Source organism: Pseudomonas sp. CCI4.2 (genome assembly GCF_034350045.1).
Lineage (GTDB): Bacteria > Pseudomonadota > Gammaproteobacteria > Pseudomonadales > Pseudomonadaceae > Aquipseudomonas.
Genome location: NZ_CP133781.1, coordinates 967737 through 1024686 on the forward strand (window position 1 = coordinate 967737; position 56950 = coordinate 1024686).

Below are 56950 nucleotides of genomic sequence, written 5' to 3' on the forward strand. Positions count from 1 at the left end.
AAAGCGGAGAAATCTTCGTGATCATGGGGTTGTCCGGCTCTGGCAAATCAACCTTGGTGCGCCATATCAACCGTTTGATCGATCCCACCAGCGGGCAGATTCTGGTGGACGGTGAAGACATCCTCAGTTACGACATGGAAGCCTTGCGTCAATTCCGGCGGCACAAAATCAGCATGGTGTTCCAGAGCTTCGGCCTGCTGCCGCACAAAACCGTGCTCGACAACGTGGCGTATGGTTTGAAAGTCCGCGGCGAGTCCAAGGCGTTCTGTGCCGAGCGCGCGATGCACTGGATCGGCGCCGTGGACCTCAAAGGATACGAAGACAAATACCCTCATCAGCTGTCGGGCGGCATGCGGCAGCGCGTAGGACTTGCCCGCGCACTGGCGGCTGACACCGACATCATTTTGATGGACGAAGCGTTTAGCGCCCTCGATCCGCTGATTCGCGCCGAGATGCAAGACCAACTGCTGGCGCTGCAAGCCAGCCTGCACAAAACCATCGTATTCATCACCCACGATCTCGACGAAGCGCTGCGCATCGGCAACCGCATTGCCATCCTTAAAGACGGTCAGTTGATCCAAGTGGGTACGCCCAAAGAAATTCTATATTCACCCGCCGACGAATACGTTAATCGGTTCGTCCAGCGGCGGGTGGCCACCATTTGATGGAGTAACGAAGTGACTGAGCTGAACCTGATTCCCGGCACCCTGACCCTGGCACAACTGCGTGAGATTTATCACCACCCGGTCACCCTCCGCCTACATGAAAGTGCCTCGCAGCAGATCGAAAACAGCGTGGCCTGTGTTGAGCAAATACTCGCCGAAGACCGCACCGCCTACGGTATCAACACCGGTTTCGGTCTGCTGGCCTCCACGCGCATTGCCAGCGAAGACCTGGAAAACCTCCAGCGCTCGCTGGTGTTGTCCCACGCCGCCGGGATCGGTCAGCCGATCAGCGATGAGCTGGTGCGCCTGGTCATGGTACTCAAGGTCAACAGCCTCAGCCGTGGTTTCTCCGGTATTCGTCGTCAGGTCATCAACGCCTTGATCGCGCTGATCAATGCAGAGGTCTATCCGCATATTCCGCTCAAAGGTTCGGTGGGCGCGTCGGGCGATCTTGCACCTTTGGCGCACATGTCACTGGTGCTGCTTGGTGAAGGCAAAGCACGCTACAAAGGCGAATGGCTAGAAGCGACCGAAGCCTTGGCCGTGGCGGGTTTGAAGCCGCTGACACTGGCCGCAAAAGAAGGCCTGGCATTGCTCAACGGCACCCAAGTGTCCACCGCGTTCGCCCTACGTGGTTTGTTCGAAGGCGAAGACCTGTTCGCTGCGGCGATGGCCTGCGGTGCGTTAACCGTGGAAGCGGTGTTGGGTTCGCGTGCACCATTCGACGCGCGGATTCACGCAGCCCGGGGCCAACGCGGCCAAATCGACGCCGCTGCGTGCTACCGCGACCTGCTGGGCGACAGCAGCCCGATTTCTGATTCCCACCGAGATTGCGACAAGGTTCAAGACCCGTACTCGCTGCGCTGCCAACCGCAAGTCATGGGCGCCTGCCTGACTCAACTGCGTCAGGCCGCTGAAGTTCTGGGCGTGGAAGCCAACGCCGTATCGGACAACCCGTTGGTATTTGCCGCTGAAGGTGAAGTGATCTCGGGCGGTAACTTCCACGCCGAACCGGTGGCGATGGCCGCCGACAACCTGGCGTTGGCCTTCGCTGAAATCGGTGCCCTTAGCGAGCGGCGTATTTCGTTGATGATGGACAAGCACATGTCGCAATTGCCGCCGTTTCTGGTAGCCAATGGCGGCGTGAATTCCGGTTTCATGATTGCCCAAGTGACCGCAGCCGCCTTGGCCAGCGAGAACAAAGCCTTGGCGCATCCACATAGCGTTGACAGCATTCCGACCTCGGCCAACCAGGAAGACCACGTTTCCATGGCACCGGCTGCGGGCAAACGCCTGTGGGAAATGGCCGAAAACGTACGCGGCATTCTCGCCGTGGAATGGTTGGCTGCATGCCAGGGCCTGGACTTCCGCGAAGGCTTGAAAAGCTCGCCAAAACTGGAACAAGCACGCACCGCGTTGCGCAGCAAAGTACCGTTTTACGACAAAGACCGCTTCTTTGCGCCAGACATCGAAGCCGCCATGCAGTTGTTGGCGTCCAATTGCTTGAACACGTTAATCCCGGCAAAAGTATTGCCAAGCTTATAAACCACTCCCTGTAAGAGCCACGTGTTGGCGAAGGTTTGACGCGGTAGCCTGATACGCCGCCTCGCCAACACGTTGGCTCCTACAGTTGACTGCGGAGACCCTAGATGAAAACGCTCTGGAAGCATTGCCACGTTGCGACGATGGCGCAGGGCAACTACTCAATTATCGAAGACGCCGCCATTGTGACCTCGGGCGAACTCATCGAGTGGATTGGGCCACAGGCTGATGCGCCAACCGGAGACTTCACCAGCGTCGTCGATCTGGACGGCGCCTGGGTGACCCCCGGCTTGATCGACTGCCATACCCACACCGTGTTTGGCGGCAATCGCAGCGGTGAGTTCGAGCAGCGATTGAACGGCGTGAGCTATGCGGACATTGCGGCGGCAGGCGGCGGCATCGCCAGCACCGTGCGCGCCACCCGGGCGGCCAGCGAAGACCAGCTGTTCGCCAGCGCTGAACAACGCCTCAAGCGTTTGCTGGACGATGGCGTGACCACCGTGGAAATCAAGTCCGGCTACGGGCTGGATCTCGCCAGCGAACGCAAAATCCTGCGGGTCATCCGGCGTTTGGGCACCGTGCTGCCGGTCACGGTGCGCAGTACGTGCCTGGCCGCTCATGCATTGCCGCCAGAATATAAAGATCGCGCCGACGACTACATTCACCACATCTGCAGCGTGATGCTCCCGGCATTGGCAGCGGAAGGCTTGGTGGACGCAGTGGATGCGTTCTGCGAATACCTGGCGTTCTCACCGGCACAGGTCGAACAAGTTTTCATCTGCGCGGGCGAATTGGGATTGCCAGTGAAGTTGCACGCCGAGCAGTTGTCAGCGCTGGCCGGATCGAGTCTGGCCGCACGCTATCAAGCGCTGTCGGCGGACCATCTGGAGTTCATGACCGAGGCCGACGCTATTGCCATGGGCGCAGCCGGTACCGTTGCCGTATTGCTGCCGGGCGCGTATTACTTCCTCCGCGAAACCCAGTTGCCTCCAATGGATGCGCTGCGAAAGCACGGGGTCGATATCGCCATCGCCACCGACTTGAACCCCGGTACCTCCCCCGCGTTGTCCCTGCGGTTGATGCTGAATATGGCCTGCACCTTATTTCGCATGACCCCGGAAGAAGCCTTGGCTGGCGTGACCCTCAACGCCGCCAAAGCGCTGGGATTGGGCGACACCCATGGCTCGCTGGAAGTGGGCAAGTTTGCTGACTTTGTGGCATGGAAGATCGAACGACCTGCAGATCTGGCCTACTGGCTCGGTGGTGATTTGGACAAGCGGATCGTGCGGCATGGGATTGAGTCGTTGTAAGTACTGCAGTCCCTTGTAAATCGATCCGAATAGTTAGGTATTTTTAACAGGAGGCATTTGTGGATAAGGTTCTGAATTTCAAACGCGGCCGGTTGCCGTTGCTGATCAGCATGCCCCACGCCGGGTTGCATCTGACCCCAGCGGTAAAAACCGGGCTAGTGGACGCGGCGCACAGCCTGCCGGACACCGATTGGCACATCCCGACGCTGTATGACTTCGCCGAAGAATTGGGCGCCAGCACCTTGGCGGCCGAGTATTCGCGCTTTGTCATCGACCTTAATCGACCGTCGGATGACAAACCGCTGTATGTCGGGGCGACCACGGGGTTGTACCCAGCCATTCTGTTCGATGGCGAGCCGCTGTTTCGCGAAGGCCAGGTGCCCAGCACCAAAGAGCGCGCAACGTGCCTGGCGCAGATATGGACGCCGTATCACCAGACATTACAGCAAGAATTGGCGCGCTTGCGCGACGAGTTTGGTTATGCGCTGCTGTTCGATGCGCACTCGATTCGAGGCTCGATTCCGCATTTGTTTGAAGGCCGTTTGCCGGACTTCAACCTCGGCACTTTCAATGGTCTGAGCTGCGACACCGAGCTGGCCACCTTGCTGGATGCCACCTGCGCAGCAGCCACCGATTACACCCACGTACTTAACGGGCGTTTCAAAGGCGGCCACATCACCCGCCATTACGGCGACCCGGCCAACAACATCCACGCCGTGCAACTTGAGCTGGCGCAAAGCACGTACATGGAAGAATACGAGCCGTTCAACTACCGCCAGGACTTGGCCGAACCGACGCAAAAGGTTCTGAAAAACCTGCTGCACGTTATGATTGAGTGGGGGCAGAAGCGCTATTCCAGATGAATACCAACTCGCTCTGTGGGAGCAGGCTTGCCTGCGAAGAGGCCCGTCATCGCGCCGCTGAGGTCGACCTGAAACCTGAGTCGCCGGCATTGATGCTTTCGTTGGCAAGCCAACTCCCACAGAAATTTCGGCTGATCGCAGCCTTCGGTACGCCGACAGAAATCTGTGCATCGCCGAAATTCCGTGGGACCGAATTCATTCGGGAATCGTTTCCAGCTGCGATCACTTTCTAAGCAACCGCAACCCATTAAACACCACCAACAAACTCACACCCATGTCGGCAAACACCGCCATCCACATGGTCGCCATGCCCGCGAAGGTGATAGCCAGGAACACCGCCTTGATCACCAACGCCAACACAATGTTCTGCTTCAGAATCGCCGACGTCTGACGTGACAGCCGGATAAACGCCGGAATTTTGCGCAGATCATCGTCCATCAACGCCACATCCGCGGTCTCAATGGCAGTGTCGGTGCCTGCAGCGGCCATGGCGAAACCAATCTCAGACCGCGCCAACGCCGGGGCGTCGTTGATGCCGTCGCCCACCATCCCGACCCGATGGCCCTGGGCGTACAATTGCTCAATGGCCTGCAACTTGTCGGCGGGCAATAAATTGCCCTGCGCTTGATCAATCCCCACTTGCTTGGCAATCGCCTTGGCGGTGTGCGGGTTGTCGCCGGTCAGCATCACGGTTTGGACGCCCAGTGCATGCAATTGGCGGATCGCCTCGCGGCTGCTGTCCTTGACCGTATCGGCCACTGCAAACAGCGCCAGCGGGCCGGACTGATCACACAGTAAAACCACGGTTTTACCTTGGCTTTCCAGCACGTCGAGCTTTTCTTCCAGTTCAGGTGAACACAGCCCCAGCTCTTCGACGAGGCGGTGGTTGCCCAAGTGATACATCTGACCCGCGACTTCGCCCTTAACGCCGCGCCCGCCCAATGCCTCGAACGCCTGCACCTCATGCCGCACGCTATGCGTCTCAGCGGCGGCCTTGGCGATGGCCTGAGACACCGGATGGTCCGAGCGACTGGCCAAGCTGGCGGCAATGGCGACCGCATCGGTCGCCAGCACCTCAAGCAGCAAGAAGTCGGTCTGCACTGGCTTGCCGTGGGTGATGGTCCCAGTTTTATCCAACGCCAAATAGTTGAGCCGATGCCCGCTTTCCAAATACACACCGCCCTTGACCAAAATCCCTTTACGCGCAGCAGCCGCCAAACCGCTGACAATGGTCACCGGGGTGGAAATCACCAACGCACAAGGACACGCAACCACCAACAGCACCAGCGCCCGATAGATCCAATCGAACCAGACTGCGCCCATGAACAGCGGCGCAATGACTGCCACGGCCAAGGCCAGGATAAACACCGCTGGCGTGTATATCTTGGAGAAGCTGTCGACAAACCGCTGGGTCGGCGCTCGTGCACCCTGGGCCGCTTCCACCGCATGGATAATGCGCGCCAAGGTCGAATTGTTGGCCGCCGCCGTCACGGTGTATTCCAGTGAACCCGATTGATTGAGGGTGCCCGCGAAGACTTTATCGCCCACGGCCTTTTCCACGGGCAGGCTTTCGCCGGTGATAGATGCCTGATCAATAGTCGAATTGCCGGAGACCACATCGCCGTCCAAGCCTATGCGCTCACCGGGCTTGATCCGCACCCGAGCGCCCAGTTCGATGTGTTTCACGTCCTGTTCAACCCATGTTCCGTCGGCTTGCAGCACGGTGGCAATGTCTGGGGTCATCTGCATCAGACCGCCGATGGCATTGCGCGCGCGGTCCAAGGATTTAGCTTCAATCAATTCCGCTACGGTGAACAAGAACATCACCATGGCCGCTTCTGGCCATTGCCCGATCAACACCGCACCGGTCACCGCGATGCTCATCAGGGCATTGATGTTCAGGTTGAAGTTCTTAAGGGCGATCCAGCCCTTTCTGTAGGTGCTCAGGCCGCCACTTAAAATCGCGATGATCGCCACTACTGCAACCACCCAAGTCGGCGCCAACTGAGTGAAGTGAATCACTTCAGAGGCCAACGCGGCGACGCCTGACACGGCCAGCGGCAACCAGGATTTTTTTAACGGGATCGGCGCAGGTGCAGCGGCATCGGCGCCCTTCTCAACCGGTTCGGCGTGCATGCCCAAAGACTTGATGGCGTCGATGATCGGATCGACGCAAGCTAGGTCATGGGTCACTGCCAGCACCCGATTGATCAGGTTGAATTCCAACTGCTGCACACCGACAAGCTTGCCCAGTTTGTTCTGGATCAAGGTTTGCTCGGTGGGGCAATCCATCTGCTCGATGCGAAAACTGCTCAGTCGGCTGGCCGAAGTAACCGATGTGCTGATTTTGACGATGGCTGGAGCGCTGTCGCTCGAACAGCAGGCATGGCCGTGGTCATGGCCGTGATCATTGGCGACGGGCAATTTGACGTGGCGGTGTTCAGGGGAATTCATAAAGGTGTCCTTGATGGCGCTTATTGCCAAGTGAACACCCTGTAGCCACTATAGGGTCAAGCAACTATTTGAGATTAACGTTCATGAAGATTGGCGAACTGGCAAAACTGACCGATTGCCAAGTGGAAACTATCCGCTACTACGAACGAGAAAGCCTGCTGCCGCCCCCCGCGCGCAGTGACGGTAATTATCGGGTCTACACCCAGGCTCATGTTGAGCGGCTGACGTTTATCCGCAATTGCCGCAGCCTGGACATGACCCTCGAAGAAATCCGCAGCCTGTTGAATTTGCGCGACAGCCCGCAAGACCAATGCGAGAGCGTCAATGCGTTGATCGACGAGCACATCCAACACGTCAACGCCCGGGTCGCCAGCCTGCAAGCGTTGCAGGCGCAGTTACTGGAACTGCGCCAACGCTGCACCGACGGCACGCTGAAACACTGTGGGATTTTGCAGCAGTTGGAAGTGAGTGGCGGGGTGGTGGCGGTGGAGAGTGAGCACTCTCATGTGGGCAGAAGTCATGGGCATTGATCGCCCGTTCGCTTGATACAAATCCTCATAGGAGCCAACTTGTTGGCGAGGCGGTCTGTCTTGAAAAAAGCCTCGCCAACAAGTTGGCTCTACAGAAATCGTTCACCCCAAACGGTACATCAAACCGCCATCGGCGCCGTCATGGCCGGGTGGTGTTGATACCCTTCCAGCGAGAAATCAGTCGGTTCGATCAGTTCCAGCCATTCCGGTTGATACACGCCAGTCTGGGCGAACGCTGGCACGCGCTCGGAGATCACCAGTTGCGGCGCCGGGAACGGCTCGCGCTTGAGCTGCTCATTGAGCATGTCCAAGTGGTTTTCGTAGACATGGGCATCGCCGATGAAATACGTGAACCAGCGCGGGGTGTAGCCGGTCAGGCGGCCGATCAGCGACAGCAACGCTGCGCCTTCAGTCAGGTTGAACGGCGTTCCCAAGCCCAAATCATTAGAGCGGATGTACAGCGTCAGAGAGATTTCGCGGGTCTCTTGGTTGGGGTGAAACTGGTAAAGCAGATGACACGGCGGCAAGGCCATTTCATCCAATTGCGCGCAGTTCCAGCCATGAAACAGAATCCGCCGGCTGCCGGGGTCTTTCATGATGGTGTCGACGCACTGGCGAATCTGGTCGATGGCCTTGTACAGCACCACGTAGGCCTGACCGTCTTCTTCGGACTGCGCAATCTGTTGATAACCATGGCTGATCGCAAGCTCGATGGCCTTGACGTTGCCAGATTCAATACGCTTGTACGCAGGCCACCTGCGCCATTGCACGCCGTAGATTTCGCCCAGATCGTCTTCGCCTTTGCGGAACGGATTGTCTAGCCACTGCGCGTTTTCGTTGGCGTTTTGGTCCCAGACCTTACAGCCCAGCTCTCGAAATTCGGCTGCGTTACTCACACCACGCAGAAAACCGACCATTTCGCCGATAGCCGACTTGAAAGCCATGCGCCGGGTGGTGATTGCCGGGAAGCCTTCTTTCAGGTCATAACGCAACATGGCACCGGGAAAACTGATGGTATTGACCCCGGTACGGTTGGCTTGCAGCGTTCCGTTTTGGATCACATGGGCGACTAGATCGAGATATTGCTTCATACATTACCCTGCATCGATGAACCCGCCGGGAGCCAAAACACCCGGCGTTTCGGTGTTAAACCGCAGCGCTTTTGGCAGCGGATGCGCGGTGATACGCCAGCCAGATCAGTACCAGACCGCCAATAATCATCGGCAAGCTCAGAATTTGACCCATGGTGACCCAGCCCCACGCCAGATAGCCTAGCTGTGCATCGGGTACGCGGACGAATTCGACAACAAAGCGGAAGATCCCGTAAAACAACGCGAACATCCCGGAAACAGCCATGGTCGGACGGGGTTTACGCGAGAACAGCCACAGGATAACGAACAGCGCCACACCTTCCAGTGCGAATTGGTACAACTGCGACGGATGACGCGGCAACTGCGCCGGATCGCTGAACGGCGGGAAGATCATGGCCCACGGCAGGTCAGTCGGCTTGCCCCACAATTCGGCGTTGATGAAGTTGCCGATACGCCCTGCGCCCAACCCAATCGGGACCATCGGGGCGATAAAGTCCATCAGTTGGAAGAACGACTTACCGTTGCGCCTGCCGAACCACCAAGCCGCGATCATCACGCCGATAAAGCCGCCGTGGAACGCCATGCCACCTTTCCAGACTTCGAAAATCAACAGCGGATTGGCGATGTAGGCACTCAGGTCGTAGAACAGCACGTAACCCAATCGCCCACCGACGATCACACCCATGGCTAACCAAAAGATCAGATCGGAGAGTTTTTCTTTGGTCCAGGTTGGGTCGAAACGGTTCATCCGGCGGGACGCGAGCAACCATGCGCCGCCGATGCCGATCAGGTACATCAAGCCATACCAATGGATTTTCAGCGGGCCAATGGCCAATGCAACGGGATCAATCTGCGGGTAAGGCAGCATTGCGACTCCTCAATTAAAACGCGCGGGCAACAGCGGACTGCCGTCTGCGATTGGCGATGCGGCATGGTAACGGAAGCATGGCCCTCAGCTCTACCCATGTGAGCGGGTGGGTGTCGGATCGATCTGCGGTAGAGTGGCAAAAAAAGGAGGCTCGCAATGTGCCTGATCGTCTTCGCTTGGCGCCCCACCCACTGCCAACCTTTGATCGTCGCTGCCAACCGCGACGAGTTTTATGCCCGCCCGACCCAGCCACTGACTGAATGGCTCGATGCACCTGGGGTGTATGCGGGGCGCGATCTGGAAGCCGGTGGCACGTGGCTCGGCGTCGGAAACCACGGCCGATTCGCAGCGCTGACCAATATTCGCGACCCGAATCATCCGCTGGGGCGACGTTCTCGCGGCGAACTGGTGTCGCGGTTTTTGACCGGTGAGCAGCCCACTGAGGAGTATCTGGCAGAGGTCGCGGGGCGCGCCGGGGAATATGGCGGCTTCAATTTGCTGCTTGGGACGGCGGATTCGTTGTTTTACCTGAGTGCCGTCAATGCGCAGCCGCAACGACTGGAGGCCGGTGTTTATGGCTTATCCAACGCGGGCCTGGACACGCCGTGGCCAAAATTGCTGAAAGCCAAGGCGGCGCTGCTCGCTGAACTGGGTGATCCGCAACCGTCGGCGCTGTTGGGGTTACTGCGCGATCCCGAAATTGCGCCCGTCGCCGAGCTGCCAGATACCGGCGTAGGACTGACCACGGAAAGTCTGTTATCCAGCGTATTTATTGCCAGTCCGACCTACGGCACCCGCGCCAGCAGCGCACTGATCGTCAATGCCGACGGCAGCCGCCACTTCACCGAACACAGCTTCGGGCCGTACGGCGGCCAATTGGGGGCGGTTGAGTTGAAGGTGTAACGCAGATGAAGACCCAGTGGGAGCCAATTCATTCGCGAATGCAGCGTCGCAGTTATTCAGACAGACCGCGTTGCGCTTTTCGCGAATGAATTCGCTCCCACCGATTTGGCGTGGTCTCGCCTTGAATCAATGCCCTTTAACCGACGCCGGATTAATCATCCGTGCCAGACCAAGGTTACGCAGCGCCAGTTGCAGCGAGCTGCGGATAACTTGCGGGTTGTCGTTGGTCATCAACTGCCCCAGCAACTCCTTGGCTTTGCTCAGGTTGATCTGACGCAACATCCACTTCACTTTCGGCAAGTTAGTGGCGTTCATCGACAAGCTGTCATAACCCATTGCCATCAACAACACGGCCGCTGCCGGGTCGCCGGCCATTTCGCCGCATATGCTCACGGGTTTGCCTTCCAAATGGGCATCGTGCACCACATGCTGCAACGCCATCAGCACCGCTGGGTGCAGATAGTCGTACAGATCGGCAACCCGTGGGTTGTTGCGATCTACCGCCAATAAGTATTGGGTCAAGTCGTTGGAACCCACCGAAAGGAAGTCCACCTGACGCGCCAATTCACGGGTTTGGTACACCGCTGCCGGGACTTCAACCATCACACCAATTGGCGGCATCGGCACGTCGAACCCTTCGTCGCGTACTTCGCCCCAGGCTCGGTGGATCAAGTGCAGCGCTTCTTCCACTTCGTGGGTGCTGGAAATCATTGGCAGCAGAATGCGCAAGTTGTTCAAGCCCTCACTGGCCTTGAGCATAGCGCGGGTCTGCACCAGGAAAATTTCCGGGTGATCGAGGGTGACACGAATCCCGCGCCAGCCCAGGAACGGGTTGTCTTCCTTGATCGGGAAGTACGACAGCGATTTATCACCACCGATGTCCAGGCTGCGCATGGTCACCGGTAACGGATGGAAAGCCGCCAGTTGTTCACGGTAAATCGCCAGTTGTTCTTTTTCGCTTGGGAAGCGCTGGTTGATCATGAACGGCACTTCGGTGCGATACAGCCCCACCCCTTCGGCGCCACGCTGTTGGGCGCGGGCAACGTCTGCCAACAGGCCCGTGTTGACCCACAGCGGCATGCGATGCCCGTCCAGCGTCACGCACGGCAGTTCACGCAAGGAGTCGAGGCCTAGTGACAGCTGGCGCTCTTCTTCGACCACTTCAGCGTATTGCTTGCGCAGGATATCGCTGGGGTTGGTGTAGACCTCACCGTGGTAGCCATCGACGATCAGCTGGATGCCATCGACTTTGGAATACGGCAGATCGACCACGCCCATGACCGTGGGAATACCCATGGCCCGCGCCAAAATCGCGACGTGGGAGTTGCCGGAACCGAGTACCGAGATCAGGCCGACCAGCTTGCCTTCGGGTACTTCACCCAGCATTGCCGGCGACAGCTCTTCACTGACCAGAATGGTGTTGTCGGGATAAACCAACGTTTGCTGACGCGCTTCCTGCAAATACGCCAACAGCCGACGACCCAAATCCTTGACGTCGGAAGCGCGCTCACGCAGGTAAGCGTCGTCCATCAATTCGAAACGTTTGACGTGCTCGTTGACCACTTGGCGCAGCGCGCCTTGTGCCCATTGGCCGGTCTTGATGACGTCGGTCACTTCGCTGCCCAGCGACGCGTCGTCCAGCATCATCAGGTACACATCGAACAGCGCACGCTCTTCCGGGCGCAGTTGGGTCGCGAGCTTGGCCGACAGCGAACGCATGTCGCCGCGCACGCCTTCCAGTGCATTTTGGAACAGCGCCAGTTCAGCCTTGATGTCGCTGACGTTTTTGTCAGGCACCACTTCCAGATCGGCCGGCGGCAACATCACTACGGCCGTACCGACAGCAGCACCTGGCGAACCCGGCACACCGACGAATTTGGCTTCTTGAATGCCTTTGCCCTGACGGCCCAGGCCACGAATCGAACCCGTGGCTTCAGCGTGGGCGATTACCCCGGCCAACTGGGCACTCATGGTCACGAGGAAGGCTTCTTCACCTTCATCGAACTGGCGACGCTCCTTTTGCTGGATCACCAACACCCCGACCACGCGACGGTGGTGGATGATCGGTGCGCCAAGGAACGACGCATAGCGCTCTTCGCCGGTCTCGGCAAAGTAGCGATAACGCGGGTGATCAGCAGCGTTTTCGAGGTTCAGTGGTTCTTCGCGGGTACCCACGAGACCGACCAAACCTTCGTTCGGCGCCATGCTGACCTTGCCGATGGATCGCTTGTTCAGGCCCTCGGTGGCCATCAACACAAAGCGGTTGGATTCGGGGTCGAGCAAATAGACCGAGCAGACCTGGCTGCCCATGGCCTCTTTGACGCGTAACACAATAATCCCCAACGCCGCCTTGAGATCCTTGGCGGAGTTAACTTCCTGGACGATCTTGCGCAGCGTATTGAGCATGGCTCGGGGTCGAACTCCGTCGTCAGTCGCGCGCCAATAGGCGCGGGGCAAGTTCTTTAAGGGCGCGTCTGTAAACCTCGCGCTTGAATGTCACTACCTGGCCCAACGGATACCAATAACTGACCCAACGCCAGCCATCAAATTCCGGTTTACCGGTCAAATCCATCCGCACCCGCTGCTCGTTAGAGACCAGGCGCAGGAGAAACCACTTCTGTTTCTGGCCGATGCACAGCGGTTGGCTGTGCGTTCTGACCAAACGTTGCGGCAAACGATAACGCAACCAGCCCCGGGTGCAGGCGAGAATTTCAACATCTTGCCGTTCCAGCCCGACTTCTTCATTCAATTCGCGATACAAAGCGTCTTCTGGCGTCTCAAGCGGGTTAATTCCACCCTGAGGAAACTGCCAGGCATCTTGATTGATTCGCCGAGCCCATAAGACCTGACCAGCATCATTTGTCAGAATAATCCCGACATTAGGACGGAAACCATCGGGGTCGATCACGGCAGCGGCCTCGTAAACGCATATCGCCGCATTGTTCCACAAAGCGAATGAAAGCAGCAACGAGGCTTCGCAGCTTATGTGAACTCTTGTGAAAAGCTCGTATTCTGACGGCCTTTTCCGTGACAATTCAGTGAGTAACTCCATGCGCCTGGCTTTATTCGACCTCGACAACACACTTCTGGGTGGCGACAGCGACCACGCCTGGGGTGATTACCTATGCGAGCGCGGCATTCTCGACGCCATCGCCTACAAAGCGCGCAACGACGCGTTTTATCAGGATTACCTGGCGGGCACCCTGAACCTGACAGACTATTTGAACTTCAGCCTAGACATCCTCGGCCGCACCGACATGGCTCAGCTGGATGAATGGCACCGCGAGTTCATGCGCGACTGCATCGAACCCATCATCCTGCCCAAGGCCGAAGCCCTGCTGGCAAAGCACCGTGAAGCGGGCGACAAACTGCTCGTCATCACCGCCACCAACCGCTTTGTGACGGCGCCAATCGTTACACGGTTTGGGGTTGATACCTTACTGGCCACCGAATGCGAAATTATCGACGGCCGCTTCAGCGGGCGCACCACCGACATCCCTTGCTTCCGCGAAGGGAAAGTGACGCGACTTAATCGCTGGCTGGAAGAAACCGGATTCACTCTTGATGACAGTTACTTCTACAGCGACTCGCTGAACGACCTACCCTTATTGGAGCAAGTCGCCAACCCGGTAGCCGTCGACCCAGACCCGAAGTTACGCGCCGAAGCAGAGCGGCGTGGCTGGCCGGTGATCACGCTGAGAAGCTAGGTCGTTCCGAATGACCCCTTCGCGAACAAGTTCGCTCCTACTGGAATTGAGTCAGCCTCAAGCTCCACGCCCTACCGAGATTCGGTGGGAGCGAACTTGTTCGCGAAGAGGACGCCTCGGTACACCAGACACAACGCTTGCGTTTAAACCGGCTTAGCCCCCATCAACCCCGCAATAGCGATAAAGCACACGCCGCAGAACAGGGCGAGGGCCAGGGTGAATTTTGGATGGCCGATGACGGAGGGAACGCGCAGGCGGTTGAGGCGAACCAGTAGCCATGCCCAGCTGAGGGTGCCCAGGGTATAGAGCACGCTCGCGGCCAATAACCAGGTCTGACCCAATGGCCAGCCGGCGTAATGCACCAGCCACCAGCCGCTGATCGGCAAGGTCAACAAGCACAGGGCCATCAGAATCCAGGCGAATAACCACGGCCGTTGCAGGGTGCGGCGCTGGGTGGTCAAGTCGCCGGCGCGGCGGCCGCGGATGACCCAGACCACGAGCCCCAACGCGCTGAGTAGAAACAGCACGGTGGCGACAACGTGGACGATTTTGATGGCGGTGAAATGTTCCATTTTCAGTAAATTCCTGTCAGAGCGTATTGATCAGCGTAGCAGCGCGACGGTTTTCCTCGGTGGATTAGCCGAGGAACAATTTGTAAGCCGGGTTCTCGCTTTCATCCCAATGCGGATAGCCGATTTCCGCCAACGCCGCCGGAATCAGGTGGCGCTCGTCTTCCGGCACCACCAAACCAGCGACAACACGACCGTCCGCCGCGCCGTGATTGCGGTAGTGGAACATCGAAATATTCCACTGCCCGCCGAGTTTGTTGAGGAAGTTGAACAGCGCGCCCGGACGCTCTGGGAATTCGAAGCGCAACACCACCTCATCACTGACCCGTGCCGCGTGGCCGCCGACCATGTGCCGAATGTGCAGTTTCGCCAGCTCGTTATCGGTCAAATCCAGCACCGGAAAACCTTGCTCGGTCAGGCTGGCCAGCAGCGCGGCGCGAGGGTCGGTGTCCGGGTGGGTTTGCACGCCAACGAAGATGTGGGCTTCGCGGTCGGTGTGGTAGCGGTAGTTGAATTCGGTGATCTGGCGTTTGCCGATGGCTTCGCAGAACGCCTTGAAGCTGCCCGGCTTTTCGGGAATGGTCACGGCAATGATTGCTTCGCGGCCTTCGCCCAACTCGGCACGCTCGGCCACGTGGCGCAGACGGTCGAAGTTGACGTTGGCACCCGAGTCGATGGCGACCAATGTTTGCCCGCTGACGCCGTACAGCTCGACGTATTTCTTGATCCCGGCCACGCCCAGCGCACCCGCAGGCTCGGTGATCGAGCGGGTATCGTCGTAGATGTCCTTGATCGCCGCACAGATTTCATCGGTGCTGACGGTGATCACTTCGTCGACATAATCTTTGCAGATATCAAAGGTGTGCTGGCCGATCTGTGCCACCGCCACGCCGTCGGCGAACAATCCGACCTGGCTCAGCACCACGCGCTCACCCGCAGCCATCGCGGCTTGCAGGCAATTAGAGTCGTCTGGTTCGACGCCGATGACCTTGATGTCCGGGCGCAGGTATTTGACGTAGGCCGCGATGCCCGCGATCAAACCGCCGCCGCCCACCGGTACGAAAATCGCGTCAAGACGGCCCGGCTGCTGACGCAGAATCTCCATCGCCACGGTGCCTTGTCCGGCGATGGTGTCGGGATCGTCGTATGGGTGAACGTAGACGTAGCCTTTTTCATCGACCAGTTTCAGCGAAAATGCCAGTGCTTCGGGGAACGAGTCGCCGTGCAACACCACGATGCCGCCCCGGGAGCGCACGCCTTCGACCTTGATCTCGGGGGTGGTTTTGGGCATGACGATGGTGGCTTTGACGCCCAGCACCTTGGCCGCCAATGCCAAGCCTTGCGCGTGATTGCCCGCCGACGCCGTGACCACACCGCGTGCCCGTTCGGTGTCGCTAAGCAGGGTGAGCTTGTTGTAAGCGCCGCGAATCTTGAACGAGAACACCGGCTGCAAGTCTTCGCGCTTGAGCAGCACCGTGTTGCCGAGGCGCTCGGACAGCTGGCGGGCAGTCTGCAACGGAGTTTCTACGGCTACGTCGTAAACGCGCGAGGTGAGGATTTTTTTGACGTACTGTTCAAGCATCGGGAAAGCATCACTGGCGAATAGGGACAAGGCCCGAAGTCTAACCCAGAATGACGCGGTTTTAAGGCAGGTTATCGCTATAATGCGTGCCCTTTTGCAGACCTTTGCTCGCTGCAAATACATTTCCCGTAGGAGCCAACGTGTTGGCGAGATGGTTTTCCCGACACACCGCAGTGGACCCTTCGCCAACACGTTGGCTCCTACAGATACAGTTCCAATACCTTATTTTCGTCATATCGGAGCCCGCATGACCCAGGATCAACTCAAACAGGCCGTGGCCCAAGCTGCTGTCGATTTCATCCTTCCGAAACTCGATGACAAGAGCGTCGTTGGCGTCGGTACGGGTTCCACCGCCAACTGCTTTATCGATGCTCTGGCCAAGCACAAGGGCGCGTTCGACGGCGCGGTCGCCAGTTCCGAGGCCACTGCCGCACGCCTCAAGGGCCACGGCATTCCGGTGTACGAACTGAATACCGTCAGCGATCTGGAGTTTTACGTTGATGGCGCTGATGAAGCAGACGCAGGCCTGCACTTGATCAAAGGCGGCGGTGCGGCGCTAACTCGCGAAAAAATCGTCGCGGCCGTGGCTCAGACATTCATTTGCATTGCCGACGGCAGCAAGCTGGTGTCGGTGTTGGGCGAGTTTCCGCTGCCGGTTGAAGCGATTCCAATGGCGCGCAGCCACGTAGCACGTCAGTTGGTGAAGCTGGGCGGCGATCCGGTGTACCGCGAAGGCGTGCTAACGGATAACGGCAACATCATTCTGGACGTGTTCAACATGAACATCACCGACCCGGTGACGCTGGAAACCCAGATCAACGCCATCGTTGGCGTTGTGACCAATGGCTTGTTCGCGGCGCGTCCGGCTGACTTGTTGTTTTTGGGTACGGCGGAAGGTGTGAAAACCCTTAAGCGCTAATACGCATTTGGGCCTCTTCGTGAATGAATTCACTCCCACAGTGATTGCAATTTTACCGTGGGACAGAATTCATTCGGGAAGCTGTTGATCAGCGAACGCTGCTTTCGAACTTACTCACACCGGTCAACTCCAGCACAATCTCATCGCCCGCCACGAACGGACCAACGCCAGCTGGAGTGCCGGTCATGATGATGTCGCCGGCTTGCAGTGAGAACTGCGACGCCATGTACTGAATCATTGGAATGATCGGGTTGAGCATTGCGCTGCTGTTGCCGTCTTGGCGCACTTCGCCGTTGATCGACAAGCGAATCCCAATATCGGTCAGGTCTAGGTAGGCATCAGCCGACACAAACGGGGCGATGACTGCGGCGCCGTCGAAGGACTTGCAGATTTCCCACGGCAGGCCTTTCTCTTTCAGCCGGGTCTGAATGTCGCGCAAGGTCAGGTCCAGACCCGGAGCGAAACCGCTAATCGCATCCAGCACTTCTTCAGCGGTCGGGCTTTTAGTCAGCGGCTTGCCGATCAATACCACGATCTCAGCCTCGTAATGCACTGACCCGCGATCAACCGGGATAGTAAACCCACCTTCCAACGCGACTACGCAACTGCCAGGCTTGATGAACAGCAACGGCTCAGTCGGCACCGGGTTATTCAATTCTTTGGCGTGTTCGGCGTAGTTACGGCCGATACAGACGACCTTTCCCACCGGGAAGTGGATTCGCGTACCGTCGATGTACTGGTGCTGATAGCTCATGGGGCGACTCCTGGTCTGTAGGCCAAATGGATTAAACGGCGAAGATCTTGCCTGGGTTCATGATCCCGTTGGGATCGAACACGGCTTTAACCGCTTTCATGTATTCGATTTCGATGGGCGAACGGCTGTACGTCAAGTAATCGCGCTTGGTCATGCCCACGCCGTGCTCAGCGGAAATCGAGCCGTTGTACTTCTGCACGATCTCGAACACCCACTTGTTGACCGTGGCGCACTTGGCAAAAAACTCGTCCTTGCTCAGGTTATCCGGCTTGAGGATGTTCAGGTGCAGGTTGCCGTCGCCGATGTGGCCGAACCAGACAATTTCGAAGTCCGGGTAGTATTGGCCAACGATAGCGTCCACTTCTTTCAGGAACGCCGGCACTTTCGAAACGGTCACGGAAATATCGTTCTTGTATGGCGTCCAGTGCGAAATGGTCTCGGAGATGTATTCGCGCAGCTTCCACAGGTTCTGCAACTGTTGGTCGCTCTGGCTCATCACGCCATCGAGCACCCAACCTTCTTCCACGCAATGCTCGAAGGTTGCCAAGGCTTCGTTGGACACTTCTTCAGTCGTTGCTTCGAACTCCAGCAGCGCATAAAACGGGCAATCGGACTCAAAAGGCGCGGGAACGTCGCCGCGCGCCAATACTTTGGCCAGCGCTTTATCGGAGAAGAATTCGAAGGCAGTCAGGTCGAGCTTGTTATGGAACGCGTGCAGCACCGGCATGATTGCGTCGAAATCACGGGTCCCGAGGACCATGGCGGTAAGGTTTTTCGGCGCACGGTCCAAGCGCATGGTGGCTTCGACGACAAAGCCCAGCGTGCCTTCGGCGCCGATGAACAGTTGACGCAAATCGTAGCCGGTGGCGTTCTTGATCAAGTCTTTGTTCAGCTCGAGCAGGTCACCCTTGCCGGTGACGACTTTCATGCCCGCGACCCAGTTGCGGGTCATGCCGTAGCGAATCACCTTGATCCCGCCGGCATTGGTGCCGATGTTGCCACCAACCTGGCTGGAACCGGCCGACGCGAAATCCACCGGATAATAAAGGCCGTTGTCTTCAGCGAGGGTTTGCAGGTGCTCAGTGACGACGCCCGGCTGGCAGACCACGGTGCGGTCCGTCAGGTTAATGTCCAACACCTTATTCATGTAATCGAACGAGACGACCACTTCACCGTTAGCCGCGACCGCAGCAGCGGAAAGCCCGGTTCGACCGCCCGATGGCACCAGCGCTACTTTATGTTCATTGGCCCAGCGAACGATGGCTTGCACCTGTTCGGTGGTCTTCGGAAACACGATGGCCACAGGGGCTGGCGCGAAGTGTTTGGTCCAATCCTTGCCGTAAGTAATAAGGGAGTCAGCGTCGGTCAGGACCTTGCCAGGCTCAACCAGGGTCTTCAACTCGTCTATCAGGGCAGGATTGGTCATCACGGAACTCTCGAACAATTCATGGTCATCCTGAGAACGCTTCACGTCCAGGAATGGGTGTTTCGCGGGGTGCATATGCTAGCATAGCCCCCCGCTAATCGTGCCTACGGCCGATGTGCGCCCCCTGCCATTTTCTCCGGGACACAGGTTTACGCAGATGAGCAAGACTTCTCTCGATAAGAGCAAGATCAAGTTCCTTCTTCTCGAAGGCGTCCACCAATCAGCCGTGGACGTCCTCAAGTCCGCCGGGTATTCGAACATTGAATACCTTACCGGCTCGCTGCCGGAAGCCGAATTGAAGGAAAAGATCACCGATGCACATTTCATCGGTATCCGTTCCCGCACCCAATTGACCGAAGGGGTCTTTGATTGCGCGAAGAAACTGGTCGCTGTCGGTTGCTTCTGCATCGGCACCAACCAAGTCGATCTCAACGCTGCCCGCGAACGCGGTATCGCTGTTTTCAACGCCCCCTACTCCAACACCCGTTCGGTGGCTGAGTTGGTGCTGGCGGAAGCGATCCTGTTGCTGCGCGGCATCCCTGAGAAAAACGCTTCCTGCCACCGTGGCGGCTGGATCAAAAGCGCGGCCAACTCCTTCGAAATTCGCGGCAAGAAACTGGGCATCGTCGGCTACGGCTCGATCGGCACCCAACTTTCCGTGCTGGCCGAAGGTCTGGGCATGCAAGTGTTCTTCTACGACACGCTGACCAAACTACCGCTGGGCAATGCATCTCAAGTGTCTAGCTTGACCGAACTGCTGGGTCTGGCGGACATCGTGACACTGCACGTCCCGGAAACTGCTGAAACCCAATGGATGATCGGCGAGAAAGAAATTCGCTCGATGAAGAAAGGCAGCATCTTGATCAACGCCGCTCGCGGTACGGTGGTCGAGTTGCAGGCATTGGCTGACGCGATCAAGGATAAACACCTGATTGGCGCCGCCATCGACGTCTTCCCGGTTGAACCACGCTCGAACGACGAAGAATTCGAAAGCCCGCTGCGTGGCCTGGATAACGTGATCCTGACCCCGCACATCGGCGGTTCCACTGCCGAAGCACAGGCCAACATCGGTCTGGAAGTCGCAGAAAAACTGGTCAAGTACAGCGACAACGGTACGTCGGTGTCTTCGGTCAACTTCCCGGAAGTGGCCTTGCCCGCTCACCCTGGCAAGCACCGTTTGCTGCACATCCACCAGAACATTCCGGGTGTAATGAGCGAGATCAACAAGGTCTTCGCTGAAAACGGAATCAACATTTCCGGTCAGTTCCTACAGACCAACGAAAAGGTGGGCTACGTGGTCATCGACGTCGATGCCGAGTACTCCGATCTGGCCCAGGAAAAGCTACAGACGATCAACGGCACGATTCGTAGCCGCGTACTGTTCTAGTTTTTACCTAGGTACAACAAGGAGACCTGCGGGTCTCCTTTTTTATTTGCAAAAATACACGTTAGGAAAAGCATGACAGGGAGAACGAACATGACAGCAAGTCATATCACCATCGACAGAGCTTCAAAAACCGATCTGCAAGGCATCGTTGAGCTTCAGCATGCCAATCAGCTCGCCCAGGGCGGAACGCTGGCGGCAGAGCTGGCGCCTCATCAAATCGAAGAGATGATGCAGGACATGCCGCAGATTATCGCGCGGCGAAACGCAGAGATCGTCGCCTTTTTGATGACAACATCCCAAGCCGTCAACAAAAAGCGCCCCATACCCGTGGTTGAAAAAACGCTACAGGCCTATCCGTATGCCGAGTCCGACGCCTATATCTACGGACCGATCTGCGTCAGTGATGAAGAACGTGGTAACGGCCTGGCGCAACTAATGTTCGAGAAATTGCTTGAGGAGGAGCCTGGCCGCCAAGGCGTATTGTTTATCCGGGGCGACAACGAACCCTCGCTGCGAGCGCATAAAAAAATGGGAATGAACAAGGTAGGAGAATTCGACCTCAATGGGGCCGTGTTCCACGTCTTCGCTTACACAGCCAAAGCACGGCTGCGTCGTTCTTAACGCGTCGCGGTCAAAACTTTGAGGATCGGGCAAGACGTGCGATGAAACGTTAGGGGCAGAGGTGTCTCTGCTCCTAACGGGTTACGCATTACTTAACGGTAATCGTGATCTTCTTCGATTCAACCGACGGGTTCAGCGGGATGTGGCCTTTGTCGCCCATCAGCAATTGCAGGGTGTGCTTACCGGGTGCAAGGGTCAGCTCGGTTTCGGTCTGACCTTTGCCGAAGTGTTTGATGGTGTCAGTTGCCGGAATCGGTGCATCCAGCGGCAGCTCATCTTTCACGTCGATCAGCAAATGATGGTGGCCGGTATCCGGCATATCAACGCCGGCGGGCGCAACGCCCATGCCTTTAAGGCCAAACTGGACCTTGAACGTCTTGCCCACGGTCGCGCCATCTTTGGGCGAAATAATGTATTCCTCGGCGCCTGCGGGCGAAGCGGTACGCGGTACATCAGCTGCGCTCGCCAACACAGAAGCGCTCAGCAACAGACCCGCAATAGCTACTCGTGACAATAAGGTCTTCATGGTTTCTCCGGGAGATTAACGACACATATCGGACTTTAAACAACGACGTCGGTTCATTCGACACTTAGAACGGGTCATCGCCCCGGCGTCGAAACCAACCGGTCAGGGAAAGCCGCTCTCGGGTCGACGGTAGCACTTCATGGGGAATTTCACCCGAAAGAAACACCACCAGACAGCCGCCAATGGGCTGCACATCGTATTCGTTGTCGCCCTTGAGGGTCATGCGCAGTTGGCCGCCATGTTCGGGCAACCACGCGGGGTTCAGGTAAAGCACCGCCGAGACCGTGCGCCGATCATCATCGCGAAAACGGTCAAGGTGCTTGAGGTAAAACGCCCCTGGCGGGTACAGCGCGAAGTGGCTTTCAAAATCCTCCAGCCCGAGAAAAAGCCCTCGATTGAGTGCTTGGCGCAGGCTGTCCATCAGCGCCAGATAACGGTCGCACGCATGGGTTTCCCCCGCTTCCAGCCACTGAATGTGATCACCCCGAATGGTTTCTCGGATTTCCTGGGTATCGCCTCGCCCAACGGCGGCAGGCGCAAGTTGGCCGTCCTCCGAACGCTTGCGGCACTCTTGGGCCAACTCTAGGGTCAGAGCGTCGGGCAAAAAAATGTTTTGCTGCGACCAGCCGTTTGCGGCCAAGTCATCAACGATTCGTAGCAACAGCGGGTGATCAGGGGGGATTCGCATGGCTGGCATAGTATCCATCCGCCTTGAAATCCGACAGGGCCTGCGACCGAACGAGTGTGGAATACAGTGATAACTCGACAAATCCACGCAAGCGCATTGAGAATAGCGCCCTGCTGACAGGAGTCCCTATGCGCCGTTTGTTTGTTTTGTTGTTGATGTTCTGCCCATTGCCCTCTTGGGCAGACGGCCACGACCAGCTGTACAAGGTCGCCGGTTGGCCAGAACAACGCGCGCATTTCGTCGCTGCCCTCAACGCCGCCCAGCAGCGTTACCGCAACAGCCTGCCGCCGGCGGTCTATCAAGCGCTGGTCAATAACAGCAACCAACGCTTTGCGCCGCAGGCCATGGACCAGCGCGCCGAACAGCGTTTACGGCAAACGTTGCAGGACCCAATGCCCGCGCTGCAATTCTTTCAGTCGCCGTTGGGTCTCAAGATCGTCACCGCCGAGCTGACGGCAACTCGTCCCGATCAATTGGCAAAAAATGCTCAGGGCTTGCCGCACATTGAAGCCAGTGCGACCCGTCAGTTATTGATTGGGCATCTGGCCCAGGCGCTGCCTGCGCGCGAAGCAGGAGCCGAAGTCAGCCTCGCCATCGCAGGTGTCGCCGCCGACAGCCTCAGTCAGATGATTCCTGGCCTGTTAGGCGGTGGGCAGGCGCAAGGCATGCTGGACGGCCAACGGGAGCGGTTGATGCAGCAGATCGGTAACGACATGAACAACACGTTGCTCTATGTCTACCGCGACCTTTCCGACCCCGAGTTGGAAGAATTCGACACCTTTGCCGAATCCCCCGAAGGCAAAGCCTATTACCAGGCCGCCCTGGCTGCGGTCCGTGCCGGACTGGCCGTCGGGAAAAGCGCATCGAGCTTGGCGCCGGGGAAATAGTTTGATGACGCATAAACCGCTTCCCGAATAAATTCGGTCCCACAGATTTCAGCCGAGATCACTGTGGGAAGTTGACTTGCCAACGAAAGCGTCATTGCAAGCGCATCAGGTTTCGGGTCGACATCAGCGGCGCGATTACGGGCCTCTTCGCAGGCAAGCCTGCTCCCACAGATCGGATCGCGGCTGTCAGCAGCGCCTAAAGGTCCGCATCGAACTGCTCATCCAAAAACGCAAAATATTTTTCTCGCAGCACCGGCAACTCATTGGCCAAATGGTGCCGCGCTTCGCCGAGCATGAAGATTTGTGGTTTGGCGAATTTGTCGTTGAGGACTTCGAGGTTGTGCACCCAATCGACGGTCATGTCAGCGTCGCCCTGGACGATCAAGGGGCTGCGGCTGCTGCGAGGTGCGGCTTCGATGCGTTTGATCCACTTCGCCAACGCGCCCACCCATGCCGTTGGCAGACGCCGGGGTTGTAGCGGGTCGGCCAATAGAAATGGCAAAAAGTCCGGGTCGTTGGTGTTTTCGCTAAAGCGCCGCTCGATGCCTTTGACGAATGGGCTGAACAGGCTGTAGCTGAGTTTTGACAGGTTCCAGCCGCGCGGTCGAACCAGCGGCGCCAACAAGATGCTCCGCCCTTGTGCTGGGCTGGTGACGCCATGGATCAGCAAGTGGTCGATCACAATCGCCCCGCCGGTGCTTTGCCCGCACAGATGCCAAGGCTGCGGCAGTTGCAGGCTCGACGCTTCGTCGAACAAGGCGTCCAAGACCACTTGGTATTCATCAAAGTCGTCAATGCTTGCCCGAACGCCACTCGACAAGCCATGCCCCGGCAAGTCGCAGCCGATCACCGCAAACCCCCGGCCCAGCGCCCAGTCGATGACGTGCCGATAGAGCCCGACATGATCATAAAACCCGTGCACCAGAAACAGCGTCGCAATGGGCCGCTCAGGAATCCAGACCTGACTGACCACTTCATAGCCCGCGACATCGAAGCGCCCGAGCCAGCTACGAACAGGTGCCTGGCTCTCGCGGGTCGCTAAACCATAGAAGTGCTGGTAGGCCCGGCCCTCATCGGACAGGGGTTGTCCTGCGCGCAAAGGCAGCAGGCTGGATCGCAAAACATCAGGGTCGAAGGTGACGGGCATGGGTCTTCCAGGCAAAACGGAGGTCATTTGCATCCGAGCAAGGCAATCAGACAGCGCAGATATTCATCTGTCTCGCTAAGCATGGCAAGCTACGCGCCTCAAAACAGAAGCTGCCCGTATGAATGCGCGTTATCGCCCTACCGTTCTTGCCTGTTTGCTCGCCCTTGTTTGCGCGATTGGACTGTGGGCGGCTTACGACTGGTTCCAGGGGCGCTACATTCGCCCGTTCAGCGATCAGACCGCGTTGTTCGCCGGCGACGTGCTGAGTTTGCCTGCTGATTTAACAGGCCCAGGACGAATTCGACTGGTGCATTTCTGGGACCCCGCGTGTCCGTGTAACGTCGGCAATCAACAGCACTTGGCCCAATTGGTGGAACAGTTCGGCGGCGCCCAGGGAGTCGATTTCTATTCCGTACAGAAACCCGGCACCCATGGTCAACTGCCGAGTACGCTGGAGGCGATCAAACCGCTGAACAGCCTGCCCGGTGCCGAACGCATCACCGCCAGCCCTGCCGTCGCGATCTGGGACCGGGACGGCAAGCTGGCGTACTTCGGGCCCTACAGCGAAGGCGCCACCTGTAATTCCAGCAACAGTTTCATTGAGCCGATTCTCAAGGCGCTCAGCGCTGGGCGGCCGGTCGACGTCACGCACACCATGGCGGTCGGCTGTTATTGCCCGTGGCTGGCACCCTGACTATGCGTCGTTCGATCAGTGATGGGCGGCCTTGTAGGCGATCACGTAAGGCAGTTTCTCGTGGACAGTTTTGCGCAGCGCTTTGCTGTTCACCGATGAGTAGCCACCCAACTGCCGAGCGTTGAATCCACTGTCACCGACCAACGCGGTCCCCGGCAGCGCCACCATCAAAGCACTCGCCGCCTGCAGCGCTTTGCGGTAACCGCTGCGTTCACCCAGATCAAACGGCGCGATATCCAGCTGCGCCCGCAGCCAGCTTCCCCAATAAAACTCTAGAAACTCTGGAGTAACGCCCGCCGAACTCGGTTTGCCAAACGAAGCGCCGCGGGTGAAATAGACGAGGCTGCGAAACGGGTCGTTCTGCATGTTTTTCAAGCCAAGGTGTTCAGGCAATTGCGACGGGTTGATCGACTGGCCATTGCCGTCCTTCAACCAGGTTTTGTGCGCGTGCTGCATCCGCGTCCAAAACGTAGCGCTGTCGGCACTGTCGCTGAAGTCATCGGTCACTTTGACCCACATCTTCAACTGCGGACCGGCGCCCGGCTGGTCCCACAGGGTGGTGAAGGTGTGATGCCCATCGGTGAGATAGAACGCGCCACCTGGACCCATCACTACGGTTTTCATGGCTTTGGAATGGGTGCCCACCGGGCTTTGGCAGTCGAAACTGGCAAGATCAAGAAGGTTCGACGCCGTGTTCACTCGGCTGGAGTCGCCTTGGCCATTGGTCTCGCAGTATTCATCGAACAACTTTGAACGCTGCTCAGCGAAACGCCCGAGCTTGTAATAGATCTGGTCAAAGCCGATGACCGCTTGGGTCGGGTGCAATTGATCAAGACTGACTTCGACCAGTTCCCCCGGCTTGTGCGTAGACAACGCCTGGGCTTGGAGCGTGAACACACCCAGTACCAAGGCCAGCAGCCATGAACTCATTCGCATCTTCGATTCCTTTCATATCAGTAAGGCCCGAACTGTAACCTTGCAACTGACTACACACCATCACAGCAAATCTGTAGCCTGCAAATCCGGACTGGATCAAAGACAGGACTTCAGATGAAACGCGGCCTAACCGTTCTCGCCCTCCTTCTCGCCGTTGTCATCGTCGTCCTTGCGGGCGCTGGATTTTGGTATGTCCACAGCAAGCAGCCAGCGCGTCAGGGCCAAGTATCGCTGAAACACCTGCAAGCGCCGGTCACCCTGCGCTACGACGAACGCGGCGTGCCGCATATCAATGCCGAAAACGAAGCAGACATGTACCGTGCCTTGGGCTATGCGCAGGCTCAGGATCGGTTGTTTCAGATGGAAATGATGCGACGCCTGTCCCGTGGGGAATTGGCCGAAGTGCTGGGCGTCAAGCTGGTGGGCACCGACAAACTGTTCCGCAGCCTGCGAATTCGCGAACGCGCTGACGCCATTGTTGCGCAACAGGACAAGCAAGCGCTGTCGTGGCAAGCACTCGAAGCTTACCTTGATGGCATCAACCAGTATCAGGACACCCACGCCAGTCCCATCGAGTTCGATGTGTTGGGCATCAAGAAACGGCCCTTCACTGCCGCAGACACCTTGAGCGTCGCCGGGTATATGGCCTACAGCTTTGCCGCCGCGTTTCGCACCGAATCGTTGTTGACCTACGTCCGCGATGAATTAGGACCGGAGTATTTGAGTATTTTTGATTTGGCGTGGCAGCCCAAGGGCGCGTTTGGTCAGCCGCCACTCGTCAAGGCGGACTGGAAAGGTTTGGACGCCCTGGCGCAGCTCAGCCAACGCGCGCTGGAAGACGCCGGGCTGCCGCAGTTTGAAGGCAGTAATGCTTGGGTAGTTTCCGGCAGCCGAACCAAAAGCGGCAAGCCGTTGTTAGCGGGTGATCCGCACATTCGCTTCTCGGTGCCGTCGGTGTGGTACGAGGCGCACCTGTCAGCACCCGGCTTCGAACTGTACGGACATCATCAGCCGCTGGACCCGTTTGCAGCGCTGGGCCACAACCGCGACTTCGGTTGGAGCCTGACCATGTTCCAGAATGACGACGTTGACCTGATCGCCGAACGGGTCAATCCAGGGAACCCCAACCAAGTGTGGTACCACGGTGGCTGGGTCGAGATGACCCACAGCCAGCAGCAGATTCAGATCAAGGGTCTGCCGGCGATAACCCTGGACCTGCGTCGCTCGCCCCACGGCCCAATCATTAACGATGCGCTGGGTGCGTCGGCGGGCCCGGCGCCGATTGCTATGTGGTGGTCATTTCTGGAATCCGAAAACCCGATCATCGAAGGTTTCTACGAGGCCAATCGCGCCGACACCTTGAGCAAAATGCGCACGGCGGCGCAGAAGATTCAATCGCCAGGGCTGAACATCGTCTGGGCCAACGCCAAGGGCGATATTGGCTGGTGGGCTGCCGCGCAATTGCCTATTCGGCCTGAGGGCGTCAACCCGACGTTCATTCTCGACGGCGGCACGGCGGAGGCCGACAAAGGTGGGTTTTATCCGTTCAGTGCCAACCCCCAGGAAGAAAATCCTGCACGGGGTTATATCGTGTCGGCCAATGCGCAACCGGTATCGCCGACCGGCATGGAGATTCCCGGCTATTACAACCTCGCCGACCGTGGCCAGCAGTTGAACAGGCAACTGAATGATTCGGCGGTGAAGTGGGATCTGGACAACAGTAAAAAGCTGCAACTGGGTACGCAGACGGCGTATGCCGGACGCGTATTGAAACCGCTGATCCCGGTGTTGCGCAGCGCCGTGACCGACCCGGAAGAACGGGCGCTGGTAGAACGGCTGGTCAGTTGGAAGGGCGACTACTCGCTGGATTCAGTGGGTGCCACGCTGTTCAACGAGTTCGTCTATGACCTGATCAACGCCACGATGCGAGACGAACTCGGCGATGGTTTTTTCGACTCACTGCTGGCAACGCGGGTGATTGATGCCGCCCTACCTCGATTGGTGGCCGACGCCGATTCGCCATGGTGGGACAACCGCAATACGCCGGCCAAAGAAACCCGCGCCGACATCGTCAAGCAGGCATGGCACGACAGCGTTTCGCACCTCAGAGCCGTGTATGGCAACAACGCGTTTGATTGGCAGTGGGGCAAAGCGCACACCTTGACCCACGAACACCCGCTGGGCATGCAAAAACCGTTGGATAAACTGTTCAACGTCGGCCCGTTCCCGGCGCCAGGGACTCATGAAGTGCCGAACAACCTGTCAGCGCGTATCAGCCAAGCGCCATGGCCGGTGACCTACGGGCCATCGACACGTCGTTTGATTGATTTCGCTGATCCTGCACACAGCTTGGGAATCAACCCGGTTGGACAAAGCGGCGTGCTGTTTGACGAACACTACTCGGATCAGGCCAAAACCTATGTCGAAGGGGGGTACGTGCCACAGCATCTTGACGAGGCGGATGTGGCGGCGAGTACCCGCGCGACATTGAGGTTAGTTCCAGCCAAGTAAATTCCCTGCAGGAGCCAACGTGTAGAGCTGCCGAAGGCTGCGAAGCCGGGACGGCTTTGATAGCAAGCAGCCGCAAATCCTGTGGGAGCAGGCTTGCCTGCAAGAGGCCGGGTAATCGCGCCGCTGATGTCGACCTGAAACCTGGGTCGCTTGCATTGACGCTTTCGTTGGCAAGCCACCCACAGAGATTTCGGCAGACACAGAATAGTAGGCACTGAACATCTGATCGCAGCCTTGCGCAGCGCCTACAGAACTTTGTGTGTGTCGCCAGAATCCGTGGGACCGAATTTATTCGGGAAGCGGTCTATCTGGTACACCGCATCAAGCCATTCGCGAATGAATTCGCTCCCACAGTCGCTGGAAACCTCTGACTTACGCCGGTTCTACGGCCTTTGGCGCGGGTGCGCGGCGTGGGTCGGGTTGTTTCCATGAGTCGGCCGCGGCTTCGTCGATGGCCAATTGGATGGCGCGTTTACGCGAGTCTTCAGCTCGACGGGTAAAGAACCAGACCATAAACGTCGCAATCGATACCGCCAAAAGGATCAAGCTGGCAATTGCGTTGATTTCCGGTTTAACCCCCAAACGCACAGCCGAGAACACTTCCATCGGCAAGGTGGTTGATCCTGGCCCGGAGACGAAACTCGCGAGCACCAAATCATCCAGCGACAGGGCAAACGACATCATGGCCCCTGCCGCCAGCGACGGCGCGATCATCGGAATGGTGATCTGAAAAAACACCTTCCATGGCCGCGCACCAAGGTCCATGGCCGCCTCTTCGATGGACAGGTCCAGCTCGCGCAAGCGTGCCGACACCACCACTGACACATAAGCCGAACAGAACGTGGTGTGGGCTATCCAGATGGTGACGATGCCGCGCTCCTGCGGCCAGCCAATCAATTGCGCCATGAACACAAACAACAGCAACAACGACAGACCGGTGATCACTTCCGGCATCACCAATGGCGCGGTCGCCAGCCCACCGAACAAAGTGCGGCCTTTGAAATTCGCGATACGGGTCAGCACGAACGCCGCCATTGTGCCCAATGCCACGGCGGCGACAGAGGTGTAGCACGCGATTTCCAATGAACGCGCCACCGCGCTCATCAATTGCGTGTTATCCAGCAGACCGACGTACCACTTGATCGACCAACCGCCCCACACCGTCACCAGCTTGGAGGCGTTGAACGAGTAAATAACCAGGATGACCATGGGCGCATAAATGAATACCAGGCCCAGCACCAGCATCACGTTTGAGAACCTGAACGCCTTCATGCTTTCGCCTCCAGTTCTTTGGCCTGACTGCGGTTAAACAGAATAATTGGCACGATCAGGATCGCCAGCATGACCACCGCCAACGCCGATGCCACTGGCCAGTCACGGTTGTTGAAGAATTCTTGCCAGAGGATTCGGCCGATCATCAACGTCTCGGGGCCGCCTAACAGTTCCGGGATCACAAACTCGCCGACCACGGGAATAAAGACCAGCATGCAACCGGCGATGATTCCGTTTTTCGACAGCGGCACAGTGATCTTCCAGAAGCTGTTAAACGTACTGGAGCCCAAATCCGACGCCGCTTCCAGCAAGCTTTGATCGTGTTTCACCAGATTGGCAAACAGCGGCAAAATCATGAACGGCAGGTACGAATAGACCACGCCGATGTACACCGCCAAATTGGTATTGAGGATTTGCAGCGGCTCATGGATCAGCCCCAGCCACATCAGAAATGAGTTGAGCAGCCCGTTGTTACTGAGAATGCCCATCCACGCATAGACTCGAATCAGGATCGCGGTCCAGGTTGGCATCATGATCAGCAGCAGCAAAACGGTCTGGCTTTCCTTTTTCGCCGTCGCGATGCCGTAAGCCATGGGGTAACCGATCAGCAGGCACAACAGCGTGCTGAAAAACGCCATTTTCAGCGAGCCCAGATAAGCGGCGATGTACAACTCGTCGTCGCCCAGCATCGCGTAATTGCCCAGGTTCAGAATCATCGAGAACTTCTGTTCTACGAAGCTGAAAATCTCGGTGTACGGCGGGATCGCGACGTCTGCCTCAGCAAAGCTGATCTTAAGCACGATGATGAACGGCAGCATGAAAAACAGGAACATCCAGATAAAGGGCACCCCAATGACCATCTGCCGGCCACCGGGAATTATTCGAGTGAGTGCGCGCTGAAATTTCTGATTTTTCATGAGCGCAGTACCACGCCGCTGTCGTCTTCCCACCAGACGTAAACTTCGTCATCCCAGGTCGGCCGCGCGCCACGACGCTCGGCATTGGCCACGAACGACTGAACCAGCTTGCCGCACGGCAGTTGCACGTAGAACACTGAATGCCCGCCCAAGTAAGCGATGTCATGCACCTTGCCCCTGGACCAGTTGTGTTCGCAGGTCGGCATTTCAGTAGTGACCAGCAGCTTTTCAGGGCGAATTGCGTAGGTGATGCGCTTGTCTTCCACCGAGGTACTGATGCCGTGGCCGACGTAGATATTACGTTCCAGTTCTGGGCTTGCGATCAGCGCATGGCCTTCGGCGTCGTCGATGACTTCGCCTTCGAACAGATTGACGTTGCCGATGAATTCACACACCAAACGGCTGGTGGGGGTTTCGTAGATGTCGATCGGGCTGCCGATCTGCGCGATCCAGCCCAAGTGCATGATCGCGATGCGCTGGGCCATGGTCATGGCCTCTTCCTGATCATGGGTCACCATGATGCACGTCACGCCGACGCGCTCGATGATTTCCACCAATTCGAGTTGCATGTGCGAGCGCAGTTTTTTATCCAGTGCGCCCATCGGTTCATCGAGGAGCAGCAACTTCGGTTTTTTCGCCAACGAGCGCGCCAAGGCCACCCGCTGCCGTTGGCCACCAGACAGCTGATGCGGCTTGCGCTTGGCGTACTCACTCATCTGCACCAGCTTGAGCATCTCTGCGACACGGGCGTCGATTTCCTGGCTGGAAATTTTGTCCTGTTTCAAACCGAAGGCGATGTTCTGCGCCACAGTCATGTGGGGGAACAGCGCGTAGGACTGGAACATCATGTTGATCGGCCGCTCGTACGGCGGCATGTCAGTGATGTCCACGCCGTCGAGGTAGATTCGGCCTTCGGTTGGTCGTTCGAAACCCGCAAGCATGCGCAGCAACGTGGACTTCCCTGAACCCGATCCGCCGAGCAAGGCGAAAATCTCGCCCTTGTTGATCTGCAGGGACACGTCGTCCACGGCAATCGTCTCATCGAACTTCTTCGTAACCCGGTCGATTTTGACCAGCACCTGTTTAGGTTGCTGATCTCCTTCGAGGGCTTTCTTATAGGCGCCGGAGGCAACTGCCATGTGGTGGAACTCCCAACAAAATTTTCAGCCCGACCAACACAGCCGGGCCAGGATTTTTTATTTGCCCGACTTGACCTTGGTCCAGCTGCGGGTCATCAATCGTTGCACCTTAGGCGGCAATTCAGCATTGACGTAGAGCTTGTCCAGTACCTCTTGCGGTGGGTAAACCGCAGCGTCGGTCCGTACCTTTTGATCCATCAGTTCGTCAGCCTTTAGGTTCGGGTTGGCGTAACCGACGGTGTCGCTGACCTGAGCGATCACCTCAGGTTTCAGCAAATAGTTGATGAACGCATGGGCTTCTTTAACATTACTCGCGTCGCGGGGGATGGCGAGCATGTCAAACCACAGATTGCCGCCCTCTTTCGGGATCGCGTAGGCGATTTTCACGCCTTTACCGGCCTCCGCCGCGCGGGCCCGAGCCTGGAACACATCACCGGAAAAACCGGCGGCGACGCAAATGTCACCATTGGCCAGGTCCGTGATGTATTTCGACGAGTTGAAGTAGGTGATGTAAGGCCGTACCGCCAGTAATTTCGCCTCGGCTTTGGCGTAGTCGTTGGGGTCTTCGCTGTTCGGTTTCAGGCCCATGTAGTTGAGCACGGCGGGAATCATCTCATCGGCTGAGTCGAGAAAGGCGACGCCGCATTTTGAAAGTTTCTTGATGTTTTCCGGCTCGAACAGCATGGCCCAGGAGTCGATTTTATCGACACCCAGCACCGCCTTCACTTTATCGACGTTGTAGCCGATGCCGTTGGTGCCCCATAGATACGGCACTGCGTATTGGTTGCCCGGATCATTCTTTTCCAGACGTTTGAGCAACGCCGGATCAAGATTGGCGTAGTTGGGCAGTTGGGATTTGTCGAGTTTCTGAAAGGCGCCAGCTTTGATCTGCTTGCCCAGAAAATGGTTGGACGGCACCACTACGTCGTACCCGGTATGCCCGGCGAGCAGCTTGCCTTCGAGGGTCTCATTGGAATCGAAAACGTCGTACACCGGTTTGATATGAGTCGCCGCTTCGAAATCCACCAGCGTGGTTTCGCCGATGTAATCCGACCAATTATAAATATGCACAGTGGGTGCCGCATAAGCGCCGACCGCCAAGGTCAGGCCTGCTCCCGCCAGCATGGTTTTGCGAAATAAAGAAAGATGCATTGAAGTGGTCCTTTCCATGAGGACATCAACCTCTGTAGGAGCCAACGTGTTGGCTCCTACAGAAAGCCGTTATTTACCGGATTTGATAGTGGTCCAGCTGCGGGTCAGCAAGCGCAGCGTAGGGGCTGGCAAATCGCTGATGGCATACAGTTTTGCCTGGATCTCAGCCGGTGGATAAACGCCTGGGTCGCTCGTGATGTCTTTATCAACCAGAGCGGTGGCCGCTGCGTTGCCGTTCGGGAAGTGCACGCTGTTGGTGATGGCCGCCATGATTTCTGGCTTCATGATGAAGTTCATGAATTTGTAAGCGCCTTCAACGTTCTCGGCGTCTTTAGGAATGGCAACCATGTCGTAGAAGCTGCCAGCGCCTTCTTTCGGAATCGAGTAGCTGACTTTGACCTTGTCACCGGCTTCAGCCGCGCGGGCTTTGGCCTGATACACGTCACCCGAGTAACCGACCGCTACGCAAACGTTGCCGTTGGCCAGGTCGGAGATGTATTTGGAGGAGTGAAAGTACGCCACGGATGGACGAATTTTAAGGAACAGCTGTTCAGCTTTTTTGATCTGGTCCTTGTCTTGAGTGTCGGTCGCGAAACCCAGGTAATGCAGGGCCACCGGCATCATTTCGGTTGGCGAATCGAGGAAGCTGATGCCACAACCTTTGAGCTTGGCAGCGTTCTCTGGCTTGAACACCAGGTCCCATGAATCCACCGGAGCGTCTGCGCCCAATGCGGCTTTGACTTTTTCGGCGTTGTAACCGATCCCGATCGAACCCCACATGTACGGGAACGCATGCTTGTTGCCCGGATCACTGGCCTTGCCGACGGTAGCCAATAAGGCCTGGTTAAGATTTTTCCAGTTCGGCAGCTTGGACTTGTCCAGCTCCAGGTAAACGCCGGCCTTGATCTGCTTGGCGAGGAAGTTGTTGGACGGCACTACAACGTCATACCCGGATTTGCCAGCCAGCAATTTGGCTTCCAGGGTTTCGTTGCTGTCGAAGACGTCATAAACGACTTTGATGCCCGATTCTTTTTCAAACTGGGCGATGGTGTCCGGTGCGATGTAGTCCGACCAGTTATAGATGTGCAGCACTTTGTCATCGGCCTGAGCAGCAGCGGCCACGACACCCACAAGGGACAAGGCGAGAAGGGTCTTGCCAAATATTTTCATGCGTGAAGCTCCGTTGTTAGAACACTACCGTTAGGTCGCGGTGACTGATTAATGAAACACAGTCGTGAGTCTGGCAAGATCTTCGGCGGGCTTTCAAGACCACTGAACCCGCCTTTTTATTTTTTGCCGGCTGAGCCTAGCACTTAGCCTTGCAATGCATGCAACGTCAGATCGAGGCAAGTGCGCGCCTTGGTAATCAGTTCGTCGATTTCGGCAAAGCTGATAACCAGCGGTGGCGAAATGATCATGGTGTCACCCACTGCACGCATGATCAGGCCGTTATCGAAACAGAATGTCCGGCAGATCATTCCTGCGCCTTGGCCGACATAGCGCTCGCGAGTGGCCTTGTCTTTCACCAACTCAATCGCACCCAGCAACCCAACGCCCCGAACTTCACCCACCAGCGGATGATCATTCAGCTCACGTAAACGCTTTTGCAAATAAGGTGCCGTTTCAGCTTTTACGCGCTCGACGATTTTTTCGTCGCGCAAGATCCGGATGTTTTCCAGCGCCACCGCGGCAGCCACCGGATGCCCGGAATAAGTGAAGCCGTGATTGAAATCACCGCCTTCGTTGAGCACCTTGACCACTTCGTCGCGCACGATCAGGCCACCCATGGGGATGTATCCCGAGGTCAGGCCTTTGGCGATGGTCATCATGTCCGGTTTGAGGTCGTAATAATCGGAGCCAAACCATTCGCCGGTGCGGCCAAACCCGCAGATCACTTCATCGGCGACGAATAAAATGTCGTACTTGGCGAGAATCGCTTTGATTTTCGGCCAGTAGCTGTCAGGCGGAACGATCACGCCGCCCGCGCCTTGGATTGGCTCGGCAATAAACGCGCCCACGTTATTGACGCCCAGCTCGATAATCTTCGCTTCCAGTTGTTCTGCGGCCCAGACCCCGAATTCATCCGGGGTCATCTGACCACCTTCGCCGAACCAATAGGGTTGCGGGATGTGGACGATGCCTGGGATCGGCAAATCGCCCTGCTCGTGCATATAAGTCATGCCGCCCAAGCTGGCGCCGGCCACGGTCGAACCGTGATAACCGTTGACCCGGCTGATGATGATCTTCTTGCTCGGTTGGCCCTTGATCGCCCAGTAATGGCGGACCATCCGCAGCATGGTGTCGTTGCCTTCCGAACCAGAACCGGTGAAGAACACATGGTTCATGCCTTCAGGCGCAATGTCAGAAATGGCCTTGGCCAGCTCCAGCACCGGCGGATGGGCGGTTTGGAAGAACAAATTGTAATAAGGCAGCTCACGCATCTGTTTGCTGGCCGCATCCGCCAGTTCTTCGCGGCCATAACCGATGGCGACGCACCAGAGCCCGGCCATGCCGTCGAGGATCTTGTGGCCTTCGCTGTCCCACAGATAAACGCCCTTGGCGCGAGTAATAATGCGCGGACCTTTTTCCTGCAATTGCTTGTAGTCGCTGAACGGCGCCAAGTGATGATCGCGGCTCAGGGCCTGCCATTCGCGTGTTTGTGTTGAGTTATCGCTCATACCGCTTTTCTCCGTTTTTATCAGACCGCGAACAGCAGGAACTCACGTTCCCAAGAGCTGATCACGCGCTTGAAATTCTCGTGTTCGGCACGCTTGACCGCGACGTAACCGACGATGAATTTCTTGCCAAGGTATTTTTCGATGGTCTTGCTGTTTTCCATCCGTTCCAGCGCATCTTCAATGGTCAGCGGCAGCCGCAGGTTGCGCCGCTCATAACCTCGACCGACCACCGGCGCACTGGGGTTGATCGCTTCGACCATACCGATGAAGCCACACAGCAGGCTGGCGGCAATCGCCAGATACGGATTGGCATCAGCCCCCGGCAAACGGTTCTCAACGCGACGGTTTTGCGGACCCGCGTCCGGCACCCGCAGCCCCACGGTACGGTTTTCTTCGCCCCATTCCACGTTCACCGGCGCCGAGGTGTCGGGCAAGAAACGGCGGAACGAATTGACGTTCGGCGCGAACAAAGGCAGCAGCTCAGGGATGAATTTTTGCAGGCCACCGATGTGACACAGAAACAGTTCACTCATCGTCCCGTCTTCGTTGGAGAAGATATTTTTGCCGGTGGCTACATCGATGACGTTCTGGTGCAAATGCATCGCACTGCCCGGCTCGCCGGTCATGGGCTTGGCCATGAACGTGGCGGCGACATCGTGCTTGAGCGCGGCTTCGCGCATGGTGCGTTTGAACACCAAAATCTGGTCCGCCAACGACAACGCATCGCCGTGCCGGAAGTTGATTTCCATCTGGGCCGTGCCGTCTTCGTGAATTAGCGTGTCGAGGTCCAGGTTCTGTAATTCGCACCAGTCGTAGACGTCTTCGAACAGCGGATCGAATTCGTTGGCGGCTTCTATAGAGAACGATTGCCGACCGGTTTCCGGGCGACCGGAGCGACCTATTGGCGGCTGCAGCGGAAAGTCAGGGTCTTCGCAGCGCTTGGTCAGGTAAAACTCCATTTCTGGCGCCACTATCGGCTGCCAGCCCCGATCAGCATAGAGTTTCAGGACTTTCTTCAATACGTTGCGCGGGGACAACTCGATGGGGTTGCCCTGCTTGTCGTAGGTGTCGTGAATAACCTGCGCGGTCGGCTCAATGGCCCACGGGACGAGGAACACGGCGTTTTGATCAGGACGGCAGATCATGTCGATGTCAGCCGGGTCCAGCAGTTCGTAATAAATGTCGTCTTCGACATAGTCGCCGGTGACCGTCTGCAACAACACGCTCTCTGGCAAGCGCATGCCTTTTTCAGCGATGAATTTGTTAGTCGGTGAAATCTTGCCGCGAGTGATTCCGGTGAGGTCGCTGATCATGCATTCGACTTCGGTGATCTTGTGCTCTTTCAACCAATCCGTGAGCTGATCGAGGTTGCTACTCATAAAGACCTCAGGGGTAATAAAACCTGGGCGCCGTAATGGGCTCAGGCACGCTTTAACGCGTCTGCGTCGCGTAGTGTCGCTCGCGTTCGACAGGCATCGCCAAATGCCTGAAAAATCGCAAGATAGTGCGGATTCGAGGTGACCTGCCATTCAGGATGCCATTGCACACCTAAAGCAAAACCTGCGCCTGCCTCGACCGAAATCGCTTCAATCAGCCCATCCGGCGCCCGTGCTTCGACGCGCAAGCCCGGCCCCAGACGCTCTACACCCTGACCGTGAATCGAGTTGACCTCGATTTCACTCGGCAAGCCGAGGCCCGCGAGAACGCCGCCCGGCTGGATATGCATCGTGTGGCTGGGGCCGTATTGGACGTCGAGCGGGTCGTCGCTGTGCTCACGATGGTCCATGAACGTTCCAACTTCGTGAACCTGTTGGTGCAGACTGCCGCCGAAGGCGACGTTCATCTCCTGAAAGCCCCGGCAAATGCCCAATACCGGTACGCCCGCCGCCACAGCGGCACGAATCAGCGGTAAGGTGGTGCGGTCGCGGTCGGGATCATGAGCAGTGCCAGGCAAACTGGCTGGGCCGCTATAGTGATAGGGTTCGACATTGGAGGGCGACCCGGTAAACAGGAGCCCATCAAGACTGGAAAGAAGGTCGGCAGGATCGAGTAACTCGGCCAGTGAAGGCAGGATCAGCGGCAGGCCCTTGGCAGCAACAGCGACTGCTAGGACGTACTTGTCACCACTGATGTGATAACTGTGCAGACCGATCTGCTTGGTGCAGGCGGTCACGCCGATTAACGGCAGGCGAGACATGGGACCCCCGGTATTATTGCTATTTTGGGTTGCAATCGAGCTTAGCCTTGTTCATTTTTTTACACAACACCCCCGTAAAAAATAGAACACAGCCCGCTCAACCCCGCATATCCCAAGCGGCCGGATGCGCATTTTTTGCCCCAAATTGCCGCAAAATGCCCCCTACAGTGCTTTTTTGGGGCAAAAAAAGGCTCTATTGACTTCATCATGGCTTTCGGATTGACTGAAACCCGCAAAGCTCAATGATTGATATTTTTAACAACAAAGGTGTTTCATCATGTCGGTACCCCCGCGTGCCGTTCAGCTTAACGAAGCGAACGCGTTCCTTAAGGAACATCCTGAGGTTCTGTACGTTGACCTTCTGATTGCAGATATGAATGGTGTGGTGCGCGGTAAGCGCATAGAACGCACCAGCCTCCATAAGGTTTACGAGAAAGGCATTAACTTGCCGGCTTCTTTGTTTGCCCTGGACATCAATGGCTCGACGGTAGAAAGCACCGGCTTGGGTCTGGACATCGGTGACGCTGACCGAATCTGCTATCCCATCCCCGGCACTCTCTGCAACGAACCTTGGCAAAAGCGCCCTACTGCGCAGTTGCTGATGACCATGCACGAAATAGAAGGCGAACCCTTCTTTGCCGACCCCCGCGAAGTTCTGCGTCAGGTCGTCAGCAAGTTCGATGAAATGGGCCTGACTATTTGCGCCGCGTTCGAACTTGAGTTCTACCTGATCGATCAGGAGAACGTGAACGGTCGTCCCCAGCCACCGCGCTCGCCGATTTCCGGCAAACGCCCTCACTCGACTCAGGTTTACCTGATCGACGACCTCGACGAATACGTTGACTGCCTCCAGGACGTTCTGGAAGGTGCCAAAGAACAAGGCATCCCGGCTGACGCCATCGTCAAGGAAAGTGCCCCGGCGCAGTTCGAAGTGAACCTGCACCACGTCGCCGACCCAATCAAAGCGTGCGACTACGCGGTACTGCTCAAGCGATTGATCAAGAACATCGCTTACGACCACGAAATGGACTCGACCTTTATGGCCAAACCCTATCCGGGTCAGGCAGGTAACGGTTTACACGTCCACATCTCGATCCTTGATCGCGATGGCAAAAACATCTTTACCAGCGAGGATCCCGAGCAGAACGCCGCGTTACGCCACGCGATCGGCGGTGTGCTCGAGACCCTACCGGCGTCGATGGCGTTCTTGTGCCCGAACGTCAACTCCTACCGTCGTTTTGGCGCACAGTTTTATGTACCTAACTCGCCGTGCTGGGGCTTGGATAACCGGACGGTCGCCTTGCGCGTACCGACCGGAACACCCGACTCCGTACGTATCGAACACCGGGTAGCCGGTGCCGATGCCAACCCATACTTGCTGCTGGCCTCGGTGCTGGCGGGCGTACACCACGGTTTGACCAACAAAATCGAACCAGGCGCACCGGTAGAAGGCAACTCCTACGAGCAGAACGAACAAAGCCTGCCCAACAACTTGCGCGATGCCCTGCGCGAGCTGGACGACAGTGAAATCATGGCGCGCTATATCGACCCGAAATACATCGATATCTTCGTCGCCTGCAAGGAAAGTGAGCTGGAAGAGTTCGAACACTCCATCTCCGACCTCGAATACAACTGGTACCTGCACACGGTGTAACGCCGTGCAGTAAAAAAACGCCGTCGGCCTTATGGGCTTGCGGCGTTTTTTTGTGGCTGTTGCCGGATTTTGCCTTGGGAAAAACGCCAAGCGCGCACTCAAAAAAAACTGCTGTAAGATGGCAATCGCTACGAAGCATCGCCCGTGACAGGCATATCGAAGCGGTTAAAAAAGGGATGTTTGAGGCAACAATGACAGAATTTGTGTCGCCCGATGGGGCGAGGTTTTCACTGTTACACCTTTTACCGTCGAACCATATTTTTGAATAACTCGAAACAAAGGCATAAAAAAACCCTGCGCTAGAAAACTAGGGCAGGGTTTGAATTATAGGCCGGGCCTCTTAACCTTTCGGTCTATCCCACCACTGTGCGAACACAGCTTTTGGCAGGGCCAATATTACTTGGCGGCATGGATACTCTCCCTTTCAGGGTTCACCGGCATGCGCATTCCACGGGGAGGATCTTAGAAAACGAAGAAGCGCATTGCAAGCAGAACCTTACACTTCTGATCAGTGGAGCAAGGCCATGGGATGTTGTAGCAGCGCGTTTACCCACGATGACGGACTGACAACCCCCCCGTACAATGCCCACAGGCCCCGCTCCGGAAACCTTCCATGACCCGCCCCGTTACCGCCCGCAAACCCCGCGCCCGCAGTCAGGCGCGCATCGATTCAATCCTTGATGCGGCGCGCACGCTGCTGGCGGCCGATGGGGTGGCCAGTCTGTCGATTTATCTGGTGGCCGAGCGCGCGCAAATTCCGCCGTCGTCGGTGTATCACTTTTTCGCCAGCGTACCTGCCCTGCTCGAAGCCTTGACCGCCGATGTCCACTCGGCTTTTCGCGCGTGCCTGCAAGCGCCGATAGCCCACGAGCAGCTCACCAGTTGGCGTGACCTGTCGCGGGTGGTCGAGCTACGAATGCTCAGCATCTACAGCGCCGACGCCGCCGCCCGCCAGTTGATCCTCGCGCAACACGGCCTGACCGAAGTAACCCAGGCCGACCGTCAGCACGACATTGAGCTGGGCCATCTGATGCACGAGCTGTTCAACCGACACTTCCAGCTTCCAGCGATGCCCGACGACGTGGATGTATTTGCCTTGGCGATGGAGCTGGGTGACCGGGTATACGCACGCTCGGTGCAACTGCATGACGAGATCACCCCGCGTTTAGCCGAAGAAGGCATGCGCGTGTTCGACGCCTATTTGGGGCTGTATCTGCCGCCTTATCTGCCCAAGCGTGAATGGCTAGAGCACTGACATCCCTAGCTGGATTCTTTGCGGTGCTTACGGCCCAGTTCTTTGGCCAACGCGATAAAGTTCTGCGTCGTCGGCTCCAGATCATCAGTCCCGCAGAGCAGGGTAATCGGCGCCACCAGCCGTGGGCGGGCGCCTTGAATCCGACAATACACCACGCTGTCCCGATGAAAGCCGAGCATTGAAGCGGGCACCACCGATACACCTGCTCCCGCGGCGACCAGATTGATGTTGGTCAGCATGCGCTCGATTTCAAAGGCGATTTTTGGCGTGAAACCCGCGCTCTCGCAGGCCTCGATTAATTTCGAATACATGCCCGGCGCGCCACGTCTGCGCACCAAAATGAAGGATTCGTCGGCCAAGGCTTTAAGCGAAACGCTGGGGAGTTCGGGCTCAACGGGAATCGTCACGGGTAATAGCCGGTGCCCCACCGGCAGCACCAGTAGCATTTCTTCGTTTAGCAATCGATGCAGCGTGATGCCTTGGGGATGTGCCACCGGCGCACGCAAAATACCGATGCTCACGCGGCGCGACTGGACTTCTTCGGTCAATTCCCCGGCATTACCTTCGCTTAACAGCAGCGTGACGCTCGGGTACAGCTCGCGGTAGGAACGAATCATCCTCGGAATCAACGGGTGCGCCGCAGCAGAGCTAGTGAAAGCAATGGAGAGCGCACCTTCCAGGCCTTTGGCGGCGCGGGCGGCACGTTTCGAGCCGTCTTCGACCCGGCTCAAAATCGCCCGGGCTTCCTGTAAGAACACCTGTCCGCCGGCGGTCAGATCAACCCCTTTGGGATGGCGCCTGAACAGCTCGAAACCCAGCTCGCGCTCCAGTATCCGAATCTGATTACTCAGTGGCGGCTGCTGCATATTCAAGCGCATCGCCGCACGGGTGAAATGCTGCTCTTCGGCGACCATCAGGAAATAACGTAGGTGTCGCAGTTCCATGAAATTCCTAAAATGGAAGGCCACCCGTAGGAGTCAACGTGTTGGCGAGGCAATCTAAAGCTCGCCAACAAGTTGGCTACAGATCACTGCCCCGCTTTGTGAAACGCGGCGTCGCGGTCAGCCGAGGCTTTGGTCAATTTCTGTTGTTGGGTTTTCACCCAGTTTTGATCGTCGATCAAGCTGGCCTTTTCTGCCGCCAGCATACGCTCGACTTCCAGGCGCTGGGGGCCGCCGAGGCCTTTACTTGAGGCGATCATGTTTTGCGCGGTCAGCGAGGTGCGGAATTGGGCTTGGGTCAACGGGAACTGGGCGTGTTCGAAGTTAAACGCTTTCAGCGCCTCGCCATATATTCGCTGGACCTCAGAGAACGGAATGTCCGCAGGTTTCATCTTGTTCAAGCGACCGTAGGTCACCAGATCTGATGCGAAGTGGTGCCCGACTCGGAACGGCACATCGGAATCGCGTTGCAGCATGTCCGCCAGTTCGGTGGTGGTCGAATAATCGGCATCGACTTCCTCCAATGCACGGGCTTTGTCGATCTGCAGATTGCTCAACAAATCAGCCAGCATCGTGAAGGACATGGCCGTCTGGTCGAGGGTCTTTTCCACCTGATCCCGCTTGTAGTCAGGCATGCCCGGCGTCACGTTGTGGGCTTCGAGTTGATAGGTCATGGCGCCGCCCACCACATCACTGGCTTGCAGGCGCAACAGGTTCAGGCCATACGGATTGCGCTTCTGCGGCATGATGCTGCTGGTGCCGGTCAGCTTGCCCTCGGTGATCATGATCCACGGATAAGGCTGATGGTATTGAGTGTGGATATCCTGAACCAGCAAACCGATGGTCAGCGCTGCACTGCTGGAAATGCCGGTGAGTTCGATGCCGGTATCCAGCGCCCCTAGCTGCGCCGCATCGTAGGAATTTTCCACAACGCCGTCGAAACCCAACAGCGCGGCCAATTGCTTACGGTCAATCGGGAAGCTGGAGGTGCCCAGCGCGCCAGAGCCCAGCGGACTCATGTTCAGTCGGGCGTAGGCCTCTTTGAATCGAGTTGCATCGCGGTCAAATACCGACGTGAAGCCGAGTAGGTAATGCGCATAGGTAATCGGCTGCGCCTGCACGCCGTTGGTGTACGCCGGCACGATGGTGTCGATATTGTCTTCGGCCAATTTCAGAAACTCAGCCTTGGATTTATTCATCTCATCGAGCAGGTTCAGCACACGCTCGCGCTGCATCAGCCGTCGGGTGGTGGACAAAATGTCCTGGCGGCTACGGCCAGAGTGCATCCGCGACCCATCGGGGCCAGCGATGGCAAGAATCAGCGGCTCATACTTCAAGTAATCGGCGGGACGCTCGGCCCCCGGCTTGTTGCCGTTGACGATGACTTGATCGACCGCGGCCACGATCTTCTTACCCAACTCCGGCGGAACAACTTTGGTGTCGATGACCATCACCGTGGAGGCCTTGTTCATCTCGCCCAGAAAGTAAAAGTTATCGTGCGGTTCTTTTTTGTCAGCCGCCTGGGCGAGTCCCGCTGCCAACATGAGCAAGGGGATCATCGCCAAACGAAACGGCAAGGTCGGCAATACGCGCTTATTTATTTTCATTATTATTTTCGCTCTGGGTGCACTGGATCTTAGTGTTGCGGGAATAACCGTTGCGCGGCGATGTCCGACGCGTAAATACCGTTGGCGTCATGGGCGACGCCTTGAATCCAGCTGTCTTTAAGCCACAGCGGGACATTCGAACTGGCAGGTGCATCGGATTTAATCAGAAAGTTCGGCGCCAGCCCTCGATGCTCGCGCTTGGCTGTTTGAGGTCGGCATTGGCATACACCACAAACGGATAAGGGCTGGCTGCGCTACCGATCTCGATGGTTTGCTCGGCGCTGGCGGCGAAGGCGTTGTTGTGACTGCGCGCCGCGGATGCCGAGCCAACCGCGCCGGTCAATAACGCCGCTGCCAGAACAGTCCTCGCGCTCAGGGGAGTAAGGGATTTCAAAAAAACTGCCATGGGCATCGGACCTTCGCGCGCGGGGAAAGAGACTCACCGCAATGTGCCCGGCAGGGGTGATGCTAGCAGGATGGTTTCATGAAGAAAAATATCTGAAAGCGGGTGTTTCGATACTTCAAAAGTATGGGAATTTGCAGCGGCCAATCCAATGCCTTCGCAGGCAAGCCTGCGAAGAAATCACCACGACCTAGCTTTTAAATCCAAAAAAACCCCGAAGGGCTTTAGCCGTTCGGGGTTATTAGCCGTGCATAAATCACAGCTTTGCGATGGACACCTCGGTGGATTTCACGAAGGCAATTACTTCACTGCCAACGACCAACTCCAGCTCCTTGACCGAGCGGGTGGTAATCACCGAAGTCACTATACCGGACGGCGTCTGTACGTCGATTTCCGACAACACTGGGCCTTCGAGAATTTCTTTGATGGTGCCTTTGAACTGGTTACGAACGTTGATCGCTTTGATAGTCATGATGATTTTCCTGTGTGCAGATGGTTTATTGAGCCCAGCGCAATTGCGTGGGCAATGGTGAAACAGGTTCGGGTTCAGGCGGTGTGCCAGGTATCAACAGCACTCGGTTCAACACTTCAGTTTCCAGCACAGCTTGGCGCTGCGAGCCACGGACCCTGGGGCGCGGCAGCTCTATCAGTAAATCCAGACCGACTTGACCGTCTTCGATCAAGATGACGCGATCGGCAATGGCCACGGCTTCGCTGACGTCATGGGTCACCAACAACACGGTGAAGCCATGTTTTTGCCAAAGCCGCTCAATCAGCTGCTGCATCTCGATTCGGGTCAGTGCGTCCAACGCGCCTAGTGGTTCGTCGAGCAACAACAGGCGAGGTTGATGAATCAATGCGCGGGCCAGCGCCACACGCTGTTTCTGGCCACCGGACAAGGCTGCCGGCCACTCGTTGGCGCGGTCGGCCAAGCCCACCGCTTCCAACGCTTCCAGGGCTCGTGGCCGCCAGTTGCCATGCAAACCAAGGCCGACGTTATCGATGACTTTTTTCCACGGCAGCAACCGCGCTTCCTGGAACATCAACCGCGTGTCTTCCAAGGCGTCACTGAGCGGTGCCGAGCCTGCCAGCAAGTCGCCGGAGGTCGGTTTATCCAACCCCGCCAACAACCGCAGCAACGTACTTTTGCCACATCCGCTGCGGCCCACGACCGCAACAAACTGACCGGCAGGAATATGCAGATCGACGTCTTTGAGCACTTCACGCGGGCCGAAGGTTTTGCGTAATTTGCGCACTGCCAGCGGAATTCCGCGCAGCAGATTAGGCGGCTGAGGTACTTGCTTGAGACTGCTCATACCGCACCGCCCTTGGTTGTTTGATAGGCCGGGTGCCAGCGGAGCCAAACACGCTCCAGACCACGCGCTGCCAGGTCTGCCAACTTGCCAAGCACGGCGTACAAAAGAATCGCCAGCACCACTACGTCGGTTTGTAAGAACTCCCTGGCGTTCATTGCCAAGTAACCAATGCCGGAACTGGCGGAGATGGTTTCCGCCACAATCAGTGTCAACCACATGAAACCTAATGCGAAACGCACGCCCACCAAAATCGAAGGCAGCGCACCCGGCAAAATCACCTGGCGGAACAACGAGAAACCGGACAATCCGTAACTGCGCGCCATCTCGACCAAGGCCGGATCAACATTGCGAATGCCGTGATAGGTGTTCAGGTAAATCGGAAACAACGTACCCAGCGCCACCAGAAATATTTTTGCTGACTCGTCAATGCCGAACCACAAAATTACCAGGGGGATCAGCGCCAAATGCGGCACGTTACGGATCATCTGCACCGAACTGTCCAGCAACCGTTCGCCCCACTTCGACAAGCCGGTGATAAAGCCCAGCGCCAAACCGATGCCGCCACCAATGGCAAAACCGACACCGGCGCGCCAGCCACTAATGGCTAAATGCGTCCATATTTCACCGCTGCGAACCAGTGCCACGCCGGCCGCGATAACCGCGCTCGGTGCAGGCAAGATGCGGGTGGACAGCCAACCGGCCGACACCGACAGCTGCCACACCGCCAACAGCAAGACCGGAAGTGCCCAAGGCGCCAGTCTGTGAATGATTTTTTGCGAAGCGCTAAGGCTCATGGATTTGTCTCCTCGAAGGCCGTTGAGTTACGGGGCCTTGGCCACGTTAGCGGGAGCAGTCCAAATCACGTCTTTGATGCCCAACGGTTTGGGAATCAACTTGAGCTGATAAAAGGTGTCAGCGATTTTCTGTTGCGCCACGACCACCTCTGGCGTGATGAGCTGCGCTCCGTAGCCTTGGCGTTTTACTGAAATACGGGTGATGTCCACTGGCAGACCAAGCAGCGGCGCCACTTGCTGCGTGACGTCTTCAGGATTGGCTTGGGACCATTCGCCCACCGCCCGAATTTCTTCGACTAGGGCCTTAATCACTTCAGGGTGCTGTTCAGCGTAGGGTTTGGTCGCCAGATAGAACTGGTGGTTGTCCACGATGCCTTTGCCATCCCGCAGGGTGCGCGCTTGCAACTGTTGCTCAGCGGCGGCTTGGTACGGATCCCATATCACCCAGGCATCAACACTGCCACGCTCAAAGGCAGCTCGCGCATCGGCGGGCGCCAGGAATATAGTTTGGATATCGGTGTATTTAAGGCCGGCGTCTTCCAGCGCTTTCACCAGCAAGTAATGAACATTGGAACCTTTGTTAAGAACGACCTTCTTGCCTTTCAAGTCTTTCACCGACGTGATCGGTGAATCCTTGGGTACCAGAATCGCTTCACTGGTGGGCGCAGGCGGCTCGTATGCGACGTACAACAAATCAGCGCCAGCCGCTTGGGCGAAGACTGGCGGTGTTTCGCCGGTCACGCCGAAATCGATAGAACCTACATTCAACCCTTCTAGCAATTGCGGACCACCGGGAAACTCGGTCCATTGCACTTGCACGCCCTGTGCGGCGAGACGTTTCTCCAGCGAGCCTTTGGCCTTAAGCAGCACCAACGTGCCGTACTTCTGATAACCGATGCGCACGCTTTCTGCTTGGGCGGCGGCGATGGTGCCGAAGGTGACAGCCGCAACAACCAGAGCGACCAGGCTTCGACGCAGAATAGCAGTGCGCATGGCGCGCTCCTTTGCTGTGAGGATGAGGTTGCACCTGCTTGCCTGTTGTCGGGCGAGTAAGATGGACTAGCGATTTCGCTAAGTGGGACAGACCTTAACAGGAGTTTTTTATATCTTTAAATCTCTTTTTTTCATTTGTTTATTCTTAAATTGCATAAGAAAAAATCACCAATTTCAGACGTAAAAAAGGACCGAATGATCGGTCCTCTTCAACACCCAACCCTTAGCGATTAGGTTGTGGAGTCAGGCGCTAATAAGGTGTGACGCCCATTCGCCGGGTCGCGGCCTAGTAGTTATCGGTCAACTGCAGTGAGTCGATTACTCGCAGAACGTCATGGAAGTTAGGTCCAGTGCTGGCGGGATAAGTGATGGTCAGTCGAATTTTTTAATCGGGTCGATCACGAACAAAGAACGCACGGTCAGGGTGTGATTGCGTTTGTATGAATCATGTCGTACAGGTCTGAAACTTTACGATTGGCGTCCGCCAAGATAGGAAAATGACCAAGGTGTTTGGGGTGCGCTTAACGTAGAACTCAGCGCGTTTATTCTCAGTAACCAAGAGCAAACCTAATGAAACTTTCACATATGTCATCAAACCAGCCGTTATTTTTCACACCTGTTTCACCTCCTGTTTACGTATGGTTCGGCATAATTAACGCACAACGTTGGTGAAGCCGGACTCCTCACCCTGTGCATTACCAATCTGACCGTTGTTCACGTTTCATCCAAAAGATCCATACGACCCAACCTGGCGCGTGTTTCTAGCGTCGCAGGAGTCGTTCAATGGCGTTCCGACTATGACTTGCCCGGCCCTGTACGGCTGTAAGCCTTGCCGATCTCTCAAGATATAAGTCTCGCTTGACTGCGCTGCTGTGTGTGGGCGTTGTCGCGTGCGCGGGCCTTATTCCGTCCCGCCATCCTTCCGAACTTGGCCAAAGCCGGCTCCGCAAAGCTGGCCGACCTTAAAGCGCATTGGGTTAAGGGCGACATGATTGTTCTGGTGCGTCACGCTGACATCTTCAGCAGTCCCCTTACCCGAGCAGCTCGAACTTCAGGGTTTATGTTCAATTACGCCAGTGCTGAACAAAGTTGGCTGTTCGACTGCAGGAAAACCATGTTGACCGACACCCTTAGCCACAAGGTGAGGAATCGCAACTTGGTATTGGTCTTCCACAGTGAATGTTTCACTGCCCTCGAAAAACTCATGAATTTGCCCGCATCCAAGACCGGTGATTACGGCTATGCGTCGTTTCTAACAGTTAGGGCTGACGGGGCGCTGCCTAAAGTTGCCGGCATCGTCGACGCAACTGACTGGCAGAAAGTAGTCGGCAAATAAGCACCGTCCAACCCATTCAAATCACCTTTTTAGGAGCCAACTTGTAGTGGGTTCAACGAGGTGCGCCTGACAGTCCGTATCGCCAACAAGCTGGGCCCTACAGAGACGTGTTTGCTAAAGGGGAATACAAAATCCCAGGTATAAAAAACCCCGCACAAGGCGGGGCTCTTTCAACTCGCTACGATCAAAAGAAAGCGTAGGTGTAGTTGAAGATCAGACGGGTCTGATCGGTGCTGCGGGTGCTGCCGTTACCGACGGTTGTATCGCCACCAACATGGTAGCTACCGGTCCGCAGGGTGGTACCGAAGCCTTTCAGGTAACCAGTCTGAATCACGTAGTCGATACGTGCATCACGTTCCCACTCGGAGAAGGTCCTATTGCTGCTCGCGATGGAGCTCTTGATGTCATCACCCTTCAGGTAGGAGATCGAAGCTTTCAAGCCTGGAACGCCGATGCGGGAGAAGTCATAAGAATATTGAGCGAACTTGGTTTGCTCACCTGCGCGGATGAAGCTGTTGACGGTGGAGTCAGTGAACAGATAGAAGCTTGTGCCGCCGTTGTCTTCGCTGTTCAAAGCACCGGCAGTCTTGCCGTCATTGCTAACGCTGCCTTGGTTCAGCAGAACAAAACCACCGCTGTCGCTAACACTCTGGTAACCGGCCAGGAACGAACTGCCACCCAACTGGTAAGTGAAGATCGTGCTCCAAGTGTTGTTGTCAACTTCGCCTGCGTGATCCGCATAGCCGCCGTTGTTGTTGAACGCATAACCAGCGGTGCCGCTGCTGTTTTTACCGTCAGAACGGCTATTGAAGTAGCGCAGGTCAGTCTTGAACGACTGATCATTACCCAATGGCAGAACATGGACCAAGCCCAAGAAGTCTTGCTTGTAGAAGTCTTCCAGGTTGGCATGGTAGTACTGCAAAGTCAGGTCTTTAGTGACCTTCCAATCGCCGCCAGCGAAACGGAACTGGTTGCTGTCATTGTACGCACCAGCAACCGACAGGCCGGTGCTGTTGGTCGATGCGCGACCAGTGGAGTGTTCCAGCTGACCAGCAACCAACGTCACGTTGTCGATGTCTTTTGAGGTGATGATGCCACCGTCAAAGTTTTGCGGCATTGCGCGGCTGTCGTTCGAGAGCAGAATTGGCAGTTGTGGTGCCAAGGCGCCACCAACGTGCAATTCGGTTTTCGAGTAGCGGAACTTGACGTTAGCGTCGCCGCGAGCCAAGTCGCTCTGAGCGGTGCCGTCATGCTCACTAGGCCAGAAAGAGTTGCCGGTAGCCGGGTGGTGACCAGCGCCGCCATCAAGGTGCAGACCGTAGAGCATCTGAGCATCAACACCAACGCCGATAACGCCTTGGGTGAAACCGGAGAGGTAATCAAGCTTCAGAACTTCACCAGTTTCACGCTGGTTGTTCTGAGTAACGGATGGCGCATGGTTGTCGTTCTCGTAGTAAAAAGTACGGGAACTGAGATTGAGTTTGCTGTCTTCCAGGAATCCTGCAGCGCCTGCTTGTTGGGCCAATACGCCAACAGCAATAGCCAGCGCTAAGCTTGACTTGTTCATGTTTTGCTCCTCTACGTTTCTAATTCTTGTGTTCCAAGGCTTGGGGATCTGACGCCCCTTCCACTCCGGATGTGCGAATAGCACTAAAGTGTGACCATCAAGTCAACACATAACTGTCACATACCGACCTTGGTCTAATGCCACTCCAAATCTTGGATGGAGATTAAATAATATTTCATAATTCGAAAAAGAACTGTTTCGTCCTTTTTCAGACGATTATGGAATATCAAACGTCGCCACCCAAACCAATAGCGGTTTTCCATCGTAAAATTGTGTTTTTATTCGAAAAATAGAATAAAAACGCAGCTACCTATAACCAAATTGAAAATTCGGTTACGGAAACCGTGACGTGGATCTTATTTGTGGCCTTCGAGCTGTGTTTCGGCTTTGGGCGCTTATGTGTCATCGCGACCAATTTCTCAAAGTAACGTTACAGTTTGTGTACGCCGTCCAAATTAATTACAAAACGTCACGCCAGCATCTTCCTGATGCTAATGCCAAAATGTTACTGATAGGTGATTTTTTAGATCACATCGGCTTTTTTTCCGCCACGTTCGGCAGCGTGATCTACGAGTTTTTTCATAGGTGCGCGTCACCAGCCACCTTGATGTGTCGGGGTATGAATTTCTCAACGGCTTGCGTTGCTCGAATCGTTGAATATCGGAAATGTCGATATGAGCGCTGATGCTGCCGACACCGTCCTGGTCTTGCCCAAGCGGCGGGCTCAGCGCTGACTTACTTCGCTCCAATAAATGCGGCAAACCACTCATCAAACACCGGACAAATTATTGAGCTGTCTAGATTAATTGTATGAGCGGGCTTGCTCGCGGGCCCGGTCGCGCTTGACCGAACCGGTCCCAGCGGGCCGAACCGGTTCCAAATGAAAGTATAGAATCGCCGGTTTGACGACTGCTGCGCAGCGGTTCGGCCTGCAACTCGCCGGCATACCCCGCGCTCAGCGCGAGGTCAAAGCCCGCGAGATGCTGGCCCTGGTCTATCTGGCCGACTTTAATTATCGACGGATCTGGCAGCTCTCAGGCGGTCAGCGCCAACGTGTCGGGGCTGGCCCGCGCACTGCCAGCAGATCCGCGTGTCCTGCTGATAGACGAACCTTTTGGCGCCCTTGATGCGTTTACCCGCGAACACATGCAGAATTGCTGCTGCAAGTGTGGCCACGCATCGCCCGAGGCATTTTTAATCCGCTGATCGAGTTTTATCGACCATCCCACCACTGGCCTATCTGCCGCTGATTGTTATCTGCTGCGGCATCGGTGAATTGTCGAAAGTGCTGCTGATTTGGCTTTATGGTCCAGTCAGCCGCGCAGTTTCTGGTCACCGACGTCGTGGTGTTGGGCATTTTGGTGATCGCCCTGATTGCGTTCGCCATGGAGATGGGCCTGCGCGCGCTGCAACGCAAACGGGTTCCGTGGCATGGCTTGACCCACTCGTGCGCCAATAGCTGCAAGATCGTCTAAAAATGCATCACTTTGGGATCTCGCACCCTTTTAATGCGCAAATTGTGTGCAGAGAAATTCGAAAAGCGGCCAATCGAAACTTTCCACGCCCACGGCGAAAATTTCCGAAAACCACGAATAGCCCTCTATTAAAGGGCTTCCGAACAGAAAACACCCTTTATGCAGCACACAATTCAAAAACTGGCACGCCCCCTGCAATAGCTTGATCAAGAGCAACATCAACACCCGCAGTAAGCCCAGTTTTGGGGACCTTGGTACAGGCAGGCCGGGGATTCCCCTCTTTTATTCCTCTCGGAGACTAACCTCCAGTCTCCAGCGCCCGTCCACTTTCGTACCGTGCCAGTCACCGTGCAAAGGGCGGGCCGCCAGCAGGTTCAGCAACAGTCCCCCATCCGCACGTTGCACTCTCCAACGAACATCTTTGCCCTTCAATTTGAACTCACCCCTTTGCGCTTTACCTTGCGTGTTGAACAACATCGCAAGCGAACCTGACACCTGCTCACCCCGCACTTTCGGTTCATCGTTGAACCACAACACCAATCCATCTTCAACCGGCTCGATCAGCTGCAGTTCCAGCGGATCAGGCGCTGTCAGCCGACCGATCATTAGGCCGACCATCACACCCACGATGGCCACCGAGCCAAGTACCTTGGGCCAGAGTTTCGGTCTGGGATCCTCTTCGGGGTTAGAATGCAGCCCGTCTTTCAATTCGGAGCCGTGCATGTTTCACGTCATCCTTTTTCAACCAGAAATTCCGCCGAATACCGGCAATATAATCAGGCTGTGCGCCAACAGTGGCTGCACCCTGCATTTGATCGAACCATTAGGCTTCGAACTGGACGACAAGCGCTTACGCCGCGCAGGCCTCGATTACCACGAGTACGCCAATCTCCAGACTCATGCGGATTTGCCGAGTTGCCTTGAAAGGCTCGGCCATCCACGCCTGTTTGCTTTTACCACAAAAGGCTCGCGGCCTTTTCACGATGCACGATTCGAGAAAGGCGACGCCTTTCTATTCGGCCCGGAAAGCCGTGGCTTACCCGTCGACGTGCTCGACTCACTTTCGAGCGATCACCGCCTGCGCCTGCCCATGCGCGAAGGCTGCCGCAGCTTGAATCTGTCAAACACCGTGGCGGTGGCGGTGTATGAAGCCTGGCGGCAACTGGATTTCGCTTAATTCGCTGTTACTCGGCCTCTGTAGAGCCAACTTGTTGGCGAGAGGCCAGACGCTTCGCCAACAGGTTGGCTCCTACAGAAATAAAAAAAACGCCCCGAAAGGCGCTTTTTTGGGTTCAACCTGCCGCTTATTGCACAGTTTGGGGTTCGCCAGACTCTTGCATGCGGGACAATTCTTGCGCGTAGAGCGCGTCGAAATTGACCGGGGCCAGCATCAGCGCAGGGAATGAACCGCGCACAACAAGGCTGTCGATGGTTTCACGCGCATACGGGAACAGGATGTTTGGGCAGAACGCGCCAAGCGTGTGGCTCATGCCGGCCGGGTCCAAACCCTTGATCAAGAAGATGCCTGCTTGCTGAACTTCAACGATAAAAGCTACTTCGTCGCCGTTGTTGACGGTAACTGACAGCGTCAGCACGACTTCGTAGAAATCGCCTTCCAGCGGCTTCTGGCGAGTATTCAGGTCCAGAGCAACGCTTGGGGTCCATTCCTGGCGAAAGATCGCCGGGCTTTTTGGTGCTTCGAACGACAAGTCACGAACGTAGATGCGCTGCAAGGAAAATTGCGGGGCTTCAGCGTCTTCTGCTACAGCGCTGTTGGTCGATTGGTCAGTCATGTCAGGTCCTTCTTATAAGGTTCTTTAGGATTTCGGATTCAAGCCTGAAGCAGCGCGTCGAGTTTACCGGCGCGCTCCAGGGCAAACAAATCATCGCAACCACCCACGTGGTCTGAGCCGATCCAGATTTGCGGGACGGAAGTACGTCCGGCTTTCTGAGTCATTTCAGCGCGAAGCTGAGGCTTGCCATCGACTCTGACTTCTTCGAAGGCAACCCCTTTGCTTTCCAGCAACTGCTTGGCGCGCATGCAGTAAGGGCACCAGTCGCTTGAATAGACGATGACGTCAGCCATTTCACTTCACCAGAGGCAGGTTGTCGGAACGCCAGGTGGCAATACCGCCCGACAACTTGGCGGCGGTAAAACCGGACTTGAGCAATTCGCGAGCCGTAGTGCCCGCGTGCTGGCCCTGAGCGTCAACGATGATCAGCGTCTTGGCCTTGTGTTTTTCCAGCTCGGCAACGCGAGAAATCACCTTGTCTTGCGGGAAGCTTAGGGCGCCAACAATATGCCCAGCCGAGAAATCCTTGGCAGAACGGACGTCGATAACCACGCCCTGATCACTGTTGACCAGCGACGTCAGCTCACGGGTGCTGAGGCTGCGGCCACCTTTGCTGATTTCTGTCGCGATCAACAGCGCGAGCAGAATGGCGAAGGCGCCAGCCAGCAAATAGTGGTTAGTGGCAAATTCAATCAGATGAGCAACCATCAGTAGGTTCCAGGGCGTTAAAATGGCGGCCAGTATACACAGCACCTAAGGTCGGCCAAAGCCCGTACGGCAGTGACGCCGTTTGAACTTGCCCTTAAAATGCCGATCTGTTTTTTTACTTCGTTCATTAGCCGCGAGTGGATTCTATGACTGCCACGCCAAAACCTCTGGTTCTGATCATTTTGGACGGCTTCGGACACAGCGATAGCCACGACGGCAACGCTATCTACGACGCCAAAATGCCGGTGATGGATCGCCTTTATGCAACCCAGCCCAACGGCCTGATCTCAGGTTCAGGGATGGATGTCGGCCTGCCGGACGGGCAGATGGGCAACTCTGAAGTCGGTCATATGAACCTCGGCGCAGGCCGCGTCGTGTACCAGGACTTCACCCGGGTTACCAAATCAATCCGCGACGGTGACTTTTTTAAGAACCCCACTATTTGCAGCGCTGTCGATAAAGCCGTCAGTGCCGGCAAAGCCGTGCATATTCTGGGCCTCTTGTCCCCAGGCGGCGTTCACAGCCATCAGGACCATCTGGTCGCCATGGTCGAACTGGCCGCTCAACAGGGCGCTGAAAAAATCTATTTGCACGCCTTTCTAGATGGCCGCGACACGCCACCTCGTAGCGCCAAAGCATCATTGGAGCTGATGGACGCGACCTTCGCCAAACTGGGCAAAGGCCGCACCGCCAGCATCATTGGTCGCTATTTCGCTATGGACCGCGACAATCGTTGGGACCGTGTGGCGTCCGCTTACAACCTGATCGTCGACGGCGCTTGCGAGTTCCAGGCAGCCACCAGCGAGGCCGGTCTTGCATTGGCGTACGAGCGTGGCGAGAACGACGAATTCGTCAAAGCCACCAGCATCGGCGACAAGGTCAGAGTCGAAGACGGCGACGCCGTGATCTTCATGAACTTCCGCGCCGACCGAGCGCGTGAACTGACCCGAGTGTTCGTCGAAAACGACTTTAAGGATTTCGAGCGCGCCCGTCAGCCGAAACTGGCCGGATTTGTCATGCTCACTCAGTACGCCGCCAGCATTCCCGCACCCTCGGCTTTTGCCGCCGGCAGCCTGAAAAACGTGCTCGGCGAATACCTGTCGAACAACGGCAAAACCCAACTGCGGATCGCCGAAACCGAGAAATACGCCCACGTGACGTTCTTTTTCTCTGGCGGCCGTGAAGAACCGTTCCCCGGCGAAGAGCGCATTCTGATCCCTTCGCCTAAAGTCGCTACCTACGATTTGCAGCCAGAAATGAGTGCGCCGCAAGTCACTGACAAAATCGTCGACGCTATCGAACATCAGCGATTCGACGTGATCATCGTCAACTACGCCAATGGCGACATGGTCGGGCACAGCGGCATTCTGTCGGCGGCGATCAAGGCCGTCGAATACCTTGATGTGTGCATCGGTCGCATTGTCACCGCACTGGATAAAGTCGGCGGAGAAGCGCTGATTACGGCAGACCATGGCAACGTCGAACAGATGTCTGACGAAAAGACAGGTCAGGCGCACACGGCCCATACATCCGAGCCCGTGCCGTTCATTTATGTGGGCAAACGCAATTTGAAAGTCCGTGAAGGTGGCGTTCTGGCAGATGTGGCACCCACCATGCTGCAACTGTTGTCCATGGAAAAACCGGAAGAGATGACCGGTCATTCGATCCTCGTGGCTAAATAAACCGCGCTAAAACGGGGTATTGAACCCCGCAGCACCGGTTAATTATCCGACTCGCCCCAAAGCAGTAGCTTTGGGGCGTTTTTTTTGCAGCGCGCGGCGGGCATACTAGGCTCTGTTCAAACTCCTCCTTGGTGTCGCCCGCCCCATGCTCCGCGCCCTGATCGCCCTAGTTCTCACGTGCTTGCTCACTCCAGCGTTCGCCGATGGGCGCGCGCAGACCCAACAACAGTTGGACGCTGCCCGCAAAGACATCACCGAGCTGAAGAAACGCCTCGGCGAGTTGCAGCAGGAGAAATCCGGCGTGCAGAAAGACCTGCGCGGTACAGAAACCGAAATGGGCAAGCTGGAAAAGCAGGTGGAGGCCCTGCAGAAGGAACAAAAAAAGACTGAAGTCGAGCTGCAACGGCTCGACCAAGAGAAAAAAAAACTACAAAGCTCCCGCGTTGAACAACAACGGCTGATCGCGATTCAGGCCCGTGCTGCTTACCAGGGTGGCCGTGAGGAATACCTGAAACTGCTGTTGAATCAGCAGAACCCGGAAAAATTCGCCCGGACCCTGACCTACTACGACTATTTAAGCCAGGCACGCTTGGCGCAACTGCGCAGTTTTAATGAAACCCTAAGCCAGTTGGCGGGTGTCGAGAAAGACATCGACCTGCAACAAGCGCAGTTGCTGGTACAGAAAAGCAATCTTGAAGATCAGCGCCAAGCGCTGGATAAGGTTCGTCAGCAACGCCAACAGGCCCTCGCCAAGCTTAATCAGGATGTGAAAGCTCGCGACGACAAACTGCAAATCCGCCAGCAAGAACAAAATGATTTGGCGAATGTACTGAAAACCATCGAGGAGACCTTGGCCCGACAAGCTCGCGAAGCTGAAGAAGCCCGCCAGCAGGCCTTGATCGCCCAGCAGCAAGCAGAAAAACAGCGTCAGCGTGATGAAGAAGCTCGCGCGCTGGCAAAGAACAGCGACAAACCCGGCAGCCGCAATGATGACGACGAAGCGCCGGTAAAACGTCCTGTCAAAGCGCCTGGGGCAATGGTTTCCAGTGCTGGTGCTTCGTACGGCGGACCTTTTGAGCAAGCAAAGGGAAAACTTCCTTGGCCTGTTGATGGTCGATTGTTGGCGCGTTTCGGTGAAACACGCGGCGACGACGCCCGAACCAAGTGGGACGGCGTGATGATCAGCGCTCCAGCTGGCAGCCAAGTACACGCCGTCCACGGCGGTCGCGTGGTGTTTGCCGACTGGTTGCGCGGCGCGGGGCTTCTGGTCATTCTCGACCACGGCAACGGCTTTTTGAGTTTGTACGGCCACAACCAGAGTCTGCTCAAGGACGCTGGCGACATTGTTAAAGCGGGTGAGGCGATTTCCACGGTAGGTAACAGTGGTGGTCAAGAAACACCGGCGTTGTATTTCGCTATACGTCAGCAGGGTCGCCCTAGTGACCCGGCGCAATGGTGCCATGTCCAAGGATAGGCTGGTGCCAACCTCAG

52 protein-coding genes and 3 pseudogenes (1 of these 55 running past the window's edge) are annotated in these 56950 nt (G+C 56.7%); 21 read left to right on the forward strand and 34 right to left on the reverse strand.

What is annotated here, in order from left to right:
• From RHM65_RS04165 to hutG, 4 genes are all read left to right on the forward strand, one after another.
• Positions 1-665, forward strand: the 3' portion of a protein-coding gene (locus RHM65_RS04165; RefSeq protein WP_322167191.1) for a glycine betaine/L-proline ABC transporter ATP-binding protein. 163 nt of this gene lie to the left of the window's left edge; 665 of the gene's 828 nt are visible here — the last part of the coding sequence; its start codon lies off the left edge, out of view; its stop codon occupies positions 663-665.
• Positions 666-677: 12 nt separating this feature from the next.
• Positions 678-2210 (forward strand): histidine ammonia-lyase, encoded by a 1533-nt coding sequence (hutH, locus tag RHM65_RS04170; RefSeq protein WP_322167190.1) that lies wholly within the window; start codon positions 678-680, stop codon positions 2208-2210.
• A gap of 104 nt (positions 2211-2314) precedes the next feature.
• Entirely contained in the window at positions 2315-3517 is a 1203-nt protein-coding gene (gene hutI / locus RHM65_RS04175) for an imidazolonepropionase (protein ID WP_322167189.1), read from the forward strand.
• A 59-nt stretch (positions 3518-3576) separates the two neighbouring features.
• On the forward strand, positions 3577-4380 hold the full coding sequence (hutG, locus tag RHM65_RS04180; RefSeq protein WP_322167188.1) for an N-formylglutamate deformylase: 804 nt from the start codon (positions 3577-3579) through the stop codon (positions 4378-4380).
• A 222-nt stretch (positions 4381-4602) separates the two neighbouring features.
• Here the strand turns inward: hutG and RHM65_RS04185 are convergent, their stop codons facing one another.
• Positions 4603-6834: a heavy metal translocating P-type ATPase gene (locus RHM65_RS04185; protein WP_322184311.1), complete on the reverse strand. Its 2232-nt coding sequence runs from the start codon at positions 6832-6834 to the stop codon at positions 4603-4605.
• A gap of 83 nt (positions 6835-6917) precedes the next feature.
• Between RHM65_RS04185 and cadR the strand changes: the two genes are divergently transcribed.
• Positions 6918-7364, forward strand: a complete 447-nt coding sequence (cadR, locus tag RHM65_RS04190; protein WP_322167186.1) for a Cd(II)/Pb(II)-responsive transcriptional regulator — start codon at positions 6918-6920, stop codon at positions 7362-7364.
• A 119-nt stretch (positions 7365-7483) separates the two neighbouring features.
• On the opposite strand, the gene RHM65_RS04195 is transcribed toward cadR, so the two are convergent.
• Both RHM65_RS04195 and lgt read right to left on the reverse strand, forming a co-directional pair.
• Positions 7484-8455, reverse strand: coding sequence for a thymidylate synthase (locus tag RHM65_RS04195; protein ID WP_322167185.1), 972 nt, complete (start codon positions 8453-8455; stop codon positions 7484-7486).
• Positions 8456-8510: 55 nt separating this feature from the next.
• Complete coding sequence (gene lgt / locus RHM65_RS04200) at positions 8511-9323, reverse strand: prolipoprotein diacylglyceryl transferase (protein ID WP_322167184.1); 813 nt, start codon at positions 9321-9323, stop codon at positions 8511-8513.
• A 156-nt stretch (positions 9324-9479) separates the two neighbouring features.
• Here lgt and RHM65_RS04205 point away from each other — a divergent pair, with 156 nt between their 5' ends.
• On the forward strand, positions 9480-10226 hold the full coding sequence (locus RHM65_RS04205; RefSeq protein WP_322184313.1) for an NRDE family protein: 747 nt from the start codon (positions 9480-9482) through the stop codon (positions 10224-10226).
• A 126-nt stretch (positions 10227-10352) separates the two neighbouring features.
• Here the strand turns inward: RHM65_RS04205 and ptsP are convergent, their stop codons facing one another.
• Entirely contained in the window at positions 10353-12632 is a 2280-nt protein-coding gene (gene ptsP, locus RHM65_RS04210) for a phosphoenolpyruvate--protein phosphotransferase (protein ID WP_322167182.1), read from the reverse strand.
• 22 nt (positions 12633-12654) lie between these two features.
• Positions 12655-13134 (reverse strand): RNA pyrophosphohydrolase, encoded by a 480-nt coding sequence (locus RHM65_RS04215; RefSeq protein ID WP_322170655.1) that lies wholly within the window; start codon positions 13132-13134, stop codon positions 12655-12657.
• 142 nt (positions 13135-13276) lie between these two features.
• Between RHM65_RS04215 and RHM65_RS04220 the strand changes: the two genes are divergently transcribed.
• Positions 13277-13933 carry an HAD family hydrolase gene (locus RHM65_RS04220; protein WP_322167181.1) on the forward strand — a complete coding sequence of 219 codons (657 nt, stop codon included), beginning with the start codon at positions 13277-13279 and terminating at the stop codon, positions 13931-13933.
• Between the two features lie 143 nt (positions 13934-14076).
• On the opposite strand, the gene RHM65_RS04225 is transcribed toward RHM65_RS04220, so the two are convergent.
• On the reverse strand, positions 14077-14505 hold the full coding sequence (locus tag RHM65_RS04225; RefSeq protein WP_322167180.1) for a DUF2269 family protein: 429 nt from the start codon (positions 14503-14505) through the stop codon (positions 14077-14079).
• Between the two features lie 64 nt (positions 14506-14569).
• On the reverse strand, positions 14570-16084 hold the full coding sequence (gene ilvA, locus RHM65_RS04230) for a threonine ammonia-lyase, biosynthetic (RefSeq protein WP_322170651.1): 1515 nt from the start codon (positions 16082-16084) through the stop codon (positions 14570-14572).
• 247 nt (positions 16085-16331) lie between these two features.
• On the opposite strand from ilvA, the gene rpiA reads away from it, so the two are divergent.
• On the forward strand, positions 16332-17003 hold the full coding sequence (rpiA, locus tag RHM65_RS04235; protein WP_322167179.1) for a ribose-5-phosphate isomerase RpiA: 672 nt from the start codon (positions 16332-16334) through the stop codon (positions 17001-17003).
• An 88-nt stretch (positions 17004-17091) separates the two neighbouring features.
• Here rpiA and RHM65_RS04240 read toward each other — a convergent pair whose 3' ends face one another.
• Positions 17092-17757, reverse strand: a complete 666-nt coding sequence (locus RHM65_RS04240) for a fumarylacetoacetate hydrolase family protein (RefSeq protein WP_322167178.1) — start codon at positions 17755-17757, stop codon at positions 17092-17094.
• Between the two features lie 31 nt (positions 17758-17788).
• Positions 17789-19183, reverse strand: coding sequence for an FAD-binding oxidoreductase (locus tag RHM65_RS04245; protein WP_322167177.1), 1395 nt, complete (start codon positions 19181-19183; stop codon positions 17789-17791).
• 157 nt (positions 19184-19340) lie between these two features.
• On the opposite strand from RHM65_RS04245, the gene serA reads away from it, so the two are divergent.
• Together serA and RHM65_RS04255 are read left to right on the forward strand one after the other, a co-directional pair.
• Positions 19341-20570 carry a phosphoglycerate dehydrogenase gene (gene serA, locus RHM65_RS04250; protein ID WP_322167176.1) on the forward strand — a complete coding sequence of 410 codons (1230 nt, stop codon included), beginning with the start codon at positions 19341-19343 and terminating at the stop codon, positions 20568-20570.
• Positions 20571-20660: 90 nt separating this feature from the next.
• A complete protein-coding gene (locus tag RHM65_RS04255) occupies positions 20661-21191 on the forward strand; it encodes a GNAT family N-acetyltransferase (RefSeq protein WP_322184315.1) in 531 nt (176 codons plus the stop codon).
• A gap of 88 nt (positions 21192-21279) precedes the next feature.
• On the opposite strand, the gene RHM65_RS04260 is transcribed toward RHM65_RS04255, so the two are convergent.
• Positions 21280-21717, reverse strand: a complete 438-nt coding sequence (locus tag RHM65_RS04260) for a DUF4399 domain-containing protein (protein WP_322184317.1) — start codon at positions 21715-21717, stop codon at positions 21280-21282.
• A 64-nt stretch (positions 21718-21781) separates the two neighbouring features.
• On the reverse strand, positions 21782-22414 hold the full coding sequence (locus tag RHM65_RS04265) for a 2OG-Fe(II) oxygenase (RefSeq protein WP_322184319.1): 633 nt from the start codon (positions 22412-22414) through the stop codon (positions 21782-21784).
• A 119-nt stretch (positions 22415-22533) separates the two neighbouring features.
• Here RHM65_RS04265 and RHM65_RS04270 point away from each other — a divergent pair, with 119 nt between their 5' ends.
• A complete protein-coding gene (locus tag RHM65_RS04270; RefSeq protein ID WP_322167172.1) occupies positions 22534-23292 on the forward strand; it encodes a hypothetical protein in 759 nt (252 codons plus the stop codon).
• Positions 23293-23488: 196 nt separating this feature from the next.
• Here RHM65_RS04270 and RHM65_RS04275 read toward each other — a convergent pair whose 3' ends face one another.
• A complete protein-coding gene (locus tag RHM65_RS04275; RefSeq protein ID WP_322184321.1) occupies positions 23489-24439 on the reverse strand; it encodes an alpha/beta hydrolase in 951 nt (316 codons plus the stop codon).
• A 118-nt stretch (positions 24440-24557) separates the two neighbouring features.
• Here RHM65_RS04275 and RHM65_RS04280 point away from each other — a divergent pair, with 118 nt between their 5' ends.
• Positions 24558-25133 carry a DUF6436 domain-containing protein gene (locus tag RHM65_RS04280; protein WP_322167170.1) on the forward strand — a complete coding sequence of 192 codons (576 nt, stop codon included), beginning with the start codon at positions 24558-24560 and terminating at the stop codon, positions 25131-25133.
• Positions 25134-25148: 15 nt separating this feature from the next.
• Here RHM65_RS04280 and RHM65_RS04285 read toward each other — a convergent pair whose 3' ends face one another.
• A complete protein-coding gene (locus tag RHM65_RS04285; RefSeq protein ID WP_322184323.1) occupies positions 25149-26069 on the reverse strand; it encodes a ParB/Srx family N-terminal domain-containing protein in 921 nt (306 codons plus the stop codon).
• Positions 26070-26183: 114 nt separating this feature from the next.
• Between RHM65_RS04285 and RHM65_RS04290 the strand changes: the two genes are divergently transcribed.
• Positions 26184-28580 (forward strand): penicillin acylase family protein, encoded by a 2397-nt coding sequence (locus RHM65_RS04290; protein WP_322184325.1) that lies wholly within the window; start codon positions 26184-26186, stop codon positions 28578-28580.
• 372 nt (positions 28581-28952) lie between these two features.
• Here the strand turns inward: RHM65_RS04290 and RHM65_RS04295 are convergent, their stop codons facing one another.
• The 8 genes from RHM65_RS04295 to RHM65_RS04330 form a co-directional block, all read right to left on the reverse strand.
• Positions 28953-29852: an ABC transporter permease subunit gene (locus RHM65_RS04295; RefSeq protein WP_322167167.1), complete on the reverse strand. Its 900-nt coding sequence runs from the start codon at positions 29850-29852 to the stop codon at positions 28953-28955.
• On the reverse strand, positions 29849-30730 hold the full coding sequence (locus RHM65_RS04300) for an ABC transporter permease subunit (protein ID WP_322170648.1): 882 nt from the start codon (positions 30728-30730) through the stop codon (positions 29849-29851). The genes RHM65_RS04295 and RHM65_RS04300 overlap by 4 nt, the downstream gene beginning before the upstream one ends.
• Before the next feature lie 35 nt (positions 30731-30765).
• On the reverse strand, positions 30766-31908 hold the full coding sequence (potA, locus tag RHM65_RS04305) for a polyamine ABC transporter ATP-binding protein (RefSeq protein ID WP_322167166.1): 1143 nt from the start codon (positions 31906-31908) through the stop codon (positions 30766-30768).
• A gap of 57 nt (positions 31909-31965) precedes the next feature.
• A complete protein-coding gene (locus RHM65_RS04310; protein ID WP_322167165.1) occupies positions 31966-33060 on the reverse strand; it encodes a polyamine ABC transporter substrate-binding protein in 1095 nt (364 codons plus the stop codon).
• 69 nt (positions 33061-33129) lie between these two features.
• A complete protein-coding gene (locus tag RHM65_RS04315; RefSeq protein WP_322167164.1) occupies positions 33130-34230 on the reverse strand; it encodes a polyamine ABC transporter substrate-binding protein in 1101 nt (366 codons plus the stop codon).
• 143 nt (positions 34231-34373) lie between these two features.
• Positions 34374-35738, reverse strand: a complete 1365-nt coding sequence (locus tag RHM65_RS04320; protein WP_322167163.1) for an aspartate aminotransferase family protein — start codon at positions 35736-35738, stop codon at positions 34374-34376.
• A 20-nt stretch (positions 35739-35758) separates the two neighbouring features.
• Positions 35759-37117 carry a glutamine synthetase family protein gene (locus RHM65_RS04325; RefSeq protein ID WP_322184327.1) on the reverse strand — a complete coding sequence of 453 codons (1359 nt, stop codon included), beginning with the start codon at positions 37115-37117 and terminating at the stop codon, positions 35759-35761.
• Positions 37118-37158: 41 nt separating this feature from the next.
• Complete coding sequence (locus RHM65_RS04330) at positions 37159-37935, reverse strand: gamma-glutamyl-gamma-aminobutyrate hydrolase family protein (protein ID WP_322167161.1); 777 nt, start codon at positions 37933-37935, stop codon at positions 37159-37161.
• A 277-nt stretch (positions 37936-38212) separates the two neighbouring features.
• On the opposite strand from RHM65_RS04330, the gene RHM65_RS04335 reads away from it, so the two are divergent.
• Both RHM65_RS04335 and RHM65_RS04340 read left to right on the forward strand, forming a co-directional pair.
• Positions 38213-39589 carry a glutamine synthetase family protein gene (locus RHM65_RS04335; RefSeq protein ID WP_297845848.1) on the forward strand — a complete coding sequence of 459 codons (1377 nt, stop codon included), beginning with the start codon at positions 38213-38215 and terminating at the stop codon, positions 39587-39589.
• A gap of 613 nt (positions 39590-40202) precedes the next feature.
• On the forward strand, positions 40203-40844 hold the full coding sequence (locus RHM65_RS04340; RefSeq protein WP_322184329.1) for a TetR/AcrR family transcriptional regulator: 642 nt from the start codon (positions 40203-40205) through the stop codon (positions 40842-40844).
• 5 nt (positions 40845-40849) lie between these two features.
• Here RHM65_RS04340 and RHM65_RS04345 read toward each other — a convergent pair whose 3' ends face one another.
• The 8 genes and pseudogenes from RHM65_RS04345 to RHM65_RS04380 form a co-directional block, all read right to left on the reverse strand.
• Positions 40850-41788: a LysR family transcriptional regulator gene (locus RHM65_RS04345; protein ID WP_322184331.1), complete on the reverse strand. Its 939-nt coding sequence runs from the start codon at positions 41786-41788 to the stop codon at positions 40850-40852.
• A gap of 83 nt (positions 41789-41871) precedes the next feature.
• On the reverse strand, positions 41872-43392 hold the full coding sequence (locus tag RHM65_RS04350) for an argininosuccinate lyase (RefSeq protein WP_322184333.1): 1521 nt from the start codon (positions 43390-43392) through the stop codon (positions 41872-41874).
• Between the two features lie 163 nt (positions 43393-43555).
• The gene (locus tag RHM65_RS04355; protein WP_322167157.1) at positions 43556-43798 is read right to left on the reverse strand and encodes a hypothetical protein; all 243 of its coding nucleotides are present in this window, start codon (positions 43796-43798) and stop codon (positions 43556-43558) included.
• A gap of 253 nt (positions 43799-44051) precedes the next feature.
• The gene (locus RHM65_RS04360; protein ID WP_297842014.1) at positions 44052-44267 is read right to left on the reverse strand and encodes a TOBE domain-containing protein; all 216 of its coding nucleotides are present in this window, start codon (positions 44265-44267) and stop codon (positions 44052-44054) included.
• A gap of 25 nt (positions 44268-44292) precedes the next feature.
• Positions 44293-45111 carry an aliphatic sulfonates ABC transporter ATP-binding protein gene (ssuB, locus tag RHM65_RS04365; RefSeq protein ID WP_322167156.1) on the reverse strand — a complete coding sequence of 273 codons (819 nt, stop codon included), beginning with the start codon at positions 45109-45111 and terminating at the stop codon, positions 44293-44295.
• Complete coding sequence (gene ssuC / locus RHM65_RS04370) at positions 45108-45905, reverse strand: aliphatic sulfonate ABC transporter permease SsuC (RefSeq protein ID WP_322167155.1); 798 nt, start codon at positions 45903-45905, stop codon at positions 45108-45110. Before ssuC ends, ssuB begins: the two co-directional genes overlap by 4 nt.
• 27 nt (positions 45906-45932) lie before the next feature.
• Complete coding sequence (locus RHM65_RS04375; protein WP_322184335.1) at positions 45933-46898, reverse strand: sulfonate ABC transporter substrate-binding protein; 966 nt, start codon at positions 46896-46898, stop codon at positions 45933-45935.
• Between the two features lie 289 nt (positions 46899-47187).
• A pseudogene (locus RHM65_RS04380) lies at positions 47188-47398 on the reverse strand (peroxidase); the annotation flags it as partial.
• A 374-nt stretch (positions 47399-47772) separates the two neighbouring features.
• Between RHM65_RS04380 and RHM65_RS04385 the strand changes: the two are divergent.
• Positions 47773-48234 (forward strand): hypothetical protein, encoded by a 462-nt coding sequence (locus RHM65_RS04385; protein ID WP_322184337.1) that lies wholly within the window; start codon positions 47773-47775, stop codon positions 48232-48234.
• Between the two features lie 184 nt (positions 48235-48418).
• Here the strand turns inward: RHM65_RS04385 and RHM65_RS04390 are convergent, their stop codons facing one another.
• Positions 48419-49801: an OprD family outer membrane porin gene (locus RHM65_RS04390; protein WP_322167152.1), complete on the reverse strand. Its 1383-nt coding sequence runs from the start codon at positions 49799-49801 to the stop codon at positions 48419-48421.
• A gap of 609 nt (positions 49802-50410) precedes the next feature.
• Between RHM65_RS04390 and RHM65_RS04395 the strand changes: the two are divergent.
• A pseudogene (locus tag RHM65_RS04395) lies at positions 50411-50546 on the forward strand (ABC transporter substrate-binding protein); the annotation flags it as partial.
• A 430-nt stretch (positions 50547-50976) separates the two neighbouring features.
• A pseudogene (locus tag RHM65_RS04400) lies at positions 50977-51276 on the forward strand (hypothetical protein); the annotation flags it as partial.
• 282 nt (positions 51277-51558) lie between these two features.
• Here RHM65_RS04400 and RHM65_RS04405 read toward each other — a convergent pair.
• Positions 51559-51999, reverse strand: coding sequence for a hypothetical protein (locus tag RHM65_RS04405; RefSeq protein WP_322167151.1), 441 nt, complete (start codon positions 51997-51999; stop codon positions 51559-51561).
• Here RHM65_RS04405 and trmL point away from each other — a divergent pair.
• The gene (gene trmL / locus RHM65_RS04410) at positions 51998-52453 is read left to right on the forward strand and encodes a tRNA (uridine(34)/cytosine(34)/5-carboxymethylaminomethyluridine(34)-2'-O)-methyltransferase TrmL (protein ID WP_322167150.1); all 456 of its coding nucleotides are present in this window, start codon (positions 51998-52000) and stop codon (positions 52451-52453) included. The genes RHM65_RS04405 and trmL overlap by 2 nt on opposite strands.
• Before the next feature lie 127 nt (positions 52454-52580).
• Here trmL and secB read toward each other — a convergent pair whose 3' ends face one another.
• From secB to RHM65_RS04425, 3 genes are read right to left on the reverse strand one after another with little or no spacing between them, the layout of a single operon-like run.
• The gene (gene secB, locus RHM65_RS04415; protein WP_322167149.1) at positions 52581-53069 is read right to left on the reverse strand and encodes a protein-export chaperone SecB; all 489 of its coding nucleotides are present in this window, start codon (positions 53067-53069) and stop codon (positions 52581-52583) included.
• 38 nt (positions 53070-53107) lie between these two features.
• Positions 53108-53362: a glutaredoxin 3 gene (gene grxC, locus RHM65_RS04420; RefSeq protein WP_322167148.1), complete on the reverse strand. Its 255-nt coding sequence runs from the start codon at positions 53360-53362 to the stop codon at positions 53108-53110.
• A 1-nt stretch (position 53363) separates the two neighbouring features.
• Complete coding sequence (locus tag RHM65_RS04425; protein ID WP_322167147.1) at positions 53364-53777, reverse strand: rhodanese-like domain-containing protein; 414 nt, start codon at positions 53775-53777, stop codon at positions 53364-53366.
• Positions 53778-53923: 146 nt separating this feature from the next.
• On the opposite strand from RHM65_RS04425, the gene gpmI reads away from it, so the two are divergent.
• Positions 53924-55459 carry a 2,3-bisphosphoglycerate-independent phosphoglycerate mutase gene (gene gpmI / locus RHM65_RS04430; RefSeq protein ID WP_322167146.1) on the forward strand — a complete coding sequence of 512 codons (1536 nt, stop codon included), beginning with the start codon at positions 53924-53926 and terminating at the stop codon, positions 55457-55459.
• Between the two features lie 145 nt (positions 55460-55604).
• Positions 55605-56933 (forward strand): murein hydrolase activator EnvC, encoded by a 1329-nt coding sequence (locus RHM65_RS04435; protein ID WP_322184339.1) that lies wholly within the window; start codon positions 55605-55607, stop codon positions 56931-56933.
• The last annotated feature ends 17 nt before the right edge of the window (positions 56934-56950 follow it).

Excerpts from the sequence above, each read along its gene's own strand:
- hutI (WP_322167189.1), top strand. The coding sequence starts at position 2,315 with ATGAAAACGCTCTGGAAGCATTGCCACGTTGCGACGATGGCGCAGGGC.
- RHM65_RS04185 (WP_322184311.1), bottom strand. The coding sequence starts at position 6,834 with ATGAATTCCCCTGAACACCGCCACGTCAAATTGCCCGTCGCCAATGAT.
- cadR (WP_322167186.1), top strand. The coding sequence starts at position 6,918 with ATGAAGATTGGCGAACTGGCAAAACTGACCGATTGCCAAGTGGAAACT.
- RHM65_RS04195 (WP_322167185.1), bottom strand. The coding sequence starts at position 8,455 with ATGAAGCAATATCTCGATCTAGTCGCCCATGTGATCCAAAACGGAACG.
- lgt (WP_322167184.1), bottom strand. The coding sequence starts at position 9,323 with ATGCTGCCTTACCCGCAGATTGATCCCGTTGCATTGGCCATTGGCCCG.
- RHM65_RS04205 (WP_322184313.1), top strand. The coding sequence starts at position 9,480 with ATGTGCCTGATCGTCTTCGCTTGGCGCCCCACCCACTGCCAACCTTTG.
- ptsP (WP_322167182.1), bottom strand. The coding sequence starts at position 12,632 with ATGCTCAATACGCTGCGCAAGATCGTCCAGGAAGTTAACTCCGCCAAG.
- RHM65_RS04220 (WP_322167181.1), top strand. The coding sequence starts at position 13,277 with ATGCGCCTGGCTTTATTCGACCTCGACAACACACTTCTGGGTGGCGAC.
- RHM65_RS04225 (WP_322167180.1), bottom strand. The coding sequence starts at position 14,505 with ATGGAACATTTCACCGCCATCAAAATCGTCCACGTTGTCGCCACCGTG.
- ilvA (WP_322170651.1), bottom strand. The coding sequence starts at position 16,084 with ATGCTTGAACAGTACGTCAAAAAAATCCTCACCTCGCGCGTTTACGAC.
- rpiA (WP_322167179.1), top strand. The coding sequence starts at position 16,332 with ATGACCCAGGATCAACTCAAACAGGCCGTGGCCCAAGCTGCTGTCGAT.
- RHM65_RS04240 (WP_322167178.1), bottom strand. The coding sequence starts at position 17,757 with ATGAGCTATCAGCACCAGTACATCGACGGTACGCGAATCCACTTCCCG.
- RHM65_RS04245 (WP_322167177.1), bottom strand. The coding sequence starts at position 19,183 with ATGACCAATCCTGCCCTGATAGACGAGTTGAAGACCCTGGTTGAGCCT.
- serA (WP_322167176.1), top strand. The coding sequence starts at position 19,341 with ATGAGCAAGACTTCTCTCGATAAGAGCAAGATCAAGTTCCTTCTTCTC.
- RHM65_RS04255 (WP_322184315.1), top strand. The coding sequence starts at position 20,661 with ATGACAGCAAGTCATATCACCATCGACAGAGCTTCAAAAACCGATCTG.
- RHM65_RS04260 (WP_322184317.1), bottom strand. The coding sequence starts at position 21,717 with ATGAAGACCTTATTGTCACGAGTAGCTATTGCGGGTCTGTTGCTGAGC.
- RHM65_RS04265 (WP_322184319.1), bottom strand. The coding sequence starts at position 22,414 with ATGCCAGCCATGCGAATCCCCCCTGATCACCCGCTGTTGCTACGAATC.
- RHM65_RS04270 (WP_322167172.1), top strand. The coding sequence starts at position 22,534 with ATGCGCCGTTTGTTTGTTTTGTTGTTGATGTTCTGCCCATTGCCCTCT.
- RHM65_RS04275 (WP_322184321.1), bottom strand. The coding sequence starts at position 24,439 with ATGCCCGTCACCTTCGACCCTGATGTTTTGCGATCCAGCCTGCTGCCT.
- RHM65_RS04280 (WP_322167170.1), top strand. The coding sequence starts at position 24,558 with ATGAATGCGCGTTATCGCCCTACCGTTCTTGCCTGTTTGCTCGCCCTT.
- RHM65_RS04285 (WP_322184323.1), bottom strand. The coding sequence starts at position 26,069 with ATGCGAATGAGTTCATGGCTGCTGGCCTTGGTACTGGGTGTGTTCACG.
- RHM65_RS04290 (WP_322184325.1), top strand. The coding sequence starts at position 26,184 with ATGAAACGCGGCCTAACCGTTCTCGCCCTCCTTCTCGCCGTTGTCATC.
- RHM65_RS04295 (WP_322167167.1), bottom strand. The coding sequence starts at position 29,852 with ATGAAGGCGTTCAGGTTCTCAAACGTGATGCTGGTGCTGGGCCTGGTA.
- potA (WP_322167166.1), bottom strand. The coding sequence starts at position 31,908 with ATGGCAGTTGCCTCCGGCGCCTATAAGAAAGCCCTCGAAGGAGATCAG.
- RHM65_RS04310 (WP_322167165.1), bottom strand. The coding sequence starts at position 33,060 with ATGCATCTTTCTTTATTTCGCAAAACCATGCTGGCGGGAGCAGGCCTG.
- RHM65_RS04315 (WP_322167164.1), bottom strand. The coding sequence starts at position 34,230 with ATGAAAATATTTGGCAAGACCCTTCTCGCCTTGTCCCTTGTGGGTGTC.
- RHM65_RS04320 (WP_322167163.1), bottom strand. The coding sequence starts at position 35,738 with ATGAGCGATAACTCAACACAAACACGCGAATGGCAGGCCCTGAGCCGC.
- RHM65_RS04325 (WP_322184327.1), bottom strand. The coding sequence starts at position 37,117 with ATGAGTAGCAACCTCGATCAGCTCACGGATTGGTTGAAAGAGCACAAG.
- RHM65_RS04330 (WP_322167161.1), bottom strand. The coding sequence starts at position 37,935 with ATGTCTCGCCTGCCGTTAATCGGCGTGACCGCCTGCACCAAGCAGATC.
- RHM65_RS04335 (WP_297845848.1), top strand. The coding sequence starts at position 38,213 with ATGTCGGTACCCCCGCGTGCCGTTCAGCTTAACGAAGCGAACGCGTTC.
- RHM65_RS04340 (WP_322184329.1), top strand. The coding sequence starts at position 40,203 with ATGACCCGCCCCGTTACCGCCCGCAAACCCCGCGCCCGCAGTCAGGCG.
- RHM65_RS04345 (WP_322184331.1), bottom strand. The coding sequence starts at position 41,788 with ATGGAACTGCGACACCTACGTTATTTCCTGATGGTCGCCGAAGAGCAG.
- RHM65_RS04350 (WP_322184333.1), bottom strand. The coding sequence starts at position 43,392 with ATGAAAATAAATAAGCGCGTATTGCCGACCTTGCCGTTTCGTTTGGCG.
- RHM65_RS04355 (WP_322167157.1), bottom strand. The coding sequence starts at position 43,798 with ATGGCAGTTTTTTTGAAATCCCTTACTCCCCTGAGCGCGAGGACTGTT.
- RHM65_RS04360 (WP_297842014.1), bottom strand. The coding sequence starts at position 44,267 with ATGACTATCAAAGCGATCAACGTTCGTAACCAGTTCAAAGGCACCATC.
- ssuB (WP_322167156.1), bottom strand. The coding sequence starts at position 45,111 with ATGAGCAGTCTCAAGCAAGTACCTCAGCCGCCTAATCTGCTGCGCGGA.
- ssuC (WP_322167155.1), bottom strand. The coding sequence starts at position 45,905 with ATGAGCCTTAGCGCTTCGCAAAAAATCATTCACAGACTGGCGCCTTGG.
- RHM65_RS04375 (WP_322184335.1), bottom strand. The coding sequence starts at position 46,898 with ATGCGCACTGCTATTCTGCGTCGAAGCCTGGTCGCTCTGGTTGTTGCG.
- RHM65_RS04390 (WP_322167152.1), bottom strand. The coding sequence starts at position 49,801 with ATGAACAAGTCAAGCTTAGCGCTGGCTATTGCTGTTGGCGTATTGGCC.
- trmL (WP_322167150.1), top strand. The coding sequence starts at position 51,998 with ATGTTTCACGTCATCCTTTTTCAACCAGAAATTCCGCCGAATACCGGC.
- RHM65_RS04405 (WP_322167151.1), bottom strand. The coding sequence starts at position 51,999 with ATGCACGGCTCCGAATTGAAAGACGGGCTGCATTCTAACCCCGAAGAG.
- secB (WP_322167149.1), bottom strand. The coding sequence starts at position 53,069 with ATGACTGACCAATCGACCAACAGCGCTGTAGCAGAAGACGCTGAAGCC.
- grxC (WP_322167148.1), bottom strand. The coding sequence starts at position 53,362 with ATGGCTGACGTCATCGTCTATTCAAGCGACTGGTGCCCTTACTGCATG.
- RHM65_RS04425 (WP_322167147.1), bottom strand. The coding sequence starts at position 53,777 with ATGGTTGCTCATCTGATTGAATTTGCCACTAACCACTATTTGCTGGCT.
- gpmI (WP_322167146.1), top strand. The coding sequence starts at position 53,924 with ATGACTGCCACGCCAAAACCTCTGGTTCTGATCATTTTGGACGGCTTC.
- RHM65_RS04435 (WP_322184339.1), top strand. The coding sequence starts at position 55,605 with ATGCTCCGCGCCCTGATCGCCCTAGTTCTCACGTGCTTGCTCACTCCA.